Annotated in this window: 45 protein-coding genes (2 of these 45 cut by a window edge); 22 read left to right on the top strand and 23 right to left on the bottom strand. The window is 72.3% G+C overall.

Features of this window, described 5'->3' with window-relative positions; genetic code table 11:
- On the top strand, window positions 1–190 hold the 3' portion of the coding sequence (locus tag ACIBQ6_RS06820; protein ID WP_397210571.1) for an HEXXH motif domain-containing protein. It extends 1,073 nt beyond the left edge of the window; the window shows 190 of its 1,263 coding nt (coding positions 1,074–1,263); its start codon lies off the left edge, out of view; its stop codon occupies window positions 188–190.
- Here ACIBQ6_RS06820 and fxsT read toward each other — a convergent pair.
- On the bottom strand, window positions 144–2,690 hold the full coding sequence (fxsT, locus tag ACIBQ6_RS06815; protein ID WP_397210570.1) for an FxSxx-COOH system tetratricopeptide repeat protein: 2,547 nt from the start codon (window positions 2,688–2,690) through the stop codon (window positions 144–146). The genes ACIBQ6_RS06820 and fxsT overlap by 47 nt on opposite strands.
- 130 nt (window positions 2,691–2,820) lie before the next feature.
- Here fxsT and fxsA point away from each other — a divergent pair, with 130 nt between their 5' ends.
- The 5 genes from fxsA to ACIBQ6_RS06790 all read left to right on the top strand — a co-directional run bounded on the left by fxsA (window position 2,821) and on the right by ACIBQ6_RS06790 (window position 10,261).
- Entirely contained in the window at window positions 2,821–2,976 is a 156-nt protein-coding gene (gene fxsA / locus ACIBQ6_RS06810; RefSeq protein ID WP_358300759.1) for an FxSxx-COOH cyclophane-containing RiPP peptide, read from the top strand.
- A gap of 86 nt (window positions 2,977–3,062) precedes the next feature.
- Window positions 3,063–4,979, top strand: coding sequence for a tetratricopeptide repeat protein (locus ACIBQ6_RS06805; protein ID WP_397210569.1), 1,917 nt, complete (start codon window positions 3,063–3,065; stop codon window positions 4,977–4,979).
- 53 nt (window positions 4,980–5,032) lie between these two features.
- The gene (locus ACIBQ6_RS06800) at window positions 5,033–6,400 is read left to right on the top strand and encodes an MFS transporter (protein WP_397210568.1); all 1,368 of its coding nucleotides are present in this window, start codon (window positions 5,033–5,035) and stop codon (window positions 6,398–6,400) included.
- An 11-nt stretch (window positions 6,401–6,411) separates the two neighbouring features.
- Entirely contained in the window at window positions 6,412–9,099 is a 2,688-nt protein-coding gene (locus ACIBQ6_RS06795) for a P-loop NTPase fold protein (RefSeq protein WP_397210567.1), read from the top strand.
- Between the two features lie 265 nt (window positions 9,100–9,364).
- Window positions 9,365–10,261, top strand: a complete 897-nt coding sequence (locus ACIBQ6_RS06790) for a type II CAAX endopeptidase family protein (RefSeq protein WP_358300770.1) — start codon at window positions 9,365–9,367, stop codon at window positions 10,259–10,261.
- Between the two features lie 8 nt (window positions 10,262–10,269).
- Here ACIBQ6_RS06790 and ACIBQ6_RS06785 read toward each other — a convergent pair whose 3' ends face one another.
- Together ACIBQ6_RS06785 and ACIBQ6_RS06780 are read right to left on the bottom strand one after the other, a co-directional pair.
- Entirely contained in the window at window positions 10,270–10,959 is a 690-nt protein-coding gene (locus ACIBQ6_RS06785) for a response regulator (protein ID WP_397210566.1), read from the bottom strand.
- A complete protein-coding gene (locus ACIBQ6_RS06780) occupies window positions 10,956–12,140 on the bottom strand; it encodes a sensor histidine kinase (protein ID WP_397210565.1) in 1,185 nt (394 codons plus the stop codon). Before ACIBQ6_RS06780 ends, ACIBQ6_RS06785 begins: the two co-directional genes overlap by 4 nt.
- A gap of 194 nt (window positions 12,141–12,334) precedes the next feature.
- Here ACIBQ6_RS06780 and ACIBQ6_RS06775 point away from each other — a divergent pair, with 194 nt between their 5' ends.
- Entirely contained in the window at window positions 12,335–14,011 is a 1,677-nt protein-coding gene (locus ACIBQ6_RS06775) for a protein kinase (protein WP_397210564.1), read from the top strand.
- Between the two features lie 53 nt (window positions 14,012–14,064).
- Here ACIBQ6_RS06775 and ACIBQ6_RS06770 read toward each other — a convergent pair whose 3' ends face one another.
- The 9 genes from ACIBQ6_RS06770 to ACIBQ6_RS06730 form a co-directional block, all read right to left on the bottom strand.
- On the bottom strand, window positions 14,065–14,460 hold the full coding sequence (locus tag ACIBQ6_RS06770; protein WP_397210563.1) for a MerR family transcriptional regulator: 396 nt from the start codon (window positions 14,458–14,460) through the stop codon (window positions 14,065–14,067).
- A 767-nt stretch (window positions 14,461–15,227) separates the two neighbouring features.
- Entirely contained in the window at window positions 15,228–17,027 is a 1,800-nt protein-coding gene (locus tag ACIBQ6_RS06765; protein WP_397210562.1) for an ABC transporter ATP-binding protein, read from the bottom strand.
- A complete protein-coding gene (locus tag ACIBQ6_RS06760; protein ID WP_397210561.1) occupies window positions 17,024–17,509 on the bottom strand; it encodes a TlpA family protein disulfide reductase in 486 nt (161 codons plus the stop codon). Before ACIBQ6_RS06760 ends, ACIBQ6_RS06765 begins: the two co-directional genes overlap by 4 nt.
- The gene (locus ACIBQ6_RS06755; RefSeq protein WP_397210560.1) at window positions 17,509–18,006 is read right to left on the bottom strand and encodes a MauE/DoxX family redox-associated membrane protein; all 498 of its coding nucleotides are present in this window, start codon (window positions 18,004–18,006) and stop codon (window positions 17,509–17,511) included. Before ACIBQ6_RS06755 ends, ACIBQ6_RS06760 begins: the two co-directional genes overlap by 1 nt.
- Window positions 18,007–18,073: 67 nt before the next feature.
- Window positions 18,074–18,253, bottom strand: a complete 180-nt coding sequence (locus ACIBQ6_RS06750; RefSeq protein WP_125645566.1) for a hypothetical protein — start codon at window positions 18,251–18,253, stop codon at window positions 18,074–18,076.
- Window positions 18,254–18,349: 96 nt separating this feature from the next.
- On the bottom strand, window positions 18,350–19,219 hold the full coding sequence (locus tag ACIBQ6_RS06745; protein ID WP_397210559.1) for an ArsR/SmtB family transcription factor: 870 nt from the start codon (window positions 19,217–19,219) through the stop codon (window positions 18,350–18,352).
- Window positions 19,220–19,270: 51 nt separating this feature from the next.
- The gene (locus tag ACIBQ6_RS06740; protein ID WP_397210558.1) at window positions 19,271–19,714 is read right to left on the bottom strand and encodes a S26 family signal peptidase; all 444 of its coding nucleotides are present in this window, start codon (window positions 19,712–19,714) and stop codon (window positions 19,271–19,273) included.
- Window positions 19,715–19,953: 239 nt separating this feature from the next.
- The gene (locus ACIBQ6_RS06735) at window positions 19,954–20,145 is read right to left on the bottom strand and encodes a hypothetical protein (RefSeq protein WP_352356176.1); all 192 of its coding nucleotides are present in this window, start codon (window positions 20,143–20,145) and stop codon (window positions 19,954–19,956) included.
- A gap of 466 nt (window positions 20,146–20,611) precedes the next feature.
- Entirely contained in the window at window positions 20,612–21,889 is a 1,278-nt protein-coding gene (locus ACIBQ6_RS06730) for a serine hydrolase domain-containing protein (RefSeq protein WP_397210557.1), read from the bottom strand.
- A 193-nt stretch (window positions 21,890–22,082) separates the two neighbouring features.
- On the opposite strand from ACIBQ6_RS06730, the gene ACIBQ6_RS06725 reads away from it, so the two are divergent.
- On the top strand, window positions 22,083–23,156 hold the full coding sequence (locus ACIBQ6_RS06725) for a serine hydrolase domain-containing protein (protein ID WP_397210556.1): 1,074 nt from the start codon (window positions 22,083–22,085) through the stop codon (window positions 23,154–23,156).
- A 68-nt stretch (window positions 23,157–23,224) separates the two neighbouring features.
- Here ACIBQ6_RS06725 and ACIBQ6_RS06720 read toward each other — a convergent pair whose 3' ends face one another.
- Complete coding sequence (locus ACIBQ6_RS06720) at window positions 23,225–23,365, bottom strand: hypothetical protein (protein WP_352356170.1); 141 nt, start codon at window positions 23,363–23,365, stop codon at window positions 23,225–23,227.
- Between the two features lie 228 nt (window positions 23,366–23,593).
- Here ACIBQ6_RS06720 and ACIBQ6_RS06715 point away from each other — a divergent pair, with 228 nt between their 5' ends.
- Complete coding sequence (locus tag ACIBQ6_RS06715; protein WP_397210555.1) at window positions 23,594–24,922, top strand: WD40 repeat domain-containing protein; 1,329 nt, start codon at window positions 23,594–23,596, stop codon at window positions 24,920–24,922.
- A gap of 153 nt (window positions 24,923–25,075) precedes the next feature.
- Here the strand turns inward: ACIBQ6_RS06715 and ACIBQ6_RS06710 are convergent, their stop codons facing one another.
- Together ACIBQ6_RS06710 and ACIBQ6_RS06705 are read right to left on the bottom strand one after the other, a co-directional pair.
- Complete coding sequence (locus ACIBQ6_RS06710) at window positions 25,076–25,390, bottom strand: hypothetical protein (protein ID WP_397210554.1); 315 nt, start codon at window positions 25,388–25,390, stop codon at window positions 25,076–25,078.
- 116 nt (window positions 25,391–25,506) lie between these two features.
- Window positions 25,507–25,725, bottom strand: a complete 219-nt coding sequence (locus tag ACIBQ6_RS06705) for a hypothetical protein (protein ID WP_358300815.1) — start codon at window positions 25,723–25,725, stop codon at window positions 25,507–25,509.
- A 177-nt stretch (window positions 25,726–25,902) separates the two neighbouring features.
- Between ACIBQ6_RS06705 and ACIBQ6_RS06700 the strand changes: the two genes are divergently transcribed.
- The gene (locus ACIBQ6_RS06700) at window positions 25,903–26,058 is read left to right on the top strand and encodes a hypothetical protein (protein ID WP_397210553.1); all 156 of its coding nucleotides are present in this window, start codon (window positions 25,903–25,905) and stop codon (window positions 26,056–26,058) included.
- A gap of 241 nt (window positions 26,059–26,299) precedes the next feature.
- On the top strand, window positions 26,300–26,506 hold the full coding sequence (locus ACIBQ6_RS06695; RefSeq protein ID WP_352327996.1) for a hypothetical protein: 207 nt from the start codon (window positions 26,300–26,302) through the stop codon (window positions 26,504–26,506).
- A gap of 145 nt (window positions 26,507–26,651) precedes the next feature.
- On the opposite strand, the gene ACIBQ6_RS06690 is transcribed toward ACIBQ6_RS06695, so the two are convergent.
- Genes ACIBQ6_RS06690 through ACIBQ6_RS06680 form a run of 3 tightly spaced genes read right to left on the bottom strand, consistent with a single transcriptional unit; the run spans window position 26,652 to window position 40,581 of the window.
- Window positions 26,652–27,647 carry a threonine/serine dehydratase gene (locus tag ACIBQ6_RS06690; protein ID WP_397210552.1) on the bottom strand — a complete coding sequence of 332 codons (996 nt, stop codon included), beginning with the start codon at window positions 27,645–27,647 and terminating at the stop codon, window positions 26,652–26,654.
- A complete protein-coding gene (locus tag ACIBQ6_RS06685; RefSeq protein WP_397210551.1) occupies window positions 27,644–35,839 on the bottom strand; it encodes an amino acid adenylation domain-containing protein in 8,196 nt (2,731 codons plus the stop codon). Before ACIBQ6_RS06685 ends, ACIBQ6_RS06690 begins: the two co-directional genes overlap by 4 nt.
- Entirely contained in the window at window positions 35,836–40,581 is a 4,746-nt protein-coding gene (locus tag ACIBQ6_RS06680) for an amino acid adenylation domain-containing protein (protein ID WP_397210550.1), read from the bottom strand. Before ACIBQ6_RS06680 ends, ACIBQ6_RS06685 begins: the two co-directional genes overlap by 4 nt.
- 659 nt (window positions 40,582–41,240) lie before the next feature.
- Here ACIBQ6_RS06680 and ACIBQ6_RS06675 point away from each other — a divergent pair.
- Entirely contained in the window at window positions 41,241–41,504 is a 264-nt protein-coding gene (locus ACIBQ6_RS06675; protein ID WP_397210549.1) for a hypothetical protein, read from the top strand.
- Here the strand turns inward: ACIBQ6_RS06675 and ACIBQ6_RS06670 are convergent, their stop codons facing one another.
- Together ACIBQ6_RS06670 and ACIBQ6_RS06665 are read right to left on the bottom strand one after the other, a co-directional pair.
- Window positions 41,505–41,744 (bottom strand): hypothetical protein, encoded by a 240-nt coding sequence (locus ACIBQ6_RS06670; RefSeq protein WP_397210548.1) that lies wholly within the window; start codon window positions 41,742–41,744, stop codon window positions 41,505–41,507. It abuts the gene before it with no gap.
- A 29-nt stretch (window positions 41,745–41,773) separates the two neighbouring features.
- On the bottom strand, window positions 41,774–42,553 hold the full coding sequence (locus ACIBQ6_RS06665; protein WP_397210547.1) for a L,D-transpeptidase: 780 nt from the start codon (window positions 42,551–42,553) through the stop codon (window positions 41,774–41,776).
- Window positions 42,554–42,643: 90 nt separating this feature from the next.
- Between ACIBQ6_RS06665 and ACIBQ6_RS06660 the strand changes: the two genes are divergently transcribed.
- From ACIBQ6_RS06660 to ACIBQ6_RS06650, 3 genes are read left to right on the top strand one after another with little or no spacing between them, the layout of a single operon-like run.
- Entirely contained in the window at window positions 42,644–43,327 is a 684-nt protein-coding gene (locus ACIBQ6_RS06660) for a response regulator transcription factor (protein WP_397210546.1), read from the top strand.
- Window positions 43,324–45,099, top strand: a complete 1,776-nt coding sequence (locus ACIBQ6_RS06655) for a sensor histidine kinase (protein WP_397210545.1) — start codon at window positions 43,324–43,326, stop codon at window positions 45,097–45,099. Before ACIBQ6_RS06660 ends, ACIBQ6_RS06655 begins: the two co-directional genes overlap by 4 nt.
- 31 nt (window positions 45,100–45,130) lie before the next feature.
- Complete coding sequence (locus ACIBQ6_RS06650) at window positions 45,131–46,345, top strand: ROK family protein (RefSeq protein ID WP_397210544.1); 1,215 nt, start codon at window positions 45,131–45,133, stop codon at window positions 46,343–46,345.
- 87 nt (window positions 46,346–46,432) lie between these two features.
- Here the strand turns inward: ACIBQ6_RS06650 and ACIBQ6_RS06645 are convergent, their stop codons facing one another.
- Window positions 46,433–46,651 (bottom strand): hypothetical protein, encoded by a 219-nt coding sequence (locus ACIBQ6_RS06645; RefSeq protein ID WP_358301313.1) that lies wholly within the window; start codon window positions 46,649–46,651, stop codon window positions 46,433–46,435.
- A gap of 433 nt (window positions 46,652–47,084) precedes the next feature.
- On the opposite strand from ACIBQ6_RS06645, the gene ACIBQ6_RS06640 reads away from it, so the two are divergent.
- The 5 genes from ACIBQ6_RS06640 to ACIBQ6_RS06620 all read left to right on the top strand — a co-directional run bounded on the left by ACIBQ6_RS06640 (window position 47,085) and on the right by ACIBQ6_RS06620 (window position 54,919).
- On the top strand, window positions 47,085–48,404 hold the full coding sequence (locus ACIBQ6_RS06640; RefSeq protein WP_397210543.1) for a cellulose binding domain-containing protein: 1,320 nt from the start codon (window positions 47,085–47,087) through the stop codon (window positions 48,402–48,404).
- A 351-nt stretch (window positions 48,405–48,755) separates the two neighbouring features.
- Entirely contained in the window at window positions 48,756–49,766 is a 1,011-nt protein-coding gene (locus ACIBQ6_RS06635; RefSeq protein WP_397210542.1) for a ketoacyl-ACP synthase III family protein, read from the top strand.
- Window positions 49,763–50,017, top strand: a complete 255-nt coding sequence (locus ACIBQ6_RS06630; protein ID WP_358301306.1) for a phosphopantetheine-binding protein — start codon at window positions 49,763–49,765, stop codon at window positions 50,015–50,017. Before ACIBQ6_RS06635 ends, ACIBQ6_RS06630 begins: the two co-directional genes overlap by 4 nt.
- Before the next feature lie 20 nt (window positions 50,018–50,037).
- Complete coding sequence (locus tag ACIBQ6_RS06625; protein ID WP_397210541.1) at window positions 50,038–51,081, top strand: ketoacyl-ACP synthase III family protein; 1,044 nt, start codon at window positions 50,038–50,040, stop codon at window positions 51,079–51,081.
- A 49-nt stretch (window positions 51,082–51,130) separates the two neighbouring features.
- Entirely contained in the window at window positions 51,131–54,919 is a 3,789-nt protein-coding gene (locus ACIBQ6_RS06620; RefSeq protein ID WP_397210540.1) for a type I polyketide synthase, read from the top strand.
- A 54-nt stretch (window positions 54,920–54,973) separates the two neighbouring features.
- Here ACIBQ6_RS06620 and ACIBQ6_RS06615 read toward each other — a convergent pair whose 3' ends face one another.
- Window positions 54,974–55,561, bottom strand: coding sequence for a TetR/AcrR family transcriptional regulator (locus tag ACIBQ6_RS06615; RefSeq protein WP_397210539.1), 588 nt, complete (start codon window positions 55,559–55,561; stop codon window positions 54,974–54,976).
- A gap of 85 nt (window positions 55,562–55,646) precedes the next feature.
- Here ACIBQ6_RS06615 and ACIBQ6_RS06610 point away from each other — a divergent pair, with 85 nt between their 5' ends.
- Window positions 55,647–56,609 carry an alpha/beta fold hydrolase gene (locus tag ACIBQ6_RS06610; RefSeq protein WP_397210538.1) on the top strand — a complete coding sequence of 321 codons (963 nt, stop codon included), beginning with the start codon at window positions 55,647–55,649 and terminating at the stop codon, window positions 56,607–56,609.
- Between the two features lie 19 nt (window positions 56,610–56,628).
- Here ACIBQ6_RS06610 and ACIBQ6_RS06605 read toward each other — a convergent pair whose 3' ends face one another.
- Complete coding sequence (locus ACIBQ6_RS06605; protein ID WP_358301292.1) at window positions 56,629–57,081, bottom strand: MarR family transcriptional regulator; 453 nt, start codon at window positions 57,079–57,081, stop codon at window positions 56,629–56,631.
- A 63-nt stretch (window positions 57,082–57,144) separates the two neighbouring features.
- Here ACIBQ6_RS06605 and ACIBQ6_RS06600 point away from each other — a divergent pair, with 63 nt between their 5' ends.
- Window positions 57,145–57,671, top strand: partial view of an FAD-dependent oxidoreductase gene (locus tag ACIBQ6_RS06600; RefSeq protein WP_397210537.1) — the start only. Its footprint extends 598 nt past the window's final position; 527 of the gene's 1,125 nt are visible here — the first part of the coding sequence; its start codon is at window positions 57,145–57,147; its stop codon lies beyond the right edge, outside the window.

Raw genomic sequence — 57,671 nt, 5'->3', positions numbered from 1 at the left:
ACGGTTCACCGGACTGCTCCGCCGTACCCTGTCGTCCTGGATGAAGGATCCGGTGCCGCCCGCCGCCGCCGAGGCGGCGGCGCGGGAGGCGGACGAGCACAGAGCGGCCTGGCTCGCCAGGAACGGCGTCACAGGGACAGCCGTCACAGGGACAGCGGATCGAAGTCCCAGTCGATCCGCTCGCCCTTGAGCGCTCGGACCATGTCGGGCGTGGACGTGCGAGAGATGCGCCGGAGGTTGTTCACGATCTCCGTTCGCAGCGCGGCCGCCTCCTCGTCGGCTCCGGTGTCGCTCAGGTCGATGGCGAGGTTGACGGCGCCGAAGGTGGTGAGGAAGTGCTCCTTGCCGAAGAACCCGCGCAGCCGCGCCAGGCTCTCCTCGCCCAGGCGGCGAGCGGTGTGGCTGTCGCCCAGCGCGGCGTAGTCGGAGGCCAGGTTGACGGCCGCCATGAGCGTGTACTCGTGCTCGGCGCCGAGGCGGGCGAGCAGGCCCTCGTAGGCTTCGGAGTTCTCCTCCCGGGCGCGTTCGGGGTCGCCGCGAAGCCGGTGGAGGAGCGCGAGGTCGGCGCGGCAGCCGTAGGTGAACGGGTGTCGCGGGCCGTAGATCGTGTGATACCTCGGCAGAGTGTCCTTGACGAGCGCCATCGCCTCGTCCAGGTTGCCGGCCTCGCGCAGGCTGTTGGACAGCGCGATCGCGGTGGCCATGGTGTCGGGGTTGTCCCGGCCGAAGAGCTTTTCCAGGCGGCTGAGCGTTTCCTTGGCCAGTTCCAGCGACGCGGTGATGTCACCGGCGCCACGCCGGGCGATGGAGAGGTCCTTGGCGGTCTTGATCACGATGGGATGTTCCGCGGTGAGCTCCCTGAGCCCGTAGGCGTAGACCTCCTCGCCCAGGTCGACGGCCTCCTCGTAGGCCCCGCAGAGCCGCAGCACCTGTGCCAGGCCGTTCCAGGCGTTCTGCACGTCCCACTTGCCGACGCCGTGGGTGGCGCCGCTCATCTCCAGGTAGGCCAGCTTGTGCAGGTCGCGCGCGGTGAAGTAGTCGCTGAGCAGCGCGTGGTCGAGCGCCAGGTTGTTGAGCAGGCGGAGAGTCACCGGATGGGTCGGGCCGAAGACACGCTCGAAGGCCGCCAGCGACTCCTTGTCCTGCTTCTGAGCGGCGGCGAAGTCGCCCAGCGCGCGTAGTGAGGCGCCGTAGGAGTTGGCCGCGCCGAGGGTCTCCTCGTGGTCGGGGCCGAGCACGCGCTGCATCAGCGCCAGCGTCTCCGCGTTGAGCAGGCGGGACTCGTCGAAGTCGCCGAGCTGCCAGAGCACGTTGGCCAGATGGCGGCGGATCCGCAGCACGTCGGGGCTCTCCGGGCCCGAGGCGGCCGTCCAGGTGTCGCGGAGATGCTCGGCGAAGGTCCTGGCCGACCGGTAGTCGCCCACTCGGTAGAGGAAGCGGACGAGCGTGATGCAGAAGTTGCGGGGATCCGCCTCGGCGCAGTCCGCGAGGCCGGACGGCTCGAAATGGGGCAGCAGCTCGCGGAAGGCCGCCCACCTGGTGGTGTCCTCCGGGTCGACGGGCGCGCCACCGGCCAGCAGCAGGTGCACTTCGTGCCGGATCTCGCCGCGTTCCCGCTCGTCGACCGAGTCGCGCAGCAGCGCCTGGATGAGGCGGTGCACCTGGACGGTGCCGGCGGCGGACTCGACCTTGAGCAGGGCGAACCGGTTGAGCTCGCCGAAGGCCCGGCTCAACAGCAGCGGGTCGGACAGGATCGGGCCGATGCGCGCGGCGCCCTGGGTCTTGTTGCCGCGGCGGAACAGGTCGCGGGGGATCGGCTCGGGACCGAAGAAGGCCAGGCACCGCAGCACGGTGGCGGCCTCGGGCATGCGTTCCTCGATCGCCTGGACCGACAGCTGCCAGGCCGCGGTCATGGAGTGGGGATATTCGGTGGCCTTGCCCAGAGCGAGCAGCCGCCGTGTCTCTTCGCCCAGCGCTTCGAGGTACTCGTCGGTGGACAGGCCGGTCGTGAGCTGGAGCGCCGCCGCCTGCTCCAGCGCCAGGGGCAGGTCACCGAGCGCCTGCGCGAGGGCGTCGGCCTCGGCGTGGGGCATGTCGCGTTCGAGACGTCTGCGGAGGAACTGGATGCTCTCGTTCCGCTCGAAGACGTCCACCGCCACGCTCTCGCTGGCCGCGCTCCAGCGGATGTTGCGGGAGGTGATCAGTACGTGCCCCGGCCCTCCGTCGGGGAGGAAGTCCTTGATCGCCTCGGGCTCGTCGGCGTTGTCGAAGATCAATAACCATTTGCTGTACGGCTCGCCGCGCTGGAGCGCCCTGCGCACCGAGGCCGCGGCCTCCTCGATGCCGACGGCGCTGGCGGGAGCGCAGTTGAGGTCGGCGGCCAGCCCCGCGAGAGCGGCGGGGACCAGGGCCGGCTGGTCGGCCGAGATCCACCAGACGAGCTCGTACGATCCCCGGAAGCGCCAGGCGAACTCCGTGACCAGCTGGGTCTTGCCGACCCCGCCGAGGCCGTGCAGGGCCTGCGGGACGGGCGTGTGCGCCACCACGGCTGCGGTGGTCGACAGGTGCAGGCTCTCTCTCAACCGGTCCAGCAAATGCTCACGTCCGGTGAAATTTCGGTTACGGGCGGGGATCTTCCCCCAGATGTTCGGCATCCGAATCGGCCCGTACTCGTTGACCTGCTCGCTCACGTGGTCCTCCGGCCATGGTCCTCGTTGCTCACATCTTATAGATTGATTCCTGAAAAATACCGACGCAGAATCGTCTGAAGAAGCAAATTGCGCTGAGCTGGTTACGGCTGACCGAAAACCAGGAGAATGCATGGAAGAAGAGAGCACGATCGGCATCATCGACCTCGGCGTCATCGATCTCGATGCGCTCAGGAATCTTCACTCTCCGGTGCTCAGGCGAGCCTACCTGCGGCTGGCCGAAGACCCGGATGACCTCACCGTCGCCGGCTGGAGCTCGGCCATATAGTCATATCGATTGCGACAATTCTCCATCTGCCATCGGATGGTGCCTGTATTCCTGGCAGAATCGCGGCAATGGGGCGAGGCACGGTGATGAGATCCAGCAGCAACTCGGTCCCGGATGCATGGCCGTATGTCGGTACGCGCCCCTACGCCAGGGCGGACGACGCCCGCTTCGTCGGCCGTGAGACCGAGGCGGCCGAGGTGGCCGCTCGCTGGCGTGCTGATCCGATCACGATCGTGCACGGCCCTCGTGGCGTAGGGAAAAGCTCGCTGATCGCCGCCGGAGTGCTGCCCCTCCTCGATTCCTACAGCGCCGACGTGCTGCCGATCGGCAGGGTGTCACGGCGATCCTCGGTGCCGGCCGCGCTCGCCGGCGGTGGCAGGAACTCGTTCGTGCTCGCACTGCTGTCGTCATGGGCTCCGCACGAGGCGCCGACGCACTTGTCCGGCCTGACGATCTCCGCCTTTCTGCGCACGCGACCCCCGCGGCTGGACGCCTCCGGCGCTCCGGTGCCGATCATGGCGGTCGTCGACCAGGTCGAGGAGTTGTTCACCGCCCATGACCGGCAGCGCCGGCACTGTGAGCAACTGATCGAGCAGATCTCCGCCGTGCTCGACGGCGACCTGCCCTTCCACCTGCTGATCGCGGTCGACGACGATCATCTGGATGAGGTCGTCCGGCACAGCGGCGTGACCACGCCTCCCTACCGTCTGGGTCCGCTTCGGCGCGAACAGGCCGTCGCCGCCTGCCGAAAACCCTTGGAGGAGCTGGGCCACACGTTCGCGCCTGGAGTTGCCGAGGGGCTGGTGGACGACCTGGCCGACGCGGCCGGTCAGGTCGAGCCCCTCCTGCTGCAGATCGCCTGCACCGCACTGCTGAGCCCGCCCCAACCCGAGCTGATCGGCGACCTCGACGGCCCCGACGAGGCGATCGCCGCCTACTGCCGGCGGCAACTGGAAGAGGTCGCCGCCGACCACTTCCATGCCGACCCGGAAAAGCTCCGCACCCGACTGCGCGAGACCTTCGGCTCGCCGGAGGTCGTGACGGAGACAGCCGGTCTCCCGGCTCCAGTGCTGAAGGCTCTGGCGGACCGCCATGTGCTCGCGAGGGTGCCCGACGCTTCCGGCTGGCGAATCTGGCACGAACGATTGCGCCCCGCGTTGTTTCGAGGCGGCCCCCTTCCCGGCGGCGCGGTCCACATCCGCCCGGACGCGCGCCTGCGCCTCGCGGAGTCCGCCATGCTCGCGGGCGAGTTCGAGGTGGCCGCCCGGCACGGGAGGCTGGCGTTACGCGAAGCAGGGCACGACGGCCGGCTGAGCGCCGCGGTCGAATCCCTGCTCGGCGACGTGGCCTACCTGCGGGACGACCTCGACGAAGCGGTGATCCACTACCGCAGGGCCACTCAGCTGTACGTCGCGCAGCCGGGTACGGACGTGCTCGCGGCGACCCTGCTCACCGCCACGGGCCGGGTTCTCCTCAGGCAGGGCAGGACCGACGAGGCCATCCGGAAGCTGCAGGCGGCCGCGCGGCGCAGCCCGGACGATTCCGCCATCCAGACGGAGCTGGCCTGGGCGCTGTGGTACGGCGGCCACGAGCGCACCGCCGTCGACGTGCTCGACGACGCGCTGATGAGAGAAGGGAACGCGCCGGAGGCGCTGCAGGCGCGTGGCGAGATCCTCTCCGACCTGCAACGGCCCGCCGGAGCGCTGCGTGACCTGGAGCGGGTGCGTCCGCTCCAGCAACCCTCGACCCGGGCCGCGTACGCCCTGGCCCTCGCATTGAGCGGCGACGTTCACATGGCGGTTCGGGCCATCCCGCCCATGGAGACGGTCCAGGACGGCTCCACGCTGCTGCGCGCCGCCCGCGTCATGGAGGCCGCCGGCAACCACGACGAGGCGGTACGGCTCGCCCGCAGGGCGCGGCAGAGCACGACCAGCCCGCTCCTTCCGCCACGGCTGGCCGCCGAGGCCGACCGGTTGAGCGTGACCGAGCCCCGCACTCGTTGACAGCCACGCAGGTAATGTCCTGCACCGGGGAGTGCATCATTTAGTCTCTGACAATGCAGCCGCCGTCACCCCACCGCCGCGGATCACGGGACACTGTGCTCGAGCACAGGACGGCAGGAGTGGCGGTGGAGACCAGACAAGCTCCGAGTGGCTTGACCTCGCTGTTCGCCACAAACGCGGGCTTTCGCCGCTCCTGGACGGCATCGACGCTGTCGATGATGGGCACGCGCACGCTGAGCGTGGCCTACCCCCTGCTCGCCATCGCGCTCACCGGATCGCCCTCCTGGACCGGCTGGGTGGTGTGCGCCGCCACGCTGCCCGGCCTGCTGTGTTACCTGCTGGCGGGCACGGTCGTCGACCGGGTCGGCCCGAGGCTCGTCATGACCTGGTGCGAGCTGGCCAAGGGCCTGCTGATGGCCGTCACCTGCGGTGCGTTGCTCCTGGGCAGCCTGCAGATCGAGCATCTGCTCGTGGTGGCCTTCGCCGAGGGATGTCTGACGGTGTTCTCGTCCGTCGCGGAGATCGCGCTGGTTCCGGCGGTGGCCCGCCCGGCGGAGGTGGACACGGCGCTCGCCGTGCACGAGACCACCGTTCACGCCGTGGGCCTGACAGGGCGGTCGCTGGGAGGGGTGCTCTACGCGTACGGCCCGGCGATGACCTTCCTGGCGAACGCGGTGGCCTTCCTCTCCGCGGCGGCCACGCTGGCCCGCACGCCGGTGCGGCGGACCCCGGCCCGGCCGGTCAGGCTCTCGCTCATGGAGGAGATCCGCGTCGGGCTGAGGGAGATCTGGACGAACGACTTCCTGAGGTCCGCGACGATCCTGACCGCCCTGATCAACTTGGTCGTGCAGGCGCTGACCGTGGTGTTCGTGACCCATATGACGCAGACACGGGAGAGCCCGGCGTTGATCGGCGTCATCCTGGCGACCGCGGGGGTGGGCGGGGTGGTGGGGGCGCTCATCTCGCCGCAACGCCAGAGGATCGCCGGGAAGGTGCCGGCCTACCGGCTGGCCGAGATCATCGGTCTCACCCACCGCGGCCGATCGATGTTGCTGGTGCACACCTGGGTGTGCGCGGCGGCGCTGCTGCTGGCCGTGACCACCGCGCTCTCGCCCGGAGCCTTCGCGCTGGCACTGCTGATGATCGGCGTGGCGGGTGGGCTGAGCAACGTGACGATCCGTACGGTGATCAGCCGGGTGCCGGCTGACAAGCTGGCTCGGGTGGCAGGCGTCTCCCGGCTGGTCAGCTACGGCGGGGGGGCGCTCGGCCCGGTGCTCGCCGGGTTGCTCTACGCATGCGCGGACGTGTGGGTCACCACCACCACGTTGGCCGTCGCGATGGTCACGCTCGCTTTTGCCGCCACCATGATTCGGCCCTTCAGAAAAGGGCTTTCGCCCGGCTGGCCCCCGCAGAAAGCCTGAATAATCAAGGCATGCCGATCGCGCGCTTATTTGTCGTGGTGGTCCTGGCCGTGGGCACGGGGTTCGGTGCTCCCCAGTTCCTGGACAATTCGGCGCTGTCCATCTCACTCGAGACGTTCCCGCGCGTACCCGTGAAGGTCACCGTCGTGAATCCGGGACCGGCCGTGACGGCCCGCATCCAGGTCGCGGGCCCTGCCGCGAGCGCGGTGAGCGTCCAGGGCGGCGGGTCGGTTCAGCTTCCGGCGGGCGGGAACGTGACCGTCACCCTGGTGCCGGGGCCACGGCTGCGGGAGACGAGCGGGCAACTGGTTCTCTACGCCGAGACCGGGGTGGCGCGGCGGGAACTGCAGGTGGTGCCGCGGCACCTGCTTCTGCGGCTGTGGCCCTACCTCGCCGGTGGTCTGATCCTTCTGGGGCTCCTCGCCTGGCTGATGTGGCGCAGGCGCAGGCCGCGGGTGGAACCGGCGCCCGCTCTCAAGGAGGAGCAGCAGGCCCCGGCCGGATTCACGCACAGCGACGAGCCGGCGGTCACGGACAGCCTGGGGCGGGCGGAGTACGCGCAGGCGCTGGCGCTGCTTGCCCACTCCGCCTCTCCGCCCATGGTCATCGGTGTCTACGGCGAGTGGGGGATCGGCAAGACCTCCCTGCTCAAGCAGGTCAGACAGGTGATCGACGATCAGTACGGCGACTGCGCACACGTCTGGTTCGACCCGTGGCGGCACCAGTACGACGACAACCCGGTGCTGCCGCTGCTCCACACGCTCGTCGCGGAGCTCGGACTGGCGAAGAAGGAACAGGTTGCGCGCACGCTGCGGACCATCTCCGAGGTGCTCGGCTCTCTGGTGCTCTCCTCGACGGCCCGGGTGAACCTGGCTGACGTGCGCAGCAGTCTCAAGGAGTACGACGAGCAACATTTCCGTATTCGTTCGGATCGTGCGCGGCTGGATGAGTACCTCACCGATCTGATCGCGCAAGCTCTGGCGGAGACGGGCAAGAAGCGGCTCGTGGTGTTCATCGACGACCTCGACCGATGCGCCGGCGATCAGGTGGCCGGACTGCTGGAGGCGCTCAAGCTCCATTTCAACCGCGACAACTGTGTCTTCTTCCTGGCCGTCGCCAAGGAACCGCTGCTGGTGGCCCTCGGGGAGAAATACAAAGGGCTGCAGGTCGACCATTATCTGGACAAGATCATTCAGTTTCCGTTCGAAATGCCGAGGTTGTCGGCCGCCGCCTTCGACGACTATCTGCGGAGCCTGCTTCCGGAAGAGATCATGCCCACGCGCGACTTGCTGCGCATCGGGCTGCCGCGCAACCCTCGGTCGATCAAACGGTTTCTCAACGTCCTGATATTGCAGGACCGGATCGCCAAGGCGAGGAAGCTGTCTCCGTACGACGTCTCCACCCTGGCGGCGATCCTGCTGATCAGGGAAGGAGACGGTGAGTTCTACGCCAGGCTGGCCCAGGACGCCAGCCTGTTGCAGCGGATCAAGGAGGATCTCGACACCGCCGAGGAAGGACGGCAACTCGATTGGAGTCAGTTGCCCCTTCAACTCATCTCCAGGTTCCGGGACTCCCATCGGGCTGTGCCCGCGGACGTGGGCGCGTACATCGATCTGGTGAGATCCACCCCCGTCCCGGAGCACAGCGAGGAGGAGTCGAAGGCGGTGCCGCCGGTGGGGCAGCCGCTCGTCGCCGCCGCCAGAGGGGAGTTGGCGGAAGGACTCGCGGTGCTCGCCGAGCGGGTGGAGCGGCAGGTCGGACAGTTGCTCCCCGCCAGGGGCGCCGTGCTGGCGCAGGATCTCGACATGGACGACCGGGCGATCACGCTGGACGACCTCGTCGCCCGCTGGGACCGGGGCCTGCTCGTGGTCGGAGCGTCAGGCGCCGGCAAGACAGTGCTCGCGGCCCGTATCACTCTGCGCCTGCTGGAGGAGGGCGGTGGTCCCGTTCCGGTCTTCGTGAGCCTGCGGTCGCTGGACCTCAGCCGCCCGGGGTTCGAGATGTGGATGACTCATGCGCTCGTCCAGCAGTACCGGACGCCGATCACCGAAGCCCTCGCCATGGTCAACCGGCAACGCCTGATCTACGTGCTCGACGGGCTGGACGAGGTGGCCGACCCCGCCGACCGCGACAAGATCGCTCAGGAGGTGGTGCGCTGGCACGAAGTGACCGGGGCCAAGATCACTGTCACCGATCGCAATCCTGGCCCGGGCCATCCGCTGGTAGTGCACCAGGACTTCGTCAAGGTGCGGGTGAAGGGGGTCACCGAGCAGGAGATGTCGCGCCTCCTGGGCGCGTGGAAGGGGTGGGCGGCGGACGCCGAGGAGCTCGCGGGCGCGCCCGCGCTGCTGGCCAACCTGACCGAGTCGTGGCTGCGCGAGGCGTCGGCGGAGGGGCGCGATCTCGTCGAACTCTACGCCGACCGTGCGATGGCGATGCTCGATGACGGGCCCGCACTGCGGGAGATCCTGCGTGACGTCGCGCGACACCTGATCTCCCGGGACGGGACGAGCTTCGACGACGAGAGCCGGGAGATCAGAAACATCTTCCGGCACCACGGCAAGCACGGCCGGCAGGTGCCGCAGTCGCTGGAGGAACTGGTCAGGGCCGGGCTGCTCCGCCGGCTCTCGACGAACGAGTACCAGTTCGTGCACCACCGTCTGCTCAAGCACTTCGCCGAAGGGGGTTCTGGACAGTAGTGACCTGATGCCCGACCTCGAAGGGTGTCAGAACTGGATCTGAGGCGCTGACCTGCGCATTCATGATGGGCTTGTTCTTGGGTGCGCTCAAGGATGGTGCACATGCCCTGGACGTCGCGGGAGACAGAAAGCCGGGGCGGTTCCTGATCCCTCGTGAGAGCTACCGCTGTGTCCGTTCCAGGGGGATGGCATGCCCGGCTCCGATCCCTAGCCTCACTTGAGCCGCGGAAGACACCGCGGACCTCTGATCGAAAGGATCGCGATCGTGGCGTCCCCTGAGCATTCGAGAGCCACCCCTTCGCACGCCGGTTCGGCCACGGCCCGTGACCGGTTGCGCAGGTTCCGGTTCCCCGTCCTGCTGGTCGCGTTGTTCGGTGTGATGTCGGTGACGACCGGGATCAACCAACTCGTCTCGCCCGTACCGATCCTCGCCCTGCCGGTGGGGATCGGCCTGGCCATCATCGCGGTCATCTGCTACCGCTGGTTGTGCCGGGTCGTCGAGCTGCGTCCGGACGTCCCCGAACTCGGGAAGACGCGGCGATGGTCCCAGCTGCGGCGCGGGATGTTGCTCGGGTCGGGCCTGTTCGCCGGGCTGATGGCGCTGATCGCGGTGTTCGGTGGCTGGCAGGAGCTGTCCTGGGGTTCCTTCGGCGGCTTCCTCGGCACCGCGGGGCTGATGGCCGGCGTCGCCGTGACCGAAGAACTGCTGTTTCGCGGGGTGGTGTTCCGCATCATGGAGGAACGTACCGGCACCGTGATCGCCCTGGTCGTATCCATGCTGCTGTTCGGTGCGATGCACCTGGTCAACGGCAACGCCACCCTGTGGGGCGTGTTCGCGATCGCCTTGACGGGCGGAGCCATGCTGGCCGCCGCCTACGTCGCCACCCGCTCGCTGTGGCTGCCCATCGGCCTGCACTTCGCCTGGAACTTCGCCCAGGCCGGGATCTTCGGTGTCACGGTCTCCGGATCGGCCACGCCGCCCGAGGGCCTGCTGAACGTCACGCTGTCCGGCCCGACCGCGCTGACCGGCGGCGTCTTCGGCCCTGAGGCCAGCCTCTTCGCGCTGCTGGTCTGCTCGGCGCCCACGATTCTCCTGCTGCGGCGGGCCGCCCGCGCCGGCCGGATCCGGCCTCGGCCGCACCGCGCCGAGCCCTCCGCCTGACCGCCGTGTCAACCCTGATCGGCGGCCACCAGTCCCACCCGGTAGGCGAGCACGACCGCCTGTACACGGTCGCGCAGGTCGAGTTTCGTCAGGATCCGCGACACGTACGTCTTGACGGTCTCGATGCTGATGGACAGGCGTGTGGCGATCTCCGCGTTGGACAGGCCCTCGGCGAGCTGTTCGAGTACTTCCAGCTCCCGCTGGGTCAGCGCCCGCACGACCTCCTGCAGGGCCGGCCGGGCGGAGTCGGTGGGGCGCAGGCGCTCGGCGAAGTGGCCGATGAGGGCCCGGGTGACGGCGGGCGCGAGCAGGGAGTCGCCGCGCGCGACGGTGCGTACGCCGTCCACCAGTTCCTTCGGCCGCGCGTCCTTGAGCAGGAAGCCGCTGGCGCCTGCCCTGAGTGCTTCGTAGGCGTACTCGTCGACGTTGAACGTGGTCACCACCAGTACCTTCACCGGAGCGGCGACGCCTGGCCCGGCCAGTCGCCTGGTGACCTCGATGCCGTCCAGGACGGGCATCCAGATGTCCATCACGACGACGTCCGGCAGCAGCCGCCGGGCGGCATCGAGCGCCGCGCGGCCGTCCGCGGCATCCCCGACGACCTCCATGTCGGGCTGGGCGGAGAAGATCGTGGTGTAGCCGGTGCGCACCAGCTCATGGTCCTCACAGATGAGCACCCGGATCGGCGTACTGGTCATGCGGCGCTCCTGAAGGGGATGAGAGCCCGGACGGTGAACCCGCCCCCGGGCCGGGCGCCGGCGGTCAGCTCACCGTTCAGCATCTGGACGCGGCGGCGCAGCCCGTCCAGCCCTCGCCCCCCGGACGGCACGGCGGGACCTTCCACCAGAGCGGACCCGTCGGTGGTCACCTCGATGTCGATGTGGCCGGCGCGGTGGTGGACCGTGACCCTGGTGGGCCGGCCGGTCGCGTGCTTGATGGCGTTCGTGAGGGCTTCCTGAACCACCCGATACGCGGCCAGCTCGACGTCGACGGGCTGAGCCAGGCGCTCGCCGTGCTCGGTCAGTTCGACGGGCTGGCCGGAGACGCGGGCCTGTTCGACCAGGTCGGCGATACTGCCGAGGCCCGGCGTACGGTCCGTGAGCGCGTCGTCGCCGGTCGCCTCCAGCACACCGAGCAGATGCCGAAGCTCCGTCAGCGCCCGCCGGCCGGTGTCGCTGATGGCGGCCAGCCCTTGCCCTGCGCGTTCCGGTGCGGCGCCGACCAGGAACTGCGCGGCGTCGGCCTGCACCACGATGGCGGTCACGTGATGGGTGACCACGTCGTGCAGCTCACGGGCGATGCGCGCGCGTTCGTCGGCGCCGGCCGCCAGCGCGCCGAGCCGCCGCCGTTCGGCCTCCTCGGCCCGCCACCGGCGCATCCCGGCTCCGGCCATCCAGATCACGACCAGAACCAGGTAGAAGGCGACGAAGTCCGGGATCCGGTTGGGGGATCCCAGCCGGCTCAGGACGATCGCGAGTGTGGCGTAGCCGGCGCTCACCGCCGCCGCCAGCGTGCGACGGTGCCGGGACTGTTGGGCTCCGGCCGTATACAGGGCCAGGTAGAAGCCGACGCTGGCGAACGTCTGCGGATAGCAGAGCGCCTGATGAACGGCGAAGGCGGCGCCGATGACGGCCAGGCATGCCGCCGGGTGACGGCTGCGGAACGCCAGCGGCGCCGATTGCGCCACGGTCAGCGCCACCGCCAAGGCGTCGGCCGGTCGCTTCGGCAGGTCACTGAGCTGGGCTCCGATGACGGACAGCGTCGGTACGAAGGCCAGCGCAGTGAGCGTCGCCGCGAGCGCGCCGTCCTTGACCAAGGACGGCTGGGCTCTCCACCAGGCCGGCCATGAGCGGACGGCCAGGGGAACGCGCGCGAACATCGGTGTAGTCTAACGGCCCGCTGCCCGTACCCGCGGTACTCAGGACCTGGCCGACGGCGATGCCGATGACGGACGGGCGCACCTGCAAGGCGGTCACCGGGCCCGGCGCGACCTGGTTTTGCCATATTCCGGTGGCCCCTCTTTTGGAATCATCGACACCGACCGGCGATGATCTCGACGAGGAATGAGTCACCATGACCGACCCCCTACGCGACGGCGACCCGGCTCACATCGGCTCCTACCGGCTGCACGCAAGGCTCGGTGGGGGCGGGATGGGAGAGGTGTTCCTGGGGCGCTCCCCGGGCGGGCGCCTGGTCGCCGTCAAAGTGGTGCGCCCGGAGCTGGCCGGCAACAGCGACTTCCGGCGCCGCTTCACGTCCGAGGTGGGCGCCGCCCGCAAGGTCGGCGGGTTCTACACCGCCCAGGTCGTGGACGCCGACACCGACGCCGTCCGGCCGTGGCTGGCCACCGCCTACATCCCCGGCCCCTCCCTGCACCAAGCCGTCGACGAGCACGGGCCGCTCCCGGTGGAGTCGGCCGCGGTGCTCGGCGCCGGGCTGGCCGAAGGACTCGCCGCCGTGCACGCCTGCGGGATGGTGCACCGCGACCTCAAACCCGGCAACGTCATCCTCGCCGAGGACGGGCCTCGCCTGATCGACTTCGGCATCGCCCGCGCCCTGGACGCCACCAGCCACACCCAGACCTCCACCGTGCTGGGCACCGCCGCGTTCATGTCCCCCGAACAGGCCATGGGCCGGGAGGTCGGGCCGCCCTCGGACGTGTTCTCGCTCGGCTGCATGCTCGCCTTCACCGTGACCGGCCGCAGCCCCTTCGGGACGGGGCCCGTCCACGCGGTCGTCTTCCGCGTGGTGCACGCCGAGCCCGATCTTCAAGAAGTGCCCGACCCTCTGGCCGCTCTGGTGGCGGCCTGCCTGGCCAAGGACCCCGCCGCCCGGCCCAGCCTGGAGCAGGTGCTGACCCGGCTCACCGCGCTCGCTTCGCCCGACCAGGGGCGGTGGCTGCCTGAGGCGCTCACCCAGGTCATCGCCGACCGCCGGACCCTCGCGCTGACGGCCCTTCACGACCCGGCCACCGCGACCGACGGTGGCGGCCCCCGAGCGATGGCGCCACCACCGTCCAGCCACGCGAATCCGCCGGGGGCACCCCAGCCCTTACTGGTCAACGAACGCCGCCATTTGCGCGGCCGTGACCCCCTGCACTCCGCCACCGGCTACCAGATCGCCGCCTATGTGCTGCTTGCCCTCTTCACCCTGATCTCCGTGAGCACAGTGGTGTACCAGCTCGATGTCGCCGACGACGCGAGACGGTGGCACCGAGTGGAGAGCTACGACGAAATTGAGACGGTCGGCCAGATCATGCTGGCGGCCCAGGTCGTCTCCGGCGTGGGATTGACGGCGTCCTGGCTGCTCTGGTTCTTCCGGGTACGAGTCGTCGCCGAACGGCTCGCGCCCGGCCGGCTGCGTTACCGCCCCTCCATGGCCGCGTTCGGCTGGTTCATCCCGATCGGCAACCTGTGGCTGCCCAAGCAGATCGCCGACGACATCTGGCACGCCTCCAGCCCCCCTGGACGCGGCGGCACGACAGCCCCGGCCGGTCTGCTGCACACATGGTGGGCCCTGTGGCTGGTCACTTTCCTGACCTGGCCCCTCTTCTGGATCGAGTGGACGACACTCCTCACCAAGGACTACGACTCCGAGACGTACGAGGACACCCTTGGCCTGAGGTACGAATTCACGTGGGCGACCTGGGCCAGCGTGGCCGTGCACGTGCTGGTCGTGCCGACGGCGATCGTCACCGCCCTGTTCGTGCGGCGACTGGGCGCCATGCAGGCGGCCAGACTCGACAGCTGACGACCGAACGGCCGGTCCTGATGCCCCCGGGTGTGGCCGGGGGCGGAAGGCGGTCAGTGGCGCCGGCGGAGTTCTTCGTTGATGCGCAGCGCCTCGGCGAGCTGGTCTTCCAGGATGATGATGCGGCAGGCCGCTTCCAGCTGGGTGCCGGCGTCGACGAGTTCGCGGGCGCGGGCGGCCAGGCGCAGCTGGTAGCGGGAGAAACGGCGGTGCCCGCCCTCGCTGCGTAGCGGCTCGATCAGCTTGGCGGCGCCGAGGCTGCGCAGGAACGCCGGGGTGACGCCGAGGATCTCGGCGGCCCGACCCATGCTGTAGGCGGGATAGTCCTCGTCATCGAGCCGCTGCCCGGGACTGCCGGCCGCTTCGGCCTCCTGAACCGGGTGATCGCCGGTGGGGCTGGGCCGCTCCCGCTCGGACGCGGTGACCGTTGCCTGAGGTGTTTGATCCATTCAACCTTCCTGAATGCGAACAGGGGCCCCGGCGCCATGATGGCGCCGGGGCCCAGAGGTTTAACACCATCGACCGGCCCTGCCTGCGTGCTGCAGGGGCGGTTCACTTGTGCCGCACCAGCCGCCCGATGCGGGGGTGCGGGGATCGCGTAAGCGTGACCGTAGACCACCGTCCTGTTCGTGGAGCTGCGGTACCCGTGCGGCGACATGCGGCCGGCGACGGGCGATCCTGATGGCGTTCAACACTCCTTTCCGGTTATCCGTACCTCGGCGCCCCGATCGCTGGCGCCGACTTTCCGTAAGCGGCAGCGCGTCCACCGCCCCGGCCCCTCTTGCTCAACCACACTGGCCGCGGCAGTCCGACCTTCTGCCCTATCTCGTTCTGTACTGCTGTCCACGTTCGTCCGGGCAGCCCCATCGTGGTGCTCGTGCCGCCCTCGTGGATTCGTTCCTTGCGATGTCAGGAACTCTAGCTCCCCTTGGCGCGAATGTCTACCGTGGCGACTACAGATTTTCTTTCGCATCAGAGGTAAGAACCCGCCTCACGGCCAATCCGGTGCAGGCGTGTCCCGTTGCGAGCGGTGGGCGCGAGGTCCAGGGCCTGGGGGCGGGGGGCGGAGGTTGGACGGGCGTCCTGCCGGCAACTCTTCCCTGGGGTCGACGACCAAGGTGATGTTGTCCGGACCGCCGTGCTCCACGGCAAGGGCTTCGAGGCGATCGGCCACCTCCGCCGATCCGCCGGGGCCGACATCTGGCCTGAGGCGGCTTCAGGCGTGCTCGACGGTGTAGCCGCTGGCCTGGAGGGTGAACAGGCGGGCGTATTCGCCGCCGGCGGCCATGAGGGCGGTGTGGGTGCCCTGTTCGGCGATTCTGCCCTCTGCCAGCACCACGATGAGGTCGGCGTCCTTGACCGCGCTCAGCCGGTGGGAGATGAGCAGGCTGGTGCGGCCGGCTCGATGCTCGCGCAACCTGCGGTGGATGGCGTGCTCGGCCTCCGCGTCGAGCCCGGCGCTCGGCTCGTCCAGGACGAGCAGGTCGCGTTCGCCCCTGATCAACGCTCTGGCCAGGGCGAGCCGCTGCCACTGGCCGCCGGACAGCACGACGCCGGAGGTCTCGGCCGCGTCGAGGAAGCGGTTGCTGAGCAACGTGTCGTAGCCGTGCGGCAGGGCGTCCAGCGCCGTGTCCACCCCGGCCAGCCGGGCCGCCGTCCTGACCTGCTCGGGCGAGGCGCCGAGTGAGCCGAGCGAGATGTTCTCCGCCGCCGTGAAGTCGTAGGCCACGTAGTCCTGGAAGACCGCGGTCAGCCGGGAGCGCAGCTCGGCGGGGTCGGCGTCGCGGAGGTCCGTCCCGTCCCAGCGGACCGCGCCGCGCGACGGGTCGTAGAACCGGCACAGCAGTTTGACCAGCGTCGACTTGCCGGCGCCGTTGAGCCCCACGAGCGCGACGCAGGCGCCGTGCGGGATGGTGAGATCCACTCCGCGCAACACCCACGGTCGCCCCTCGCCGTAGCGGAACCAGACGTCCCGCAGCTCGATCCCGGAGCGGAGGGCGGGCAGCGGGCGGGGCGGGCGGCGTACGGGAAGGTCCGGGGCGGCGGAGACGACGGCGCGGTAGTGTCCGAAGACCAGCAGCGCCTGGTGCAGCCGGGCGACCTGGGTGACCCCGCCCGACAGCGCGCCCTGCACCCCGGCGACGGCGGCGGCGAAGACGGCCACGTCGCCCACGCCGAGACGGCCGCCGGCGATCGCCCAGATCAGTCCGGCGCCGCCGATGGCGGCGCCGAGCAGGGCGAGCAGCCCGTGTCCCGCCAGCGCGCGCCGTTCCAGGGCCTCCTCCTGGCGGTTGACCGCGCGGACCTCGCCGAGGAGACGGTCGCGCAGGTACCCGCCCAGCCCGAACAGCCGCACCTCCTTGGCCGGCTCGACCTCGGTGAGCAGGCCGGCGTAGAAGATCTGGCGGCGCATCGCGGGGCTGATCTGCCATTCGAGACCCACCTTGCGCCTGCTCAGCGACAGTTGCACGCCCAGCGACGGCAGCGCCGACAGCAGGACGATCGCCGTCATGACCGGGCTCAGCGCCGTGAGGGCGGCGACGAACCCGGCCAGCGTGACCAGCCCGCGCACCAGCGACAGGCTGGGGGCCAGGATCTGGTTGGCCGCGCCGGTCCCGGCCTGCTCGGCCAGCCTGAGCCGGTCGCGGAAGCGGGGGTTCTCGAACGGGCCGAGGCCGACGAACGCGTTGACCGAGGTGAACAGGCGCTCGCGGGTCAGCAGGCCCAGGCCGCGGCGCAGCCGTCCGTCGGTGTGTTCGGTGAGATGCGGCAGCAGCGCGGCGACCAGGCCGACCACGCCGAGCATGATCGTCGGCATCAGTACGGCCCGGCCGCCCGCCAGGCCGTCCAGGATCAGCTTGGTGCACCAGGCGGCGGCCACCGGCGTCGTGCCGCCGGCGAGGACGGCGAGCACCGAGCAGACGGCGGCGACCGGGGCGGCCCGCCAGGCCAGCCCCCACACCGTCACGGCCCGCCCGGCCAGCCGTGACACACCGGGCGAGACGTCGTGGGTCATGCGGTGACGGGAGCGCCGAGCCCGGCCACGGTGACCGCGCGCGACCTGACCCGGCCGGAGTCGTCGAGCAGGTAGAAGGCGGGGAAGGCGGAGTTGGGGAAGGCCAGGCAGACCGGCCCGTTGGCGGGTTCGGCGATCACGGTGGCGCTGCCGCGCAGCGCGTCCGCGTAGCTCTCCCCGCCGGGGCCGGACACGACGGCGAGCACCTGCGAGGGGGAGTAGCCCGCGTTGGCGACGAGCTGGAGGAACGGCGGCAGTTGCCCGGGGCAGGCCTGGCACTCGGTGTCGAAGAAGCCGATCACCGAGGGCCGCCCGATCCCGCGCACGTCGGGGACGGTCGAGCCCACCGGCAGCAACGGCGGCCCCGAGGGAGCGGCGTGCTGCTCGGTGTGGCGCACCCTGCGGATCACCGCGAACGTCAGCACCAGGTTGAGCGCGCTCATGACGCCCACGATGACCAGGGCTGCGATGACGTACGGCATCAGAGGTTCCTCTCCAGGAGAAGGTCGGCGAGGTCGTCGAAGAGCACCAGCACGGCGGCGAGCACCGCGGCGGCGACCAGCGCCAGCGCCACCCCGGCGGGTTCGACGCGCCCGCCCGGCGTCACCCAGCCGGTGACCGCGACCGCGATCAGCAGCAGGTTGCGCACGACCTGGGCGCGGCTCAGCGGAGCGGCGGTGACGCCGAAGCACCGGCAGGCGGCGGCGGAGCCGCGGCGCAGGGCCAGCAGAATCGCGGCGGCGAAGGCCGCGAGCAGTGCGGCGGCCAGCACGAACCCGGCGCGCTCGCCCAGGGCGAGCAGCGCCACGGCGGCGCTCTCGCCGGCCAGTACGGCCACCGCGACCGGCGCGGCGGGCAGCCCGGGAGCCAGACCGGGGACGGAGGACACGAAGGCGCGCCAGCCGGTGGCCTTGCCCGCCAGCGCGGCCAGGAAGACCAGGCAGAGCACGGCCCTGCAGCCCAGCTCTATGTACGGCATGGCGCTCCTTCACGGGTGGTGCCGCCCACGACCCCCTGCGAAGGGGGCGTGGGCGGGGTGTGGAGGGTCAGCAGCACTCGTAGCAGGACACGTAGGTCGTGCAGTCCGGCCGCACGCAGGTCCACGCGGTGTGGTCGAGCCAGTGGTAGCACCAGCACTCGTAGGGGCACCCCCTGGCGTCCGCGGTGCTGGCGGGCAGCAGGGCGCCGAGCATCCGGTCGCCCAACGCCTTGAGTGTGCGAGTCATCCGACCTCCTGGGTGAGAGGGGCTGTATTCGCCTGATCATCACCATCGGGTCAGGGGAGGGGCAATCCTTTCGGACCGCCACCGAAATGCGACAAATCAGGCACTGTATTCGAGGAGTTCGTGGCCCAGCGAGGTGAGCACGTGCCGCACGGCCCGGCCCTCGCGGTAGGTGTTCACGAGCCCCGCCAGCCGCAACGCCGTCACGTGCTCGGACACCGTGGAGGCGCTCACCGCCAGGGACCTGGCCAGCTCGCCGGTCGCCGAGCCGCCGCCGATCGAGCGCAGCACCCTGGCGCGGGCCTGCCCGACGACCTGGGCCAGGGCGTCCACCGACGCGGGACGCCGGGCGCCCTCGTCGCCGGCCGGATAGGCGATGACCGCCCTGCTGTCGCCGCGGGGCGGCGACAGCGCGAGGAAGCAGCGGCTGGCGCACATCAGCGGCGAGAACGCCACGCCCCCGTCGCCGAGCTCCACCGGCGACGGGCACAGGTCCGAGGTGTCGATCTGCAGGGCGCAGCCGTACCAGCTCAGCCTGGGGGTGAGCCTGGGCAGCGTACGGCCGAATCCCCGCACGCAGATCAGCTCGGAGTAGCGGTTCACGTGGGCGTTCAGGCGGTGGCGGATCGCGTCCCACTCGGGGGCCACGCAGCTGACGTAGAAGGCACGGAGCGCGTCGGCGACGTCACCGAGACCGGGCTGGACGTCGAGCTCGTCGTTGAGCGTGCCCGCGCCGGGCGGCGGCAGGTCGGCCCAGAGGAAGCCGGTCACGCTGTGCGGCGCGTGGTGGACACGCCGGACGAACGGCATGGCCCTGGCGGGCGTCCTGCGCGCCAGATCCCGCCACGGCGATCCGGGTACGGCGAAGCCGGGATGATGCAGGCACAGGGCGGCGAACAGGGTGTGGTGCAGCGGGGAGATGGTGAAGGTGGTCGCGGCCAGTCCTGCGGCAGAAAAGACCAGACGCATATCCCAGCCCCGTTGTCAGGAAATGTCCGGACATAATGGAGTATGGGGCTGTTAAGACGTACTAACAAGGGTGCGTAGGACGACCCCCAGAACCCGATCGGCCGGGACGAGCCCCCACAACCGCGAGTCCGCGCTGACCTCCCCGTCCCCCAGCACCACGAGCTTTCCGGGCGGGACCGTGGCGGGCAGTCCGGGGCACTGCGGCGGCACCGGTTCGCCCGGCAGCGCCGCGACCCGCTTGACCACCCAGTCGGCGGCCGCGACCTCGGGCAGCGGCCCGTCCCGCCACCGCATTCCCGGCCCGATCGGTTCGAGCACCACGACCTGCCCACGCCGGACCGCCTTCCCGCGCAGCACCAGCAACCGGTCGCCGGGCCGCAACGCCGGCACCATGCTCTCCCCCCGTACGGTCACCACCGCCAGCCGGCGCCTGGCGACGAACGCGACCACGACCAGCAGGGCGGCGAATCCGGCGAATCCGGCGATCATCGGCATGGCGCGAGCGTAAACGTCCGGCCTGTGGGGCTCAAGAACTCGTCCGGTCGGACGGGAGGGGCTGCAGTCCTGTCTACGGCGGACGCCGTCACCCGGCGAGAGCGACGCTCGGACGGCGTGGGGCGCCCGTTCCTCGGGGGCGAACACTCATGGGGACGGGCGCGGTTCTGCGGCGTCGAGGAACGCCTCGTTCCTGCGGCGCGGAGGCTTGCGAGGGTGACATCGCGGTGGTGATCCGGCTAGTCGGGGGAGCGCAGGAGCATTGCCTCCACCTCGGAACCGGCGTCGGCCGTGCAGACGTACGTGGGCCTTCCGGTCGCCGGGTCAACGGCGTACAGGGTCGCCCGCTTGCCGCACTTCGAGCACCAGGCGTCCGGCCCGCCGCCGAGTTCGGCCAGGCCGACCTTGATCTCTGGGATAACAAAAGCCATGCGGGCAGCGTAGGTCGGCATGGTCAGGACGTCCGTGGTGACAGGGCGTCATGCGGAATCCATGCCCGCAGATTGTTCGACACGGGAGGTGCCGGGCCTGGTGGTGGCGCGGCGCGGAACGGTCAGTACACCGGGCTCGTCCACCGCCACTGGTTCCGCGGAGGCGGCCCTCGTCTGCCGGGCCGAATCTGCTCATGGACCTCGGTGAGCACGCAGCCCACTACGACGCCCGGTTCGAGGTCCCTTGCCGGAGCTCTCCGGCGACATGCCAGGAGATCTGGATGTCGAATCGGCTCAGATTGGCCACGCGATCCTCGCCGCCCAGGAAAAGCGGAACGTCATAAACCCAGGCACTCGCCGAAGCCCAAGGGGGCCGTGTCGATGGCGCCCTGCCGGTTGGTTCCATGACGCCCGCACCGCCGTCTGGGCGGGCGGGCGCCGGTTGCCGGTGAACGGCGGGAGCTTGTCAGAGGTAGGTGCCGTACAGGTCTGCGGTGGGCCAGGTGGTCACCGCGTTGGCGGCCTTGTGGAGGGCCGGGTCGATGTCGGCGTAGCTCAGGCCCGAGGCGTCGTCGCGCTGGTTGAAGAGCGCGGCCCAGGTCAGCCCGTCATACCGCCGCACCAGCAGGGTGTAGGTGCCGGGGAGGCTGCCGGTGTGCCAGGTGTTGCGGCCGCCGGTGACGTTGCGGACCGACCAGCCGCAGCCGTACCACCAGCCGTCGCCGTTGACGCCGGTCTCGGGTTGGGCGAAGGCCCGGGAGATCGACGTCGAGGTGAGCACGGAGCCGGCGGCGTCGAAGATCCCGGCGAAGCGCACCAGATCGACCGCCGTTCCCAGCCAGCCGCCGTGCGCGTCCATGTTCTCCAGGTTGAACGAACCGTACGGAGCCGGGACGGACGTGCCGGAGGCGTCGAACACCGTCTTTCCCGTGTACTTGGAGACGTACGGCACCTCGCCGGTGACGGCGTCGGCCTTGAGCGTGCGCCCGAGCCTCATCCGGGTGATCCCGCGCGGCCCGAGGATCTTCTGCTGCACGTACGTGCCGTACGGCATGCCGCTGACCTTCTCGATGATCCGGCCGAGCAGCAGGTAGTCGTAGTTGGCGTAGGCGTACGTGCTGCCGGGGTCGTGGTCCAGGGCGAGGCCGCTGGCGTACCGCATGATGTCGGCCTGGCGGACGGGCAGCGCCGCGCCCAGCGCCCTGGAGACCGCCAGGTCGCTGAACATGGGGTCGGCGGTGATGGACGAGTCCCAGCCGCCCAGGTGCTGCAGCAACCTGAGGACGGTCACGTCCTTCAGCCGGGGATCCACCGTCTTGCCGGACGGCGGCGTCAGGGGGAGCAGGTCGGGCAGCCGGTCGGTGAGCTTGAGCTTGCCGTCCTGCACCAGCTTGAGGACGGCCGCGCCGGTGATGGGCTTGCTCAGGCTGGCGATCCGGAACAGCGAGGTCGGCTGGGTCTTCAGGGTGGTGCTGGTCGTCCAGGTGTAGCCGCGGGCCAGGACGAGCTTGCCCTTGCGGGTGACGGCGAGCGATCCGCAGGAGAGGTTACGGGCCTGCATGAAAGCCTTCATGGTGCTGTCGAAACTGCCCAGCCCGGCTCCCAGGGTTCCGGTCGTCTTCCACGTCCCGGCGGCGGCGTCCGCTCTGCCCGGCTGACCGGCGACGAGCCCGGCGCCGGCCAATCCGAGCCCGGCCAGGCCCATCGTCCGGCCGAAATCGCGTCGGGTCAGCCTGTCAGGCATCTGTCTTCCTCCTTGATCGAACACAACACCACCGGGCAAACTACCTCAAACTTCACCGCTGGTGGCGCAGACCGCCCGAGCCGGGCGTGGTAGGGCAGTCCCCACCATCCGGACACCGGGCGGCATGATCGATTCCGGTGCTCGGCAGCCGCAGGATGGGCACATCACCTCGTCCAAGGGAGTTGCCGAGAACATGCGTAGGTATCTTGCCGCAGCTGCAGCCGCCGTCGTCCTGCTGGGCGCCGCGTCCCCGGCGCCGGCCGCCGCCAAGCCGTCGTCGCCCACCTTGCAGCAGCAGCTTGACCGGTTGACCCAGCAGGACGGGCTGGCGGGTGCGCTGGTGTCGGTGCGTGAGCCCGGCGGCCGGGTCAGGACGTGGACGTCCGGCGTCGCCGAGCGCGGCTCTGACCGGCCGATGGTCGGCGCGGACGCGCACTTCCGCATCGCCAGCGTGACCAAGTCGGTCGTCGCGGCCACCGTGGTGCGCCTGGCGGACCAAGGCAAGATCGATCTGGACGCCCAGGCGGAGCGGTACGCGCCCGGTCTGCTCGACGGCAGGCCGATCACCGTGCGGCAACTGCTGACGCACACCAGCGGCCTGCCCGAGTACCTGCCGCTGATCGACCCGGCGCACCTCGGCGCCGACGCCGACGCCGACTTCCTGCGCCTCGCCCTGGACGCCGAGCCCACCGGCGAACCCGGCGAGAAGTGGGCCTACTCCAACACGAACTACCTGGTGGCCGGCATGCTCATCCAGAAGGTCACCGGCAAGGACTTCCGGACGGTCACCCGCCAGGGCGTCCTGAAGAACCTGCGGCACACCTACTGGCCGCGTCAGAACGAGCTGGACATCCGCGGCAAGCACGCCCACACCTACGGCGTGAACCCGTTCGATCCGAAGAGCCAGGGCAAGGTGGTCGACACGACCCTGGAGCCCGGCTACCTCTTCGGCGCCTCGGGCGGCCTGATCTCCACCCCCGACGACCTGAACCGCTTCTGGCAGTCCCTGCCCGCCTCCACGATCAAGACCATGCTCGCCCGGACCGTCCTCGCCAACGACCCGCCGAAGGCCGACTACGGTCTGGGTGTCTACTCCTACCCGTTCGCCTGTGGCCCGGCCTGGATGCACGACGGCGGCCTGCCCGGCACCCGCGTCCTCAGCGGCCGCGACCGCTCGGGCCGCGCCGTCACCCTCTACGTGACCGGCACCCCGAAGAACGACGCGCACATCTTCGAAGCCTTCGGCACCGCCCTGTGCGGCAGGTGACCCAGGCCCGCCGGGGGAGCCGTCACGGGCGGGAGCCCGATTCGGGCCGGCTGCCCGCGCCACCGGCGTCAACGGCGCAGCAGCAGGCGCAGCAGGCGTAGCGCCCGGGAGCGGCGGGCCGAGTCGGCCGAGAACATGTAGATCATGGCGGGGAGCGTCACCAGCGCGGCGCTCGTCACGACCAGTGCGGCGAGGTGGGGCAGCATCATGGAGCTTCCCTTCGAGAGTTCGGCGTCGCCTCGGCCGGTGCCGAGGGGCGCGATATCAGGATGGGGCGCGCCGAAGTGCCGTTGACGATCTGTGCCAAGGTCTTACGCGATCCGATGAACCCGTACATCGGCTGACAGAAACTGACGGTTCCCGGCCCGGATGGCGATGTGCACGGATCCGTCACGGGTGGGTTTGGTTCTTCGGGATTCTGGAATCCTGACATCACCATGTCTCCGCAAGCCCCCCTGCCGGAGGATCCCCTGAGCGTTCTGCGCGAACGCCTGCGGGACCTGCATCTCCACGCGGGCGAGCCCAGCAGCCGGGCTCTGGCCAGGCAGACGGGCGCGATGAGCCACTCCACCGCGCACGGGGTGATCCGCTGCGTCAGCCTGCCTCGATGGGGCAACCTGGAGCTCGTGGTGGAGGCGTTGCAGGGCGACGTCACGGAGTTCAAGGCCCTGTGGATCGCCGCCCACGACCTGCGTTCGCAGCGCGGTCGCCCGCTGGATCCCGAGACCGGGCCCACGGCCCGGACGGAGGACGCCCAAGGGCCGGCCTCCGATCCACCGCATGAGCTGTACCGGCCGGTGGACGGGGCGAATGTGGAAGGTCACTCCGGCGCCGTCTGGTCGGTGGCCTTCCATCCGGACGGGCGCATCCTGGCCAGCGGCGGCGGCGACGGGACCGTGCGGCTGTGGGACACGGTGACGGGCAGGCCGTGGCGGGAGCCTCTGCTGGGCCACACGGGTGCCGTCGTGGCGGTGGCCTTCCATCCCGACGGGGATCTGGTGGCCAGTGGTGGCAGCGACAAGACGGTACGCCTGTGGACGATCGACGGGCTGCGACCGGTGGGTGAACCGTTGCACGGCCATGCCGGCACTGTCTGGTCGGTGGCCTTCCACCCGAACGGGCACGTCCTGGCCAGCGGCGGCATCGACGGCACCGTGAGGTTGTGGGACATCACCACGGGAAGGCCGTTGCGGGGGCCGCTCATCGACCATGACGGCGCCGGCTGGGCCCTCGCCTTCGACCTCGACGGACACCTGCTGGCCAACGGCGGGGACGACGGCATGGTCCGGTTGTGGAACACGACGTCCGGGCAGCCGGTCAGTGAGCCGTTGGCAGGTCACAGCGGCGCGGTCGTGACGGTGGCCTTCCACCCGGACGGGCACGTCCTGGCCAGCGGCGGCGACGACGAAACGGTGCGGTTGTGGGATCCCGCGTCGGGACGCGCCACGGCCGACCCCTTCGTCGGCCACATCGGCCCGGTCCGGTCGGTGGCCTTCCATCCGGGCGCGGACCTGGTGGCCAGCGCCGGCGATGACGGGCTGGTCCGGTTGTGGCAGCTCGATTCCGGAAAACAGGTGGGGCGGCCTCTCGACGGCCACACCGGTCCCGTCCGGGCCATCGCCTTCCACCCGCACGGGCATCTGCTCGCCACCGCGGGCGCCGACAGGAAGGTGCGGTTGTGGGAGAGCACTCAGCCGCCCGACCACCAAGTGCTGTACCGGCGCATCGACAACCTGCACGCCCGCTTGCGCGGGTCGCGTTCATAGCGGGTCGAATCTCACAGCGGCGGCGAAGGGCCGGCCGGGGTCGGCTGCTTTCGCCCCGCGCTCCGCTGTCCGCCGCTCTCCGGCGTGCACGTCGAGGCGTCCTGCCGGGTCTCCGCCACGGTGCAGCACCGCACTGCGTACCAGCGCCAGATGTCAGGCGCGTCCCCGGCTGTGGTCGATCATTGACAGCGCCGCAGCCCCGAAGCTGCAGATGATCTGCCCCACCGTCACCAGCAGGAGCGCGTAACTCGGAAGACCGCCCGACAGGTTGATCACGAGCAGTGCGATGAACAGGGACATCAGGAGAGCGGACCAGCCTGAGAGGTGGCCCGGGCGGGGCTTGTTCCGCCGGGCCATCCAGGTCGGCGGGTGACCGACGATCACGGTGTAGGCGCCGGCGAGAGCGTTCACAGTGGCTAGCGTGAGAAGAACCCACACGAATACCGACATCACCTGATCATCATCCATGGCCGTCCTCGGCCTCGCAATCTCTGCCGGCGGCCGTCCGCGCAGACTCACCGTTCCCTGGTACGAAGCGTGCCCGGGGCTGCCCGGTGGTGAAGACGCGTGGAAACCCCTGAAGGTCATCTGCGCGATCGATGGAGCCAGGTGGTGAGCAGCGAGGCCACGAGCCATACGGTGACGAGCACAACGGCACGCGCGGCTATGTACGCCGCCGTCAGAAGGCCGTCGATGACGTACTCGGTCACTGCGTCTACGAGGAACATGATCGTGACGAAGAGGGCGACGCCGAGCACGACGTGGGCCGGGTCTTGGCCCTTGAGCCCGGGACGTCGCGCCATCACCAGGAGACCTTCACGCTCGGCCGCGCTGCATGTGCCGCTGATCGTAGTACATGCCGCATCTGTACCTGTGGATGGGACGCAGATCGATCGCATCGCAGGCGTGCCGTACCGCAGTGCCCGGGGGCGTGTTCCGTGGACTGGTGCGGCCATCGCTACTGACACGGACAGGTGACCGTGTTCAGTCTTACGAGGGAAGTGCAGCGCGCCGTGGACTGGGAACGGTTCTCCGCCGAGATCGAGACGACCGGGCTGCTGCTCGACTACGACCGGTGCGTCCTGGTGCCGATGGTCCGCGCGTTGAACGGCCGGTTCGCGCGGCCATCGAGATGATCGACGGCGAGCTCGCTCGCGTGGCAGGCGCGCGCGACGTGTACGCCGACTTCTACCGCGCGTACGCGGAGAGGTTCCGCAAGCGTTCGTGGGCGCCGGAGGCCGCCGGTCAGGCGATGCCGCCGGCGCGGGAACGAGGGGCTGCTTCCTGACAGCTGACCGGGCACCGAAGAGCCGTTGCTGATGACAGGTGGCGGCAACGGTGCGACTGTGAAGGCAGGGCGACCTGCTGGAGGAGATCGTGGAACACCCCGAGCTGACCACGGACATGGTTCTCGCCGCCGTCCGGGATCATGGATTCGCGGCCTATGACGTCCTGGTCAAGGATTTCCCGTCGGACGTGGTGGTCGCGGAGTTCACGAAGGCGGCCAGGTCGGGCTTCACCACCTTCGGCGTAGGGGTGCACCTGGCGTCGTTGACGGACAAGGGGCGGGAGCGTCTCGGTTAGGCACAGTCTGCGGAGTTCTGCGGGGCGCCGGATGCCGGGGTGACGGCACAACGGGCCGGGGCGGTCGGGGCGGAGTGATCGTCCGCCGCGCTGTGGTGACGGCGCTCGCGGGCGCCGCCACCACAGCCGTTGGCTCTGGCGTGGATCAGGTGCTTCGTGCCAGTGGCTCCTGGCTGGTTTCCGGGGTGATCGCGACGTTGCCGCCGGAGAGGACCGCGACGACCGGCCCCGGCGGCAGGTGCGCCTGGTGGGTGAGGTAGGCGGCGGTGGCCACCGCGCCGCTGGGTTCGGCGCGTTCCCCCAGCTCCCGGTGGAGCAGGCCGGCGGCGGCGTCGATGGCGTCCTCGGTCACGGTCACCATGTCGTCCACGTACCGGTGGATGTGCTCCCAGGCCAGGGCGCCCAGCACCGGCGCGCGCAGGCCGTCGGCCCGCGTGCGGTAGGTCAGCTCCACCGGCCACGCCGTGCGCGTGCCCGACCGGAAGCTGGCCGTCCCGTCGGCGGCCAGCTCGGGCTCGACGCCGATCACCCGGATCGCCGGGTCGGCGGCCTTGACCGCCACCGCGATCCCGGCCAGCAGGCCGCCGTTGCAGACGGGCACCAGGACGGTCCCCGCGTCCGGCAGGTCCAGGCAGATCTCGGTCCCGGCGCTGCCGTGCCCGGCGATGACGTCGAACGCGTCGGAGCCGATCACCGTCGCGCCGAACCGGTCGGCCAGCGCCAGGCACGCCTCCTCCCGCAGCGCGGGCGGGACGATCACCACCTCCGCGCCGAGCCGGCGCGCGGCGCTGACCTTCAGCTCGGGCGCCGTGTCCGGCAGGACGACGGTCGCCCGCACCCCGTGTTCGGCGGCGGCGTAGGCGATGGCCTGGGCGTGGTTGCCCGACGACTGCGCCACCACGTGCCGGACGCCGCGCCCGGCCAGCCGGCCCACGGCGTTGGCCGCGCCGCGCACCTTGAAGGAGCGGGTGGGCTGCCGGTTCTCCGGCTTGACCCAGAGCCGTTCGCCGGGCAGCCGCAGCAGCGGCGTGCGCCGGACGTACGGCGCGATGCGGTCACCGGCCGCCCGGACGTCGGCCGCGGTGACCAGCCGCGCGCCCGCCGTCCCCTCCGATTCCATGGGCTCAGCACTCTCGCTCATGCGCTCAGCACCCTCTCCTGGATGGCGTCCAGGTCGGCCGCGGCCTCCGAGGGCGGGGCGGCGTCCGGGACGAGGTCCTCCAGGTGGTGCAGCGGCCGGTGCCGGAGCCCCAGCAGCCCCCACAGCACCAGGAACACGCCGCTGGCCAGCAGCACCACCCCGGCGCCCCCGCCGGGCCCGCCGGCGAACCGTCCGGCCCAGTCCGCCAGCGGGCCGGCGGAGAGGAAGCCGATCGGCTGCATGGCCGTGGCGATCATGATGTTCACCGCGAGCACCCGCCCCTGCAGCTCCGGCCCCACCTTGACCTGGATGATCGACAGCCAGTGCGCGTTGCCGATGCTCATGCACGCCAGCCGGACGAACAACCCGGCCGCGACCAGCCACACGACCGGCCACACGCCCATCAGCACCACGCCGATCCCGGACCCGACGACGAAACCGATCATGCCGGTCGCCCGTCGCCGGGTGCCGCCCCACACCAGCACCACGCCGGTGCCCACGGCCGCGCCGACGCCGCCGACGGCGGTCACCGCGCCGAGGTCGGCCGAGTCGCCGATGGCCAGCACGACCGGGGTGACCAGCACCCACATCAGCGCGGTGCAGAAGTTCACCACCGCGAAGTAGAGCGCCATCACCATCAGCGGACGCCGCCGGCGCAGGAACCGCCACCCGCCGGTGAGCGCCGCCGTGAACGTCTCCTCGCGCCGGTGGAACAGCCGGTCGGGGAAGCGCACCAGCAGCAGCGTCAGCACGCCGACCGCGAACGTGGCCACGTCCACGGCCACCACCGCCGACAGCCCGAACAGGCCGATCAGCGCGCCGCCCGCGAGCGGCGCGACCACGTTGCCCGCGCCGAAGCCCACGTTGGCCAGCGCGTTGGCCTGCGGCAGGTACGGTTTGGGCACCAGCTGCGCGATCGCCGCCAGCCAGGCGGGCTGCTGGAACGCCGACACGACCGAGGTCACGCCCACGATGAGGCAGACGTTCCAGAACTCCAGCCGATCGGTGGTCAGCAGCAGCACCAGAGCCACCATGGCGATCCCGGACAGCGCGTCGCAGGCCAGCATGATCTTGCGCCGGTCCACCCGGTCGGCCAGCGCGCCGCCCAGCGGGGTGAGCAGCACGGCCGGGATCTGCGCCAGCATCGTGATCAGCGCGAGGTCCAGGATCTCGCCGCTGCGCTGGTAGGCCCACACGCCGAGCGCGAACGAGCTCAGCGCCGTGCCCAGCGCCGAGACGATCTGACCGCCCGCGACGGTGTAGAAGGACCCCAGTCTGGTGCGTTCGGGCGGGCGCACCGGATCGGGCAGCGTTCCGGCCGCCCAGCGGGTCAGGTGCGCCAGCACGACGGCGGCCAGCGGCTCGGCCTGGTGACGCAGGAAGTAGTGGCCGGCCCTGGGCAGCACGGCCCGCTCCACCCGCGGCGCGAACGCCGCCCACTCGGTGTAGCGCTCCTCGTGCAGCTCGGTGGCGCGGTCGCGTTCCCCGACCAGGCTCAGGATCGGGGCGCGCAGCGGCGTGCCCTCGCCGGCCAGCTCCTGGCCGAACCACTCCTGCGCCTGGTCGGCGTCGTGCCGCATGGCCCGTACGGCGGTGCGTTTGGCGGCCTCGTCCATGTCGTCGAGCAGCCCGCCGGAGGCGCGCAGCGCGTCGCGGAACATCCGGTCGGACACCCAGCGGTCGCCGCCGAACAGCCGCCTGACCATTCCGGGCAGCCGCGCGGCCGGGAAGCTGGCGGCGGCGATCACGCCCAGCACGGGCACGCCGTCGGCCTCCAGCTTGCGCGCGAGCGCGACGGCGGGCGCGGAGCCCACGCAGTGGCCGTAGATCGCGACCGGGCCGGACGCGGTCGCCGCCACTTCGGCGGCCAGCACGTCCACCAGCTCCGCCAGGGGCAGCGGCAGCTCGTCGGGTCTGGCGGGGTCGTGGCCGGGCAGCTCGGCGGAGAGCACCTCGACCCGGTCACCCAGCGCCTGGGCCAGCGGCTGGTAGACCGCCGCCGACCCGCCGCCGTACGGCACGCACACCAGCGTGAATTCGCCGGCTCGGCCGCCGCCCAAGCGGTGCAGGAGCCCGCCGCCGCCCTCCTGGCCGAGGAAGGCGGCCAGCTGGGCGACGGTGGGCCGGGTGAACAGGTCGATCACGCGCAGCCCGCGGCCGATCTCCTTGACCGCGCGGACCGCGGCGAAGGAGTCGCCGCCGAGGGCGAAGAAGTCGTCGCCCGCGCCGACCCGCTCGACGCCGAGCACCCGGGCGAAGGCCCCGGCGACCAGCTCCTCGTTCGGTGTCGAGGGCGCCGCGTACGCGGCCTGCTCGGCCACCGGCTCGGGCAGGGCGGCCCGGTCGATCTTCCCGTTCGGGTTGAGCGGAAGCCGGTCGAGGGCGACGACGTGCGCCGGGACCATGTAGTCGGGCAGCCGTTCACGCAGCGCCGAGCGCACGGCCGCGGCCTCCACGGTCGCGGGCGTCACCCACGCGGCGAGCTGCCTGGCCTTGCCCTCGCCGACGGGCAGCACCACGGCCTCGGCGACCTGGGGCAGCGCCCGCAGCGCGGTGGTGACCTCACCCAGTTCGACCCGGTAGCCGCGGACCTTGACCTGGTCGTCGACCCGGCCGCGGAACTCGATCTGTCCGTCGGTGGTGAGGCGCAGCAGGTCGCCGCTGCGGTAGCAGCGGTCCTGCCCGGTCAGCGGGTCGGGGACGAACCGTTCGGCGGTCAGCTCGGGCCGGCCGATGTAGCCGCGGGTCACCCCGGGGCCGCCGACGACCAGCTCGCCGGGCACGCCGGGCGGCACCGGCCGCATTGCGGCGTCCACCAGGTGGCCGTACACGCCGGGCAGCGGACGGCCCAGCGGCACGATGCCGGTCCGCCGGTCGGCGGGGATCTCCTCGGTGTCGCACACCAGGCAGATCATCGTGGACTCGGTGTGGCCGTAATGGCTCTGGATCCTGAGCTCGGGCCGGGCGGCGCGGGCCCGCTCCACCAGGTCCCACGGGCATGCCTCGCCCGCCAGGATCAGCAGCCGGCGCGGCAGCACGGCGGCCAGGTCGCCGCCCGAGGCCAGCAGCTCCAGGTGGCTGGGGACGCACTTGACGACGTCCACCCGGTGCTCGGCCAGGTAACCGGCGAACGCGGCCGGGTCCATCGCGGTCTCGCGCGGCACCAGGTGCACCGTCCCGCCCGTGGTCAGCGCACCGAACACGCAGGTCAGACCGAAATCGGCGGCCGGCGTGGAGACCACCGCGAACGAGCCGCCGGGCACGCCGATGCGCGGCAGCATGCCGCCCAGGTAGTTCAGGACGCCGCCGTGCTCGGCGGCCACCGCCTTGGGCGTGCCGGTGGAGCCGGAGGTGAAGATGACGTGGTGCAGGTGCTCCGGCAGCACGTCCACCCGGGGCCGGGTGTCCGGCAGGGACGGCGGCCGGTCCAGCGTCAGCACCTGCCTGCCGTCCCCGATCAGGGGCGCGAACTCGCTCACCGTCACCACGGCGCGCACCCCGGCGGCCTTCAGCATCGCGGCGATCCGCGCCGCCGGGTACGCCGGGTCCATCGGCAGGTAGCCGCCGCCCGACTTCTGGATGCCGAACAACGCGCACGCCAGGTCCGCGCCCGGCTCCAGCAGCACGCCGACCGGCTCGTCGGCGCTCACCCCGGCGTCCAGCAGCCAGTGGGCGATCCGGTTGGCGGCCGCCTCCAGCTCCGCGTAGGTCAGGGCGCGGTCGGCGCCCACCACGGCCGGCGCGCCGGGGGCCTCGTCCACCCAGCGTTCGATCAGGTGGTGCACCGCCCCGGCGGGCGGCTCCGGCGGCGGCCCGCCGGCCAGCGCCGGGCCGGTCACCGGCTCCAGCGGCACCGCGCCCACCGGCGTGTCCAGGTCGGCGAGCAGCCCGTCGAGCAGGGCGGCGTACCAGCGGGTCAGCTTGGCCGCGGTGCCCGGTTCGAACAGGTCGGTCCGGTAGGCGAGCCCGCCGCGCAGCGGCGCGCCCGGCCCGTCGTCCACGACGTGCCAGCTCAGGTCGAACTTGGTGGTCAGCTCCGGCAGGTGGATCTCGGACGCCTCCAGGCCGGGCAGTTCCGCCCCGGCCACGCCGGGGACGTAGTTGAGCATCACCTGGAACAGCGGCGTGGCCGCCAGGTTCCGCTCCGGCCGCAGCCGGTCCACCACCCGGTCGAACGGCGTGCCCGCGTGCGCGAGCGCGCCCAGCGCGGACTCCCGCGCGTGGGCCAGCAGGTCGCGCCCGGTCGGGTCGCCGCCCACGTCGGTCCGCACGACCACGGTGTTGAGGAAGCAGCCCACCACGCCTTCGGTGTCCGGGTGGTCGCGGCCGGAGACCGGCACGCCGACCGCGATGTCCGCGCTCGCCGACAGCCGGGCCAGCAGCGCCTGCAACCCGGCCAGCAGCACGATGAACGGCGTGGACCGGTAGGCGGCGGCCACCGTCCTGATCCGCTCGCTCAGCTCCGCCGGGAGCTCCAGGTCCAGCGCGGCTCCGCCCGGGTCGGGCACCGCGGGGCGCGGCCGGTCCGTGGGCAGGTCGAGCACCGGCGGCAGGCCGTCCAGGTGCCCGGCCCACCAGTCCAGGTCGGCCGGGTCGGGGACGGGCGACACCTCGGCGTACTGCGCCGGGGGCGGGTCGAGCGGCGGGCGCAGGCCGAGGCGGGCGGCGTACAGGCCGGACAGCTCCGACAGCAGCAGCCCGCGCGTCCACGCGTCGGTGGCGATGTGGTGGAAGGTGAGGGAGAGCACGTGCTCGTCGTCGTCCCCAGGATCGCCGACGGCGAGCAGCACCGCCCGCATCGGCGGCTCCCGGTCCAGTGCGAACGGCGTCGCCAGGTGCCCGGCCAGCACGTCCTCGACCTCGGACCGGTCCACGCGCGCGGTGGAGACGGGCACCTCGGCGGCGTCCCGCACCACCATCACCGGCTCGGGGCCGGAGTCGTCGACCACGCCGCGCAGCACGTGGTGCCGCTCGGCCAGGTCACGCACCGCGTCCAGCAGCGCCTCCGCGCGCAGCGGGCCGCGCAGCCGCAGCGCCACCGGCACGTTGTAGGCGCTGCTGTCCGGTTCGAGCTGCGCCAGGAACCACAGCCTGGCCTGCACCCCGGACAGCGGCACCGGCCCGTCGGCCGGCGCGCGCCGCACCCGCGCCGCAGAGGCCGGACGGGGCAGCGCGGCGGCCAGGTCGGCCAGCACCGGGTGCTCGAACAGCAGCCGCACCGGCACCGCCGCGCCCAGCCGGTCCCGCAGCCGCCCGGCCACCCGGGTCGCCGCGAACGAGTGCCCGCCGAGGGCGAAGAAGTCGTCGTCCGCCCACACCTCGGCGAGTTCGAGCACGTCGGCCCAGACCTCGCCGACCAGGCGCTCGGCGGGCGTGCCCAGCGGCACCCGCACCGCGGGCCCCGCCTCGGGCACGGGCAGCGCCGCCCGGTCCACCTTGCCGTTCGGGGTGAGCGGCAACGCCTCCAGCACGCCGATCGCGGCCGGCACCATGTAGTCGGGCAGCCGCTCGCGCAGCGCCGAGCGTACCTGCGCCACGTCCACCGTCGCGGGCGTCACCCAGGCGGCCAGACGGCGCTCCAGGCCGTCGCCGACCGGCTGCACGTACGCCTCCGCGACCTGCGGCAGGGCCCGCAACGCCGCGGCGACCTCGCCCAGCTCGACGCGGAAGCCGCGCACCTTCACCTGGTCGTCGATCCGCCCCAGGAACTCGATCAGCCCGTCCCCGGTCACCCGGACCCGGTCGCCGGTGCGGTACCAGCCGCCGGTGAAACGCTCCGCGGTGAGGTCGGGGCGGCCCAGGTAGCCGCGGGCCACGCTCGGGCCGCCGATCCACAGCTCGCCGGGCACGCCGGGCGGCAACGCCCGTCCGGACGGGTCGGCCACCCGGCACACCACGTCGGCCAGCGGCCGGCCCAGCGGCGCCCGGCCCGGCCCCAGCTCGGCCAGGGCCTGGCCGGCGTCGCAGGCCAGCACCGACACCGTGGTCTCGGTGGGGCCGTAGTGGATCTGCACCTCCAGGTCCGGTCGCGCCGCCCGGACCCGCGCGACCAGGTCCGCCGGCACCGCCTCGCCGGCCAGGATCAGCAGCTTGCGGGGCAGGGCGGCCGTGCCGAGGAGTTCGAGCTGGCTGGGCACCATCTTGATCGCGTCCACCGGGTGCGCCGCCAGGCGAGCGGCGAACGCGGCCGGGTCGGTGGCCGTCTCGTGGTCGATCAGGTGGAGCGTGGCGCCCGTGGTCAGCGCGCACCACAGGTTCGTCATGCCGAGGTCGGCGGCGGCGGTGGAGACCAGCGCGAACGACGTCATCCCCGCGGGGACGACCTCGGCCACCGCGCCGAGGTAGTGCGTGATGTGCCGGTGCTCGACCGCGACGCCCTTCGGCCGTCCGGTCGAGCCCGAGGTGTAGATCACGTACGCAAGGTGCTCCGGCCGCACCGCCACGCCGGGACGCTCGCCGGACGCCTCCGCCGCGGCGGCGAGCTCGGCGCCGGTGAGCACGATCCGCGCTCCGGCGTCGGCCACCACCGCCTGGTTGCGCCGCTCCGGGTAGACCGGGTCGAGCGGCAGGTAGGCGGCGCCCGCCTTGAGCACGCCGAGCACGGCCACCACCAGCTCGGGCCGCCGCTCCAGCAGCACGCCGACCGGCTCCTGCGGCCGTACCCCGCTCTCCAGCAGCCAGTGGGCCACCTGGTTGGCGCGGCGGTCCAGCTCGGCGTAGCTGAGCGAGCCGACCGCGACCGCGTCGGGGCGGGCGTCGGCCATCCGCTCGACCAGCGTGTGCAGCGGCACGTCCACGGGCAGGCCGGCGTCCCGGCCGCGCAGGTCGTCGCCGGCCGGCAGCCGCACCGGCGCGTCCGGGTCGGTGAGCATGCCGTCCAGCAGCTCCAGGTACCAGCCGGCCAGCCGGCGCACGGTGGCCTCGTCGAACAGGTCGGTGCGGAAGCGTAACTCGCCCGAGAAACGGGTGCCGTCGTCGCCGAGTTCCAGGTTCAGGTCGAACTTGGCGGTCGGCGCGGGCGGCGTCCCGGCCTCGACCGTCAGCCCCGGCAGCGACAGCGGCGCGCCGGTGTCGTAGACGTTGAGCATCACCTGGAACAGCGGCGTGACCGCGAGGTTCCGCTCCGGCTGCAACCGCTCCACGACCCGCTCGAACGGCGTGCCGGCGTGCGCGAACGCGTCCAGCGCCGCCGTGCGCGCCCGTGCCAGCAGCTCGGCGCCGGTCGGGTCGCCCGCGGTGTCGCCGCGCACCACCAGCGTGTTGATGAAACAGCCGACGACCCGCTCGGCGTCGGGGTGGTGGCGGCCCGCGTGCGGCACGCCGACGGCGATGTCGTCCACGCCGGACAGGCGGCTCAGCAACGCCTGCAACCCGGCCAGGAACACCATGAACGGCGACGTCCCGGCCACCGCGCGCACCTTCGCCGACAACGCCTCGGGCACCTCCACCGCGACCGCCGCCCCCTCCCACGTGGGGACGGCCGGGCGCGGGCGGGCGAGCGGCAGGTCGAGCACCGGCGGCAGGCCCGCCAGGTGAGCGGCCCACCAGTCGAGGTCGGCGTCGGGCCGCCCGGCCTCCCACGCGGCCACGTCCGCGTACTGCAGGGCCGGGGGAGCGGGGGGCGGCTCCAGGCCGAGGCGGGCGGCGTACAGGTGGGCGAGATCGTCCAGCAGCACGCGCTCCGACCAGGCGTCGGTGGCGATGTGGTGCAGGGTGAGCGCGAGCACGCACTCCTCGTCGCCGAGCCGGTAGAGCGTGGCCCGCAGGGGCGGCTCGGCGTCCAGCCGGAACGGCCGCCAGGCGTGGTCGGCCAGCTCCCGCTCCAGCTCCGCCGGGGCGGCGTTCACCATGTCGACCACGGGCACCGGCACGGCGGCGACGGGCCGCACGCGCCCGTCCTCGATGACGCCGCGCAGGATCCAGTGCCGCCCGGCCAGGTCCGCCACCGCGCCGGTGAGGGCGGCGACGTCCACCGGGCCGCGCAGCCGCAGCGTCAGCGGCACGTTGTAGGCGGGCGTGCCGGGTTCGAGCTGGGCCAGGAACCACAGCCGCTCCTGCGCCGGCGACAGCGGCATGTCCGCGGCCGACGTCGCCGGGATCCGGGGGACGGCGGCCTGCTCCTTCTGCTTCAGGGCGGCGGCGAGCCTGGACCGGACGAGTTCGGCGATCCGGTCCTCACGTACCTCGGTCATCCCTCGTTCCCCTCCATCAGGTCGGCGGCCAGCAGTTCCTCCAGCGCGGCGGCGAAGTCGGCCAGCACCGGCCGGTCGAACACCAACCGCACGGGCACGGTGACCTGCAACATCTCGCGCAGGCGGGCGGCCACCCTGGTCGCGGCGAACGAGGCTCCGCCGAGGGCGAAGAAGTCGTCGCCGGCCCAGACCTCGGGCCGTTCGAGCACCTCGGCCCAGACGGCGGCCACCAGGAGCTCGGCCTCGGTGGCCGGTTCGACCCGCGCCGGGGCCGGGCCGGCGTCCGGCTCGGGCAGCGCGTGGCGGTCCACCTTGCCGCTGGGCAGCGTGGGCAGGGCCGGCAGCGCGACCCAGCGGCGCGGCACCATGTGGCCGGGCAGCCGGGACCGGGCGTGCCGCTCGACCGCGGCCAGGTCCGCCGTCTCCGGCGCGACGTAGCCGACCAGGTGGGCCTGCGCGTCCGTGCCCGCCACGGTCACCGCGGCCTCGGCGACCTCGCGCAGCACGGCCTCGATCTCGCCCAGCTCGATCCGGTAACCGCGGACCTTCACCTGGTGGTCGCGGCGGCCGTGGAACTCCAGCGTCCCGTCCGGCCGTCGGCGCGCCAGGTCGCCGGTGCGGTAGCAGCGGCCGTCCGGCGTGAACGGGTCGGCCACGAAGGCGGCCGCGGTCAGGTCCGGACGGCCCCGGTATCCGCGGGCCACCCCGGCGCCGCCCAGCAGCAGCTCGCCGACCGCGCCCGGCGGCACCAGCCGTAGCCGCGCGTCGACCACGTACGCCCGCTCGCCCGGCATCGGCGAGCCGATCGGCACCCGGTCGCCCTCGTGCACGCGCACCCGGTGCAGCATGGAGGTGACGGTGGTCTCGGTGGGCCCGTAGGCGTTCCACAACTCGCCGACGCGCAGCAGGATCTGCTCGGCCAGCGCCGGGTCCAGCGCCTCCCCGCCGGCGACGGCGCGCAGCGCGGGGTCACCCGCCCAGCCCGCCGCGATCAGCATCCGGTACGCGGTCGGCACCAGGTCGATCACCGTGGCCGCGCTGGTGGTGATCAGCTCCGCCAGCGCGTGCCCGTCGGTGGCCGTGGCCCTGTCCACCACCACCGACGTGCCGCCGGCGGCCAGGACGCTCCACAGCTCGGAGGCGGAGACGTCGAAGCTCAGCGGCGCGACCGCGGGCTGCACGTCGGCCGGGCCGAGGCGGAGCGTCGAGATCATCCCGGCCACGAGGGCGGCCAGGGCGCCGTGGGTGACCTCGACCCCCTTGGGGGCGCCGGTGGAGCCGGAGGTGTAGGTGACGTACGCCAGGTCCTCGGCGCGCACCTCGGGAAGGTCCGCGCGGGAGCCCGCCGCGAGCCGGTCCACGTCGAGCGTCACCGGCCCGTCCTCGCCGGGCGCCGTCTCCAGGGGCGTCCCGCCGCGGGTGAGGACCACGCGGGCGCCGGCGTCCGCGGCCAGCAGACGCAGCCGCTCGGCCGGGTGTTCCGGGTCCAGCGGCAGGTACGCCGCCCCCGCACGCCACACGCCCAGCAGCGCCGCGGGCAACATCTCGTCCCGCGGCACGTGCACGCCGACCACGTCGCCGCGCGACACCCCGTGCGCCAGCAGCCCGGCCGCGATCCGGTCGGCGCGGTCGTTCAGCTCGGCGTGGCTCAGGGCGACGCCGTCCGGGCCGACCACCGCCGTGCCCGCCGCGCCACCCGCGTTCGCCGCGAGCGACAGCGGCACCGGGGGCAGGTCGTCCGGCAGCCGGGGTCCGGCCGCGCGGGCCAGCAGCGCGGCGCGTTCGTCCGGGGTGACCGGCTCGAACGTGGCGATCGCCAGATCCGGCTCGGCCACCACGCGCCGCAGCAGCCACAGCAGCCGGTCCAGGTACGCCCCGGCCGCCTCCCGGCCGAGCAGCGCGACCGCGTACTCCAGGTGCAGCTCGGCGCCGGCGGCCGTGCGGTTGACGAGCACGCTGAACTCGTGCACCGCCGCGCCCGGGCCGACCTCGGTCAGCAGTTCCAGGCAACCGGCGCGCACCGGCACCTCGGCGTGCTGCATGGCCAGCAGCACCGGGGCACGGGGCACGTCCGCGGGCGGGACCTCCTGGTGGACCAGCGCCCGCGTGGCGGCCTGCCCCGCCTGCCGGACCAGGTCGCGGAAGGTCGGCGCGGCGTCCGGCCGCAGCCGCACCGGCACCGTGTCGATCAGCGGCCCGACGACCCGGGCCAGCTCCGGCCGGGCGCGCCGCGCCGCGACCATGCCGACCAGCGTGTCGGGCTCCCCGGCGGCCAGGGCGAGCGCGGCCAGGTACACCGCGTACGGGGTCGCGCCGCACGCGCGGGCCAGCGCGGCCACGCCGTCCGTGAACTCCTCGGTGAGCGGCCTGATCACCCGGCACGTCGTCAGGTCGCCGGGCGGCGGCCCCGCCACCGGCGCCCCCGCCAGCTCGCCGCGCCAGAACTCCCGCAGCCGCGCGAGGTCGGGCCGGTCCTCCTGCTCGCGCACCGCCACGTCGCCGAGCTGCACCGCCGGCTCGGGGACGGGCTCGCCCGCCAGCTCGGCGGCCAGCTCGTCCATCAGCACGCCGGTCGAACCGCCGTCGAAGGCGATGTGGTCCGTCACGAGCACCAGCTCGGCCACGCCCTCTCCGACGGGGCACAGGCTCGCGCGCAGCAACGGCACCTCGGTCGTCACGTCGAACACGTGCTCCACCGCCGCCCGGGCCACCTTCACCGGGTCCGCGCCCGCCGGATGCTCGACCAGGGGAACGGCGACGGGCGGGTGCACGACCGCGTACGGGACGCCGTCCTCGCCGACGGAGATCGTGCTGCGCAGGGCCTCGTGCCGGCGCAGGACCGCGTCCAGCGCCCGGCGCAGCGGCGCGCTCCCGCTCAGGCCGCGCACGCGCAGCCGGATCGACACGGTGGTGACCGGGCTGTGCGGGTGGAGCTGGCGCAGCGTCCAGAACTCGCGTTGCGCGGCGGTGAGCGGGTGCCGGGTCCGGCCGGTCCGCCGCACCGGAGCCGATCCCGGCTCGCGCAGGCGCGCCGCCAGCCCGGCCGCTGTCGGCTCGGTCAGGAACGTCGCCAGCGGCACGGTGTGACCGAGCCGCCGGGACAGCTCGGTCACCACCCGGGCGGCGGCCAGCGAGTGCCCGCCCAGGTCGGCGAACCGGTCGTGCACGCCCACCTCCGGCAGGCCCAGCACGTCCGCGATCACCTCGGCCACCTGGCGCTCGTCGTCCGTCCGGGGCGCGACCGGCGCCGCGCTCCCCGTCCGGGCGGCGCCCAGCTTGGGCAGGGCCGCGCGGTCCACCTTGCCGGTGGGGGCGATCGGCAGGTCGCCGGTCACGCCGATCCTGGCCGGGACCAGGTGGTCGGGCAGCCGGTCACGCAGCCAGTCGCGCAGCTCGGGCTCGGTCACGCCGGAGGCGGCCACGTGCGCGACGAGGTAGGCGATGCCGTCGTCGTCGGTGTGCGCCAGGACGACGGCGCGGCGCACCGCGGGATGGCGGTCCAGCGCCGACTCGACCTCGCCCAGCTCCACCCGGTAGCCGCGGATCTTGACCTGGTCGTCGGCGCGGCCCACGTAGCGCAGCTCGCCGTCCACCCGCCGGACCAGGTCGCCGGTGCGGTAGACGCGGGTGCCGTCCGGGTCGGTGCCGAACGCCTGCGAGTCGTGGCCCAGGTAGCCGCGGGTCACGTTCGGGCCGCCGATCCACAACTCGCCGACCTCTCCCTCGGGGACCGGGTTGCCGGCGGCGTCGCGCACGCTGAGCAGCGCGTTCGCCATCGGCCCGCCCAGCGGCGGGTCGCCCTGGTGGTCGCGGCTGACTTCGAACAGGGTGGAGCCGGTGGTGCACTCGGTGGGGCCGTACATGTTGAGCACGCGGCGCACGCCGGGGTTGGCGTACACGCGCGCGACCAGCGCGGCGGTCAGCCGCTCGCCGCCGGACAGCACCATGCGCACGCCGTCCGGCAGCGGCTCGCGCAGCAGCACCGACAGCGCGGACGGGACGCCGAAGACCGTGCGCACCTCGTCGCGGGCCGGCAGCGTCGGCAGCGCCAGCACGTTGTCCGCCATGATCACGGTCCCGCCGGCGAACAGCGGCGTGAAGATCTGGGTGATCGAGGCGTCGAAGCAGATGGAGGAGCCGGCGAGCATGCCGCTCAGCTCCTCGGCGGTGTAGGCGGACGCCTCCCAGCGCACCAGGTTCAGGGTGTTGCGGTGCTCCACGACCACGCCCTTGGGACGGCCGGTGGAGCCGGAGGTGTAGATCACGTACGCGGCGTCGCCCGGCTCGCCGGGCACCTGCGGCCCGTGCGCGGCGGGCGTCACGTCGTCGACGAGCACGGTGTCCGCGCCGGTCGGCGCCGCGGTCTCGCGCCGCGCCGCCGAGGTGACCACCGCGGTCATGGCGGCGTCCTCGGCCATGAAACGTAAGCGCTCGGCCGGGTAGGCCGGGTCCAGCGGCACGTAGGCCGCGCCCGCCTTGAGCACCCCGATCAGCGCGGGCACCAGCCACTCGTCGCGGTCGAGGCAGATGCCCACCAGGTCGCCGCGTCCCACACCTCGCGCGGCCAGGGCGTTGGCGATCCCGTTGGCCCTGCGGTCGAGCTCGGCGTAGGTCATCCGGCTCGTGCCCGCGACGACGGCGAGGCGATCGGGTGTCCGCCGGCACTGCGCCTCCAGGGCCTCGTGGAGGCGTCCCGGCGAGTCGATGGGAGGGCGGTTCGCGCCCGTCACATCCGTAGTCATGTGTCCTCTTTCCAGCAAAGGTCAAACGTGCCCGGGTGGGCGGTATGGAACAGCCCGTTCCTCGGGACGGCACGCGGGCCCGGGCGAGGTCGTCGCTGGGCGCGTGGGGTCGTGCGGGGTCGTGCGGGCGGTTCAGTGTCGCGCGGTCGGCGGGTGCGGCGGGGGGCATTCGCGGCAAATGTCATGTTCTGCGGTTACGTGCTCCTTTCGCCCATGGTCGTCCGCGCAACAGCATCGGTGACCCGGCTTGCCGCTGACTTGGAACCTGCCATGATCTTGCTTGCAGGAGGGCGCGTCATCGGCCGGTGGGGCGGGACGGCTCGGCGGGCGGTCAGCGACGTCCCGGCGCCCGGCGTCGGCCGGAGCGCGCGAACCTCCTGGACCGGCGACAGGCAGACCCCGGGCTCCGGACATGGGCGAGGAGTGCGGCCTTCTCGCCACTGCTCCGGAACGCCACACCGACATGATCCTCTTCGCCGGGGAGGTCCCGCAAACGGGGTCGAAGGGCAGGAAAGAGGGCGAAATGTAAGGGAGCCGTTGACATCCGGAGAAGGGTTCTCGTCAACCCCGCGCAACAGAAGGCGCGGACGGGCAAGCACATCCGTCGCGGGACCTCACGGGACGGTGAGGTCGGGAGCCGCGGCGGGAAAGGCCCTGGGGTGTTGGCGCAGAGGAGGGCTCGAAAGAAGAAGGCCCCCGCCGGGGTCGGGCCCCGGCGGGGGACGGGCGGCGTCACGGACGCCGTGGTGTGCGTGCTCAGGGACGGCGTCACGGACGCCGTGGTGTGCGTGGTCAAGGACGGCGTGGCCGCCCGCACGCGGCGCCGCGGCGTCCGGGCCCTGCTCCTGCCCGTGATGGCCAGGCCGCCGACGCGGCCGACGGGCAGGAGAGGACGGACGTCACGCGGCGGCGACGGGTCGTGATCAGCCGGTGTACCGCGGCTTGACGGCGACCGGCTCCCTCGGCCCCGCCGTCTGCTCCACCGTGGGCCGGCCTTCGGCGGGCACCGGGGAGGGCGCCGCGGAGGGGCCCGCGGCGGGCACTGCGGCGGGCACTGCGGCGGGCTTCGCGGGCTCGGCCGAGGCCGTCCCCGAGAGCCCGGCGAGGCCCGCCGCGAGCGCCAGCGCCGCGACGCCGCCGACCAGCATGGTTCTGATCTTCATAGGGTTCCTCTCATCCTTCGAACAGGGCCTCAGCCCTTGACGACGACCGGTGTGCCGATCGCCAGGTTCTTCGCCATCCAGGTGATGTCGTCGTTGCTGACCCGGACGCAGCCGTGGCTGGCCCGCGTGCCGATGGCGGACGGCTTGTTCGTCCCGTGGATCGCCAGCTGGCCGGGGCCGCCGGCGAAGCTCTTCAGCACCGGCGAGAAGCCGCTCAGCCCGAAGGCGTACGCGCCGTAGGCCCCGCCGTCGCCGGTGGGCCTCACCAGCTCGGTGAAGAAGTAGCGGCCCGGCGGCGTCGGCGTCCCGGCCTCGCCGGTCGCGACCTTGCCCGTCCTGACCGGCCGGTCGCCGTCGTAGACGGTGAAGCGGAACGCCCCGCGGTCGATCTCCACGCGGTGGGAGGTCTCCGCGAGCGTCACGTCGGCGGCCCTGATCCAGCCCTTGCTGCCGTTGGGCCGGATCGGCAGCAGCACCTGGAGCCAGTCGCCCTCGTCGCGTTCCACCAGGAAGACGCGGGTCGCGCCGTAGTCGTTGGGGCTGGTGATCGTCCTCTGGGCCGCGCCCTGTCTGTCCCGGTAGATCGTGATCCGGGCCCCCTTGACGCTCGCGATCTTCGATCCGGCGCCGCCCGCCGACTCGGTGCGCGCGATGGTGCCCGCCGTCGTGCCCGCCGTCGTGCCCGCCGTGGTGCCCGCCGTGGTGCTCGCGGGGTCGGGTCGTACGGCGCTGCCTGCGCTGCCCGCGCAGCCCGCCGACAGGAGGGCGAGTGCCGTCGCCGCGGCCGTACGAAGCAGGTTGGTTCTCACCCGGCGCAGCCTGGCGGCAGAATGTGTGGAACCTGTTTGCCTGTCATGCGGATCCCGTATGCACTCGCGCAGTGCGCATAACCTCGGGCCATGTGCGCGTACGTGCTGGTCGCCGAGGACGACCCCAAGCAGGCCGAACTGCTCAGGCGCTACCTGGAGCGCGAGGGCCACGAGGTCCGCGTCGTGCACGACGGACGTTCGGCGATCGACGAGGCCCGGCAGGGGGACCCCGCCCTCGTGCTGCTCGACGTGATGATGCCGAAGGTCGACGGCCTGGACGTCTGCCGGGTGCTGCGCGCCGAGTCCGACCTGCCGATCCTGATGCTGACCGCCCGGTCCACCGAGGACGACCTGCTGCTCGGGCTCGACCTCGGCGCCGACGACTACATGACCAAGCCGTACAGCCCGCGCGAGCTGATGGCCCGCGTGCGCACGCTGCTGCGCCGCACCGGCCGGGCGCCGGGGACCGGCCGGCTGTTCCGGGCGGGCGACCTGGTCGTCGACCCGGTCAGGCACACCGTCACCGTGGCGGGCACGCCGGTCGACTGCACGCTCGCCGAGTTCCGGATCGTCGAGACGCTGGCCGCCGAGCCGGAACGGGTGTTCACCAGGAAGCAGCTGCTGGAGCGCGTCCACGGCTTCGACCGGTTCATCACCGAACGCACGGTCGACGTGCACGTGATGAACCTGCGCAAGAAGATCGAGCCCGACCCGCGCCGCCCGTCCCGGCTGCTGACCGTGTACGGCGTCGGCTACAAGCTGACCCAGGCATGAGGTCGCTGTTCGTCAGGCTGCTCACCAGCTCGGCCGTCGTGGCGGTCTGCTCGATCACGGCGACGGCGTGGCTGGCCGCCAACAGCACCTCCGGCGCGATCCAGCGCGAGCAGGGCCAGACGCTGGCCAGCGACGCCCAGATCAACAACAGCCTGCTCGGTTACGCCTCCCGCCATCCCGACTGGTCCGGCGTCGCCGCCACCGTACGCGACCTCGCCGCCGCCAACAGCCGCCGCGTCGCGCTGACCACGGAGAAGGGCGCCCTCATCGCGGACTCGGCGGCCGCCGGGACCCCGCTGCCCGCCCGGGTGTCGGCCGTCGTCGATCCGCTGGCCGTGGACGTGACCCTGGTGCCGGGGGCGGCCGAGGACCGCATCGATCCGCGCGCGGTGGGCCCCTTCCTGCTGCCCGACCGTGACCGGGCCCGGCTGGGGAAGGCCGCCGACGCCTACGCCGCCTGCATGAGACGCACCGGGCAGCCCGTCCGGACGACCGTCTCCCACACCGGCCGGCCCTCCGTGACGACGACCGGCGAGGGCGTCCCGCAGGAGCCGAGCCCGGCCCCGGCGGTGACGGCTCCCTGCGACGCGGTCACCTTCAACACGCCGACGCGCACCGAGAGGGCCGCGTTGAAGCAGCTCAACCTGCTGGTCGGCAGATGCCTGAAGGGCAAGGGCGCGGAACGCGGCTCGGTCGGCCTCGACCTCACCTGGGTTCCCAAGGAGAAGCGGCCGGCGTCCTCGGAGGCCGAGCCCGGCCAGACGATCTCGTCCTGCATCGTCGCCGCCCGCAAGGAACAGCTCGACCCCTACGTCGCCCCCGCCGCCTACCTGTACATCGGATCCCCGGCCGAGGCCGCCGGCCCGCGCATCCCGCTGCCTTCGATCGCCGGCGCCGCCCTCCTCGTGCTCGTGCTGACCGTCGGCGTCAGCGTCATGGCGGCCAGGCGCCTGGTCGGCCCGGTCAACGCGCTCACCCACGCCGCCCGGCGGATGCGCGACGGGGACAGCTCCGCCCGCGTCCAGGTCAGGACGACCGGCGAGATCAGCGAGCTGGCCACGGCGTTCAACGAGATGTCCGAGCACCTCCAGCGCATGGAGGAGCAGCGCAAGGCCATGGTCAGCGACGTCTCCCACGAGCTGCGCACCCCGCTGAGCAACCTCAGGGGCTGGCTGGAGGCGGCACAGGACGGCGTCGCCGAGCTGGACCCCGCGCTGATCGCCTCCCTGGTCGAGGAGCTCCTGCTGCTGCAGCACATCGTGGACGACCTCCAGGACCTCGCCCTCGCCGACGCGGGCAAGCTGCGCCTGCACCTCGAACCCGTGCACCTCGGCGACCTCCTCGACCAGGTGGCCACCGCCCACCGAGGCCGCGCCGAGGCCGCCGGGCTCACCCTGACCACCGGCATCGTCGGCGCCCCCATCCTGACCGCCGACCCCGTACGACTGCGCCAGGCCATAGGGAACCTCGTCACCAACTCCCTGCGCTACACGCCGGCCGGCGGGCACATCACGCTGGCCGCCCGCCAGGACGGCGACCACGTGGCCATCGAGGTGACCGACACGGGGATCGGCATCCGCGCCGAGCACCTGCCGCACGTCTTCGACCGGTTCTGGCGGGCGGAGAAGTCCCGCAACCGCCGCACCGGCGGCAGCGGCCTCGGCCTCGCGATCGTCCGCGACCTGGCCGAGGCGCACGGCGGCACCGCCACGGCCGCCAGCACCCCGGGCGTCCGCACCACCTTCTCCTTGCGCCTTCCGGCACGACCGTGATCCTGTGAGGACACGTCCTAGGGTGACGGGGATGACGGGATCGGCGGTGGGCGTGCGCACGCAGGAGCAGATGCGGCAGCGGAACCTGAGCGAGGTGCTGCGGCGCGTCCACAACGAGGGGGCGGTGTCACGCGCCGCGCTCGGCCGCCGGATGGGCCTCAACCGCAGCACCATCATGGACCTGACCGCCGAACTCGCCGCGGCCGGGCTCGTCCGCGAGGGCGTGCCGGCCGGGCGGGGGCGGGCGGGGCGGCCGTCCATCGTCGTCATGCCCGAGCAGGGCACGGTGTACGGGCTGGCGTTCGACGTCGCCGTGGACCGGCTGGTCGCGGCCCGCGTCGGGCTGGGCGGCCGGGTCCTCGACCGCAGGGAGGCCGTCCGCGCCCGCGCCGGGGTCGACCTGGAGGACGTCGTCGGGGTCCTGGCCGCGTTCGGCCGCGAGCTGGTCGCCGGGGCCGGGCCGGGCTCGTTGTGCGTGGGGGTGGGCGCCTCGTACTGCGGGCTGATCAGGCGGACCGACGGCACCGTGCGGTACGGGCCGCACCTCGGCTGGGTGGACCAGGCGTTCGGCGCGGAACTCGGCGCCGGGCTCGGCCTCGGGCTGCCCGTCGAGGTGGGCAACGAGGCGCACATGGGGGCGATCGCCGAGCACGTGCGCGGCGCGGGACGAGACGCCGACAACCTCGTCTACCTGCACGGGGACGTCGGCGTCGGCGGCGGGATCATCGTCGGCGGCGAACTCCTGGACGGCGACACGGGCTACGGCTGCGAACTCGGGCACATGCTGGTCAACCCGTTCGACGGCCGGCCCTGTCTGTGCGGGTCGCGCGGCTGCCTGGAGGCCGAGGTGGGGGAGGAGGCGCTGCTCGACTACGCGGGACGGTCCGGCGACCTCGTCGGCCGCGACGGCATCCGGTCCGTCGTCGCCCTCGCCCGCGCCGGTGACGCCAGGGCGCGGGACGCCCTCGACCGCGTCGGCGACTGGCTCGGCGTCGGCGTCGTCAACCTCATCAACCTGTTCAACCCGGCGCTCGTGGTCTTCGGCGGGATGCTGCGCGACGTCTATCCGGGCGCCGAGTCGCGCGTCCGTGCCCGGATCGACGCGCACGTGCTGCCGGTGTCGCGGGAACGGGTCCGCCTGGCCGTGACGGCCCTGGGCGACGACACCACGCTCGCCGGAGCCGCCGAACTCGCCTTCGCCGGCCTCCTGGACAACCCCCTCACCACCTTGGCGGCCCTTCGCTGAGGCGGCCGTCCGGCGTCCGTCGATCGCGGCGGGCGCACGCGCCCCCGGTTCGATCCGCGGGCCCGGGGGGGCGTGCGTCTCACGGGGTCAGGCGTAGAGGAAGTAGTAGCTGTACTTGCTCTCCCACTGGCATGAATAGTCGTCCCACCAGTTCTGGTCGATGCCCTTGGTGCCGATCCGCTCGCACTCCGCGTGCTCCCTGAAGACGCCCGCCAGTTTCTCGGCGTTCGCCGGGGCGGCGCCGATCGTCAGCGACACTCCAAGGACCATGACGGCCGAGACGAGAACAGCGCGTGCCTTTCGCATTCGTCCTCCTGCGACTGGGGAGATCATGTCGGTGGACATTATCACTCACGGCTCCGGTGGGATTGTCGCGGCGGAATCACCGGCTGACAGGTCATGAAACTTTCATCGGCGTGAAAGACGCCGTGGGGGTGTATCCGACCGGCTGTGCATGCCATGGATGATCTGGGGCCGTCTCCGCGCCTTACAGCCCCAAAGTACGATTTATGCCGCTTTCCCGTTCTAAGAGAAACGAAACTTCGAAAACTTTGACCATCGTCGCGTAGGTGTCATATCGTCTCCCCGCCCATATCGATGTGAGCCGCGACACTCGAACAGGACGTTGTTCTCACAGGCGCTACAGGTCGGCGTGCTCATCACGGCCGCCCTGCCATCGAACGAGACACGGACGGCCACCCGGGGAAGCGGCGACCATCCGACCAACCGGAGTCGCACCATGCAAGCTCGAATCCGCACGGCCGCCGTCGGCTTGGCGATGACCGTGCTGGCCGCCGTCGGTGTGCCGGCGGCCTTCGCGCCGCCGGCACACGCGACGCAGACGATCACCGACATCGCCTACGCGCCCGCGCAACCGGCCGGCAGCAGAGGGCATCTGCTGGATCTCTACCTGCCCGCCACCGGCATCACGCCCCGGCCCCTGATCATCTGGCACACCGGCTCGGCGTGGAGCAGCGACGACGGCAAAGCCGGCGCGGACGCCATCGCCGCGATCTTCAACCCGCTGGGCTTCGCGGTGGCCGGCGTCAGCGTCCGCTCCAGCGCCCAGGCGATCTTCCCGGCCCAGGTGCACGACATCAAGGCGGCGATCCGCTGGCTGCGCGCGAACGCCGCCACGTACCAGCTTGATCCCAACCGATTCGCGATCATGGGCGACTCCTCGGGCGGCTGGCTGACGGAGATGGCCACGCTGTCCGGCGGCGTCTCGGCGCTGGAGGGCGCCCTCGGCACGACCGGCGTCTCCAGCGCCGTGCAGACCGGGCTCGCCTTCTACAGCCCGACCGACTTCCTGCAGATGAACGCGCAGAACCTGCCGACCGGCGGGCTGGACCACAACTCGCCCGCCTCGCCGGAGTCCCTGCTGGTCGGCTGTCCCATCCAGACCTGCCCGGCCACGGTGGCCCAGGCCAACCCGATGACGTACGTCGACGCCAACGACCCGCCGCTGATGTTCCTGCACGGCCAGGCCGACTTCCTGGTGCCGCACGGCCAGAGCGTGCTGCTCTACAACAAGATCAAGGCTCAGTGCGGGTCGGCCACCTTCGTCTCGGTGCCCGGCGCCGACCACATGATGCCGCAGGTCATGGACCCCGCCCATTACGGCACGCAGACCGTCCGCACCACCAAGAACTGCGGCGAGACCGTCGGCACCGGCACCCTCGACCCCACCTGGCCCAACTTCACGACCTTCCTGCGCGGCGGGCTCAAGATGGGCACCTCCTGCGAGGTCACCTACGCCACCGAGGTCTGGAACGGCGCCTTCAACGGCAGCCTGACCATCAGGAACACCGGCACGACCCCCATCTACGGCTGGACCGCCACGTGGGCCTGGTCGGGCAACCAGCTGATCACCAACGCCTGGAACGCCACGGTGACCCAGACCGGCACGCAGGTGACCGCCCGCGACGCCGGCACCAACACCTATATCGGCCCCGGCTCCAGCCAGAGCCTCGGCTTCTCGGCGTCCGTCACCGGGACGAACGACATTCCCGCCCAGTTCAAGCTCAACAACCTGGTCTGCACGAGAGTTCCCGCCTGAGACGACCCGGGTTCCGCCGCCGTGGATTCCCGAATTTCATTCGGCGAATCCGCGACGGGGAGCTGAATAGCGGCTTTCCCTTATTGCGCCACGTTCCGTCGAACCTCGGTCACGGAAGGTCGCGGATCACCTTATTGCGTTATTCGACGGGCCGCCCCTATCCTTACCCGGGACGGCCCGCCGGCTCATTTACCGTCGTATTCACCGACCGGCCGGGGGCCATGTGACTCCTGGCCGGAAATAAATCGGATAAGCGCTTTTCCCTGTCGCGGGCCGTTGTCCGGGATTCGTCGATGAGTTAGGGGGCGTGTGCGTACACCCAACATGTTCGTCAGGAGCCTGGGCGTTTACGTGCCTGACAGCGTGAGCGTCGAGCAGGCCGTCCGCGAAGGCTGGTACCCGGCCGCGGACGCCGAGAGGTACCGGCAGCTCGGGGCGGCGGTGGCCGGCGACATGCCGGCGCCGGAGATGGCGCGGCTCGCGGTCCTGGACGCGTACGAGCGGTGGGGCGAGTCCTCCCCGCGCGATCTGGACCTGCTGCTCTACCCGTCGGTCTGGCACCAGGGCCCCAACGGCTGGCAGCCCCAGCACTACCTGCAGATGCACCTCCTCGGCGGCGGCGTGCCGGCGCACGAGATCCGCAGCGGCTGCGTCGGGATGATCAGCTCGCTGGAGCTGGCGGCGAGCTACCTCCAGGCCGCCGCGGACCGGGAGACGGCCATGGTGGTCTCCGCCGACAACCACGGCACTCCGCTGGTGGACCGCTGGCGGATGACCCCCGGGGCGCTGATCGGCGACGCGGCGGCGGCGCTCGTCCTCGGCAAGGACTACGGCATGGCCGAGCTGCTGTCGGTGAACATGACGGTGATCCCCGAGGCCGACGCGGTCAACGACGGCGCCTACCCGCTCTTCCCCCCGGACGCCACCGTCGGCAGGGGGCTGAGCTTCGGGGACCGGCACGAGGAGTTCCGGCAGCGGCTGCTCAAGGCGCAGGGCACCGGCATCCACCTGACGATCCAGAAGACGATGATGCAGCAGGTCGAGCAGACCCTGGACGAGGCCGGCATCGGCTTCGCCGACATCACGCGGGTGGCCTTCCCGCACGGCCGCCGCGAGGACCTGGACGGGCAGATGTCCTGGCTGGGCATCGACGAGGACCAGACGACCTGGGACTACGGCCGGCGCGTCGGCCACTGCGGCGCGGTCGACCAGTTCATCGCCTTCGAGCACCTGATCGCGACCGGCGGGCTCGTGCCCGGCGACCACCTGCTCATGGTCGGCTTCGGCTCCGGCACGTCGGTCGCCGCGGCGGCGTTCCGAATCCTGTCCACCGCTCCCGTCACGAGAGGAGCACGCGCGTGAGCGACGACCTCACCCGGCGGCTGGTCGAGTTCGTCCAGGACAACCTCGTCCTGGACGGCGACGACGTCAAGGTCGACGAGACGACCCCGCTCCTCGTGTCGGGCCTCCTGGACTCCCTGCGCACGGCGCGGCTGCTGAACTTCCTCAGGAAGGACGTCGGCGTCCGGGTCACCGCCGCCATGCTCGACCCCGAGAACTTCAGGGACGTCGCGACCATCGTGACGATGGTCAGAGAACTCCGATCCGCTTAGCCGGGACGAGGACGGAAGTCATGCGGTACGCGGACACCTACATCGGCGGCGTGGGAACCTACCTGCCCCGGACCGTCGTCAGCGTCGAGAAGGCCGTCGCCAAGGGCTGGTACCCGGCGGAGGACGCCGAGCTGCACAACCTGGCGGGGACGGTGGTCGCCGGCGACGTGCCGGCACCGGAGATGGCCCTGCACGCCGCGCGCAGCGCGATCAAGCGCAGCGGCCGGGCGCCGGGCGACCTCGACCTCCTCCTGTACGCCTCGACCTGGCACCAGGGCCCGGACGGCTGGCCCCCGCACGCCTACCTGCAACGTCATCTCGTCGGCGGGGACGTGCTGGCCACCGAGATCCGGCAGGGCTGCAACGGCATGTTCATCGCCCTGGAACTGGCGGCCGGTCACCTGGCCGCCGCGCCCGGCAGGCAGGCCGCCCTGCTGGTCGCCGCCGACAACTACGGCACCCCGCTGATGGACCGGTGGCGGATGGGCCCCGGCTACATCGGCGGGGACGCCGCCGCCGCGCTCGTCCTCACCAAGGACCGCGGCTTCGCCCGCCTGGCGTCGGTCTGCACGACGACGGTGGCCGAGGCCGAGGAGCTGCACCGGGGCAGCGAACCGCTGTTCCCGCCGGGCGTCACGGTCGGGCGCCGGATGAGCTTCGCGGCCCGCAACGAGCAGTTCCGGCAGCAGGTCATGCCCAAGGGCGAGGCCGGCGCGGCGTTGTTCACCATCCAGCGGGCGCTGATGGAGATCGTCGAGCGCGTGCTGGACGAGAGCGGGATCGAGGCCCGCGACCTGACCCGCGTGGCGTTCATGAACTACTCCGAGGAGATCGTCGAACAGCGGTGCATGGCCGTGGTCGATCTGCCCATGTCCCGCTCCACCTGGGACTACGGCCGCACCATCGGCCACTGCGGGGCCGGCGACCAGGTGCTCTCCCTCGACCACCTGCTCACGACCGGGCAGCTGGGCCCCGGCGACCACCTGCTCATGCTCGGCACCGGGCCCGGGGTGACCGTCTCCGGGGCCGTGCTCGAAATCCTCGAAACTCCTCATTGGGCCTGACATCGAAGGGAAACGAACGCAGATGGTCGACACTCCGCGCGGAGCCCGGGTGGAACCAGTCGCGGTGGTCGGGATCGGATGCCGTCTCCCCGGCGACGTCCACTCACCGGACGAGTTCTGGGACCTGCTGTGCGCCGGCCGCAACACGACCGGGCCGCTGCCCGCCGAACGCTGGCGCAGCTACGAGACCCGGAGCCCCGAGCACGCCGCCGCGCTGCGTGACGCCGTACGGCACGGCAGCTTCCTGAGCGACATCGAGGGCTTCGACGCGGAGTTCTTCGGCCTGTCGCCCCGCGAGGCCGAGCTGATGGACCCGCAGCAGCGCATCCTCATGGAGACCGCGTGGGAGGCCCTGGAGCACGCCGGCCTGCCGCCGCACGAGCTGGCCGGGACCGACGCCGGGGTGTTCGTCGGCGTCTGCACGGCCGACTACGGCGGGCGGCTGCTGGAGGACCTGCCCCAGATCGAGGCATGGACCGGGATCGGCGCCGCGACCTGCGCCGTGGCCAACCGCGTCTCCTACTCCCTCGACCTGCGCGGCCCCAGCATGGCGATCGACACCGCCTGCTCGGCGTCGCTGGTCGCGCTGCACCTGGCCGCGCAGAGCCTGCGGCTCGGCGAGAGCGACGTCGCCCTCGCCGGCGGCGTCAACCTGCTGGTCACCCCCGGCCAGACGCTCACGCTCGGCACCGCCGGCGCCCTGGCGCCCGACGGGCGGTCGAAGTCGTTCGACGCGGCGGCCGACGGCTACGGCCGCGGCGAGGGCTGCGGCGTGGTCGTGCTCAAGCGCCTGTCCGACGCGCAACGCGACGGTGACCGCGTGCTCGCGCTGGTCATCGGCAGCGCCGTGAACCAGGACGGGCACACCAACGGCATCATGGCGCCGTGCGGCGAGGCCCAGGAGCACGTGATGGCCCGGGCCTGCAGGCAGGCGGGCGTCGCGCCGTCCACCCTCGACTACGTCGAGGCGCACGGCACCGGCACCCGGCTCGGCGACCCGCTGGAGGCGGGCGCGCTGTCCTCGGTGTACGGCGCGGGACGGCCCGCCGGCGACCCGTGCCTGATCGGCTCGGTCAAGTCCAACATCGGCCACCTCGAAGGCGCCGCCGGCATCGCCGGCGTCATCAAGGCGGTGCTCGCCCTCGACCGCGGGGAGATCCCGCCGAGCGTGCTGTCCGCCCTCAACCCGGCCGTCCCGTGGGAGTCCTCGGGCCTGCGCGTGGTGACGCGGCGATCGTCCTGGCCGGAGCGCGACCACCCGCGCCGGGCGGGCGTCTCCAGCTTCGGGTACGGGGGCACGGTCGCGCACATCGTGCTCGAACAGGCCCCGCCGGCCCGGCACGCGCCCGCGCAGGAGGAGACGCCTCCCCGCGCGGAGCGGCTGTTCCCGCTGTCGGCCGCGTCGGAGCAGGCACTGCGGCAGTACGCGGGCCGGCTCGCCGATCACCTCGGGACGGGCGTCGAGCCGGCGTCGGCGGGGCACACGCTGGCGCTGCGGCGCACCCATCTGCCCCGCCGCGCCGTCGTCATCGGGACGGACGGCGACGAGCTGGCGGCCCACCTGCGCAGGCTCGCCGACGACGTGCCGGCCGAGGCGGTCCTCACCGGGGACGTGCTGCCCGACCTCGGCCCCGGGCCGGTCTGGGTGTTCTCCGGGCAGGGCTGCCAGTGGCGCGGGATGGGGCGGGAGCTGCTCGCCGTGCCGGACTTCGCGTCCCTGGTCGACGAGGTGGAGCCGATCTTCGCCGAGGAGATCGGCTTCTCGCCGCGGCAGGTCCTGGCCGACGGCGACCTCGACACGATCGACCGCGTGCAGACCATGATCTTCGTGATGCAGCTGGGCCTCGCCCGGCTCTGGAACGCGTACGGGGTCGCGCCGCGGGCCGTCATCGGCCACTCCGTCGGCGAGATCGCGGCGGCGGTGACGGCCGGCGCGATGTCCGTCGCCGACGGCGCCCGCCTGATCTGCCGCCGCTCGCGGCTGCTGCGGCAGGCCGAGGGCAAGGGGGCCATGGTGATGGTCGGCCTGTCCTTCGAGGAGGCGGCCGAGCGGCTGGCCGGGCGTACCGACCTGGTGGCCGCGATCTCGTCGTCGCCGGGCTCCACCGTGCTGTCCGGCGACGTCGCCGCGGTCGAGGCGGTGGTGGAGGACTGGCCGGCCGAGGGCATCGTGGTGCGGCGGGTGGCCTCGGACGTCGCCTTCCACAGCCCGCACATGGAACCGCTGGCCGTCGAGCTGGCCGCCGCCGTCGCCGATCTGTCGTTCGGCGCGCCCCGCATCCCCATGTACACGACCGCGCTGGCCGACCCCCGCGCGACGCCCGTGCCGGACGGCGCGTACTGGGCCGCGAACCTCCGTGACCCCGTGCGGCTGACCGCGGCGACGACGGCCGCGGCGCAGGACGGCTACCGCGTGTTCCTGGAGATCTCCCCCCACCCGGTGGTCGCGCACTCCGTCACCGAGACGCTGTCGGAGAACGGGTTCGAGGACGTGTTCGTCGGCACCTCGCTGCGCCGGAACCAGCCGGAGCTGCCGGCCTTCCTGGCCGCGCTGGGGACGGCGCACTGTCACGGCGTCGAGGTGGACTGGAACCGGCTGCAGCCGTACGGCGGCCTCGCCGACCTGCCGCCGTACGCCTGGCAGCACCGCCGCCACTGGCGCGAGGACTCCGGCGACGACGGCAACCGCGGGCACGACGTGCGCTCCCACACCCTGCTCGGCGCCGGGACCGGCCTCGCCGGCAGCCGGACCCGCGTGTGGCGGACCGGCCTGGAGGACGCCAACCGGCCCTACCCGGGCAGCCACACCCTCAACGGGATCGAGATCGTGCCCGCCGCCGTGCTGGTCAACACGTTCTTGCACGCCGCCGAGGACGAGGACGTCACGCTCACCGGCGTGGAGATGACGCATCCGCTGATGACCGCGGAACGCCGGCAGGTCCAGGTCGTGCACGAACCTCCGGCGATACGGCTCGCGGCCCGTACGCCGGCCGGCCCCGGCGAGCCCGAACCGGCCTGGCTGGTGCATGTCACCGCCGACGTGGCCGCTCCTGGCCAGGTCAAGCCCGACGTGCTGCCCGACCCCGGCGCTCTGACCCCGATCGACCCCACGTTCGTGCACCGGCGGCTGGCCGCCGTCGGCGTGCCCTCGACGGGCTTCGACTGGACGATCGAGACGCTGCTGGCCGGCGACGGCGCGCTGCGCGCCACCGTCCGCACCGGGGACGCCGAGAGCTGGGCCCCGGCGCTGGACGCGGCGATGTCCGTCGCGCCCTGCGTGTTCCCCGGCGATCCGGTGCTGCGCATGGTCGTGCGCATCGACGAGGTCGTGCTGACCGGCGCCCCGCCCGCGACGGTGGTCATCGACGCGGCCGTGGACCGGGCCGCCGACGACACCGTGCGGGCGCTCCTGGCCGACCCGGACGGCCGGGTGGTGGGACACCTCACGGGGCTGCGCTACCCGGTGATCGACGCGCCCGTCCCGGCCGAGGAGGAGCTGGGCGGGCCCGCGGAGTCGTTCGCCGGGCTGACGGCGGAGGGTCTGCGCGACCGCGTCCTGCCCGAGGTGCGCGCGGAGATCGCGGCCGTGATGCGGCTGGCCCCCGAGGACCTGGCGGTCCGTCGTCCCCTGGTCGAGCAGGGGCTGGACTCGGTGATGACGGTCATGGTCCGGCGGCGGCTGGACAAGCGCTTCGGCTGCCGTCTTCCCGCGACCCTGCTGTGGCAGCAGCCCACCATCGCCGCGATCGCGGACCGGCTGGTGGAGCTGCTCGCGGCGGCCAGGCCAGAGGCGGCGGCGAAGACCGTACCGGAGGGCATGCCCGCGATCGGCGGGTGAGAGCGGCGCGGGCGGCCCGGCGGAGGATCTTCCCGGGCCGCCCGCGGCGTCCGGTCAGGAGCCCGCCGGCCGGTCGAGCCGGCGGAGCTGGTGGTCGAGGACCGCGGTCGCCTCGGCGATGCCCAGTTCCCCGACCAGCACCCCGTCGGCCAGCCCGCGCGCGAGCGCGAGCAGCACGTGCGCCTCGGCGCCCGCCTCGACGCCGGGGTCCGCGGCGGTGGCGGCCACGAGCGCGGCGATCTCGCGGTGCACCGCGTCGCCGCCCGCGCGGTACAGCTCGCGCACGTCGGGATCGGCGACGGCCCTGGCCAGGAACGCGTGCCCGGCGAGCAGCAGCACGGGAGCGCGCGAGCCCAGCTCGACGACGGCGAGCAGCGTGCGCCGCAGCGTGTCGGCCGGCCCGGCGGCCTCCCGCAGCGCCTCCCGGACATGGCCTTCGATCTCCTGCCTGAGCAGCTGCGCGCAGGCGCGCATCAGGTCGGCCTTCGCCCCGAAATAGTGCTGCACGAGCCCCTTGGAGACGCCGGCCTCCTGGGCGACCCCGCCGATGCTCACCCCGGCCAGGCCGTCACGGGCGCACAGCCTGAGCGCGGCATGGGCGATCTCGGCCCGCCGCGCCGCGTGGTCCACCTGCTTCGGCACGGCCCCCCTCTCTTTGCGATACGAGTGTATCGTGACGTTGTTGCGATACGATCGTATCGCGAAGGGCGAACGAAGGATCCCGCACGTGAACGATCTAGTGGAACCCAACATCGGAGCCGCGTTCCGCGCGCGGCGGCTCGGCCACTTCCGCGACGCCCCCGCCTTCGCGCGCTACCGCAACGCCTACGACGACGCCATGGCCCAGCTCCCCGAACCCGCCCAGATCCACGACGTGGTGACCGGCTTCGGATCCGTCCGGGTCTACCGTTTCGGCGGCGGCGACGGCGTGCCGCTGCTCCTGCTGCCGGGGCGCACCTCGGCCACCCCGATGTGGGAGGCGAACCTGGCCGGCCTCGTCGCCCGGCGGCCGGTCTACACCGTCGACCTGCTCGGGGAGCCCGGCCTGTCGGTGCAGACCCGGGCGTTCACGAGCGCGGAGGACCAGGCGACCTGGCTGGCCGAACTGCTGGACCGGCTCGGCCTCGCCCGGGTGCACCTCGTCGGGGTGTCCATCGGCGGGTGGAGCGCCTTCCACCTGGCCCTGCGCGTGCCGGAGCGGATCGCCTCGGTGAGCGTGCTCGACCCCGCCAACCTGTTCGGCCGGATCACCTGGAAGGTCGTCGTCTTCTCGCTGGGCTCGGTGGTGCCGTTCTTCCCCGAGTCGTGGCGCAGGAAGCTGCTGAGCTGGATCTCCGGCGGGGCCGACGCCTCGGCCGACGAGCCCGTCGCCAACCTGATCTCGGCCGGGATGCGGGACTTCACCGCGTTCCTGCCGCCGCCCGCGTACCCCACGGACGACCAGGTGGCCGGGCTGGACGTGCCGGTGCTCGCGCTGATCGCCGGGCGCAGCATCATCCACAACCCGCGCAAGGCCGCCCTGCGGGCCCGCCGCCTGCTCGCCCGGGGCGTCGTCGAGTTGTGGCCGGACGCCTCCCACGCACTCAACGGCGAGTTCCCCGACCGCGTCAACACCCGGGTCCTCGCCTTCGCCGACGAGGTCGACCGCGCTGACGACACTGCCGGAGACACTGCCGGCGACACGCCCTGACGCCACGGGCCGGGGCTTCTCAGCCGGGCTGCTCGCGGATCTCCCTGGTGGCCGAGCGGTAGGCGCGGGCGACCCCGGCGAGCAGGCCCAGCATCAGCGGCACCTGCTCCTGCGTGAACTGCCCGCGGATCTGCTCCAGGTGCCGCTCGGAGGTGACACGGGTGGCGTGGTACTCGGCCATGCCGCCCTCCAGCAGCTCCACCGTGACCATGCGCCGGTCGCGCTCGCCGCGTACCCGCCGCACGTAGCCGGCCTTCTCCAGACGGTCGATGAGCCGGGTCGCGGACGCGGACGGGAGCCCCAGCTCCTCGGAGATCGCCCCCACCGGGAGGGGGCCGCGCATCTCCAGCAGGATGAGCGCGGCCACGTCCACGTGGTGCACGCCGAGCCGGTCGGCGATCGCCTCGATGTGCAGCATGACCGCGATCAGGAACTCGCGGTAGACGTCCGCTTCTGGGTGGTTGTCGGTCACTCGCCCCAATGTACTTCACAGCGATGTATCTTTGAATCGAAGTAACTTCGTTTTGGAGATAAAATGGACGTTGTTGTCATCGGCGCCGGCGTGGGCGGCCTGGCCGTCGCGCGCAGCCTGCTCACCGCCGGCCACCAGGTGCGGATCTACGAACAGGCCACCGCCCTGCGCACGGGCGGCGCCGGGCTGAGCATCTTCAGCAACGGCGCCGCGGTGCTGCACGACCTCGGTGTCACCCTTGACGGCGTCGGCGGCCGGTTCGACCGGATCGACGCGCTGACCGCGGACGGCCGGCTGCGGCTCACCTCCGACATGGCCCACGCGGCCGCGCTCTACGGTTTCCCGAACAAGTCGGTCTCCCGCCGTCTCCTGCTGGAACGGCTGGCCGACGGGCTGCCCGGCGACCTGATCCGCTACGGCACGGCCTGCCGGACCGTGACCCAGGACGGCGACCGGGTGACCGCGACCTTCGAGGACGGCTCGACGGCCACCGGCGACCTGCTGATCGGCGCCGACGGCCACCACTCGGTCGTCCGGCGCGAGTTGTGGGGCGACGTCCCCATCCGGACGGCCACGTTCGGCACCTGGCA

The sequence above is a fragment of the Nonomuraea sp. NPDC049655 genome, assembly GCF_044465465.1.
GTDB lineage: Bacteria > Actinomycetota > Actinomycetes > Streptosporangiales > Streptosporangiaceae > Nonomuraea.
This window is presented reverse-complemented; position numbering and strand designations above follow the sequence as displayed.

What these genes read in the sequence shown, in the direction of transcription:
- ACIBQ6_RS06730 (WP_397210557.1), bottom strand. Translation starts at nt 21,889, where the DNA reads ATGCCTGACAGGCTGACCCGACGCGATTTCGGCCGGACGATGGGCCTG.
- ACIBQ6_RS06785 (WP_397210566.1), bottom strand. Translation starts at nt 10,959, where the DNA reads ATGACCAGTACGCCGATCCGGGTGCTCATCTGTGAGGACCATGAGCTG.
- ACIBQ6_RS06720 (WP_352356170.1), bottom strand. Translation starts at nt 23,365, where the DNA reads ATGATGCTGCCCCACCTCGCCGCACTGGTCGTGACGAGCGCCGCGCTG.
- ACIBQ6_RS06725 (WP_397210556.1), top strand. Translation starts at nt 22,083, where the DNA reads ATGCGTAGGTATCTTGCCGCAGCTGCAGCCGCCGTCGTCCTGCTGGGC.
- ACIBQ6_RS06795 (WP_397210567.1), top strand. Translation starts at nt 6,412, where the DNA reads ATGCCGATCGCGCGCTTATTTGTCGTGGTGGTCCTGGCCGTGGGCACG.
- ACIBQ6_RS06660 (WP_397210546.1), top strand. Translation starts at nt 42,644, where the DNA reads ATGTGCGCGTACGTGCTGGTCGCCGAGGACGACCCCAAGCAGGCCGAA.
- ACIBQ6_RS06775 (WP_397210564.1), top strand. Translation starts at nt 12,335, where the DNA reads ATGACCGACCCCCTACGCGACGGCGACCCGGCTCACATCGGCTCCTAC.
- ACIBQ6_RS06740 (WP_397210558.1), bottom strand. Translation starts at nt 19,714, where the DNA reads ATGCCGATGATCGCCGGATTCGCCGGATTCGCCGCCCTGCTGGTCGTG.
- ACIBQ6_RS06715 (WP_397210555.1), top strand. Translation starts at nt 23,594, where the DNA reads ATGTCTCCGCAAGCCCCCCTGCCGGAGGATCCCCTGAGCGTTCTGCGC.
- ACIBQ6_RS06780 (WP_397210565.1), bottom strand. Translation starts at nt 12,140, where the DNA reads ATGTTCGCGCGCGTTCCCCTGGCCGTCCGCTCATGGCCGGCCTGGTGG.
- ACIBQ6_RS06760 (WP_397210561.1), bottom strand. Translation starts at nt 17,509, where the DNA reads ATGCCGTACGTCATCGCAGCCCTGGTCATCGTGGGCGTCATGAGCGCG.
- ACIBQ6_RS06800 (WP_397210568.1), top strand. Translation starts at nt 5,033, where the DNA reads ATGCAGCCGCCGTCACCCCACCGCCGCGGATCACGGGACACTGTGCTC.
- ACIBQ6_RS06710 (WP_397210554.1), bottom strand. Translation starts at nt 25,390, where the DNA reads ATGGATGATGATCAGGTGATGTCGGTATTCGTGTGGGTTCTTCTCACG.
- ACIBQ6_RS06755 (WP_397210560.1), bottom strand. Translation starts at nt 18,006, where the DNA reads ATGCCGTACATAGAGCTGGGCTGCAGGGCCGTGCTCTGCCTGGTCTTC.
- ACIBQ6_RS06625 (WP_397210541.1), top strand. Translation starts at nt 50,038, where the DNA reads ATGCGGTACGCGGACACCTACATCGGCGGCGTGGGAACCTACCTGCCC.
- ACIBQ6_RS06770 (WP_397210563.1), bottom strand. Translation starts at nt 14,460, where the DNA reads ATGGATCAAACACCTCAGGCAACGGTCACCGCGTCCGAGCGGGAGCGG.
- ACIBQ6_RS06640 (WP_397210543.1), top strand. Translation starts at nt 47,085, where the DNA reads ATGCAAGCTCGAATCCGCACGGCCGCCGTCGGCTTGGCGATGACCGTG.
- ACIBQ6_RS06805 (WP_397210569.1), top strand. Translation starts at nt 3,063, where the DNA reads ATGAGATCCAGCAGCAACTCGGTCCCGGATGCATGGCCGTATGTCGGT.
- ACIBQ6_RS06655 (WP_397210545.1), top strand. Translation starts at nt 43,324, where the DNA reads ATGAGGTCGCTGTTCGTCAGGCTGCTCACCAGCTCGGCCGTCGTGGCG.
- ACIBQ6_RS06690 (WP_397210552.1), bottom strand. Translation starts at nt 27,647, where the DNA reads ATGAGCGAGAGTGCTGAGCCCATGGAATCGGAGGGGACGGCGGGCGCG.
- ACIBQ6_RS06670 (WP_397210548.1), bottom strand. Translation starts at nt 41,744, where the DNA reads ATGAAGATCAGAACCATGCTGGTCGGCGGCGTCGCGGCGCTGGCGCTC.
- ACIBQ6_RS06650 (WP_397210544.1), top strand. Translation starts at nt 45,131, where the DNA reads ATGACGGGATCGGCGGTGGGCGTGCGCACGCAGGAGCAGATGCGGCAG.
- ACIBQ6_RS06685 (WP_397210551.1), bottom strand. Translation starts at nt 35,839, where the DNA reads ATGACCGAGGTACGTGAGGACCGGATCGCCGAACTCGTCCGGTCCAGG.
- ACIBQ6_RS06750 (WP_125645566.1), bottom strand. Translation starts at nt 18,253, where the DNA reads ATGACTCGCACACTCAAGGCGTTGGGCGACCGGATGCTCGGCGCCCTG.
- ACIBQ6_RS06705 (WP_358300815.1), bottom strand. Translation starts at nt 25,725, where the DNA reads ATGGCGCGACGTCCCGGGCTCAAGGGCCAAGACCCGGCCCACGTCGTG.
- ACIBQ6_RS06680 (WP_397210550.1), bottom strand. Translation starts at nt 40,581, where the DNA reads ATGACTACGGATGTGACGGGCGCGAACCGCCCTCCCATCGACTCGCCG.
- fxsA (WP_358300759.1), top strand. Translation starts at nt 2,821, where the DNA reads ATGGAAGAAGAGAGCACGATCGGCATCATCGACCTCGGCGTCATCGAT.
- ACIBQ6_RS06765 (WP_397210562.1), bottom strand. Translation starts at nt 17,027, where the DNA reads ATGACCCACGACGTCTCGCCCGGTGTGTCACGGCTGGCCGGGCGGGCC.
- ACIBQ6_RS06645 (WP_358301313.1), bottom strand. Translation starts at nt 46,651, where the DNA reads ATGCGAAAGGCACGCGCTGTTCTCGTCTCGGCCGTCATGGTCCTTGGA.
- ACIBQ6_RS06735 (WP_352356176.1), bottom strand. Translation starts at nt 20,145, where the DNA reads ATGGCTTTTGTTATCCCAGAGATCAAGGTCGGCCTGGCCGAACTCGGC.
- ACIBQ6_RS06745 (WP_397210559.1), bottom strand. Translation starts at nt 19,219, where the DNA reads ATGCGTCTGGTCTTTTCTGCCGCAGGACTGGCCGCGACCACCTTCACC.